Raw genomic sequence first — 55423 nt, forward strand, 5'->3', positions numbered from 1 at the left:
CCCGTCCGGCGTTTGAGGACGAGGCCCCTTCAGGGCCGACGGGGGTCTGGGGGCGGAGCCCCCAGGGGCGCCCGCACCGACGAGCCCCGGTGAGGCGAGCAGCACGTCCGCATACCCCTCGGCGCCAAGCCTCCCCACCGCCTCCTGATGCAACTGCTCCAGCGGCGGGCGGTATCCACTGCGCAACACCGTGGCCACTGCCTTCATGTACGTCGGCACGGCTACCCCCCGCCGCGGCGGAGGCGGTGCGATGCGACCGTAAACGGCGTATGTGCGGCCCGAGTCGAGCGGGTGGGCGCGCAGCCACTGCCAGGTCTCCGCGTCGGCGTGGAGGTCGAGGAGCAGGGTGGTCGTGCCGGGGGCGCGCAGGCGCAGTTCCTCTCGGATCCAGGCCCACGGGAACGCGGTGTAGCGGACCGTCGCCGGGGTCGTGCGGGCCAGGGCCAGGTGCGGAAGGTGCTGTTTGCGGTCCAGTTGGAGCTGGCCGGTGATGAACACCGTCAGCGGACCGGGGGCGGTCGCGGCGGCACGGAGACGGGTCAGTACCGCCTGCGGCTCCAACGGGTCGGCGAGTTCGACGACGTTGGCCGTCTCCGTGCCGGACAGGACGGGCGGGGCGACGGCCGCGAGGACCGGGAGGACGGACGCCGCGTCCACCAGCCGTCCCTTGCCCACCGGTGAGGCCGCGAGCAGCAACACCGTTCCAGGCATGTGCCCTCCCCCGCTAGAACCGTCGATCACTTGCGTACCTCTGCACCGTAACCTCTGCCCAACCTCTGCTGCTGCAAAGGGTGATGTCGGAACCGGCGATATCAGGACCGCCGTACCGCGAAGATCGTGGTGTCGTCGGCGAGCCGGCCGCCGCAGTGGCGCAGGGTGCCGTCGCGGACGTAGGCGACCAGGCGGTGCGGGTCGGCGGTGCCGGGGTGGAGGTGGACGCCCTCGGTGACGTCGTCCTTGAGTGGGTAGAAGACGCCGGCGCCGTCGCGGGCCTCGGTGACCCCGTCGGTGACGATGAGGAGGGTCTCGCCGGGGGCGAGGGTGATGCGGAGGGTCGGCGGCGGTCCCTCCAGGCCGGCCAACTCGCCCAGCCCCAGCGGGAGTCCGTGCCCGGGCGGCAGCGACCGTACCCCGAACGGGCCGACCACCAGCGGGGGTTCGTGACCGAAGTTGACGACCTCGACCGTGCCGGGGTCGCCGGCGGGGAAGCTCAGCAGGACGGCCGTGGCGAAGCGGTCGACGTCCTCGCGGCCGAGCGCGGCGAGATGCCGGCCGTGGCGCAGCATCCGGACGTCGAGCCGGGCGGCGACAGTGCCGAGCTCGGCCTCGTGGTAGCCGGCCTCGCGGAACGTGCCGAGCAGCGCGGCCGCCGCCTCCACCGCGCCGAGCCCCTTGCCCTGGACGTCGCCGACGAGGGCGCGGGTGCCGTGCAGTCCGGGCTGGATGTCGTAGAAGTCGCCGCCGACGCGGGCGACGGCGTCCGCGGCGAGGTAGACGGCCGCGTGGTCGAGACCGCCGAAGCCGGGCGGCAGCGGGCGCAGCAGGGTGCGGCGGGTCGTCTCGGCGACGTCCCGCATGTGCAGCATGCGGCGCTCGCCACGGACCCGGACCGCGCAGGCCAGCACAGCGAGGACCCCGCCGACGCCGACGAGGATGAAGTCGGGAAGGCCGGTCTGGTACTGGCGCGGCCAGGCGTGGTCGGCGAGCACGTAGGTGGCCAGGCCCAGCACCGCGAACACGGCCGTGCCCCACACCCCGCAGATCGCCGCGGCGATACCGGGCACGAGCACGATCCAGGAGACGGTCCGGAACTCGCCGCCGGTGTACCAGTCGACCAGCAGGATGGTGACCAGCACCAGCAGCGGCGGCACCCAGGCGACGCTGCGCCCGCGCACGCGCAGCAGCTGCTGGCGCCGGACCGGGTCGGGCGGCCCGGGGCGGGGCAGCCGGTCGAGCGGGAAGCGCCCGGAGCCGCCGTCGCGCGGCCTTCCGGGACCGCGGCCGGCACCGCCGTGGCGCACCGGTCTGAGACCGCGACCGCTCACGGCCGTCAGTACGCGACCGGCGGCGGCACGCGCGTCGGTGCACGCCTCGGTACGCGCATCAGTACGCGACCGACATCCGGGTGCGCGGGTGGGCGTGCTGTTCGAGTTCGTCGACGAAGGCGACCGCGTAGTCCTCGGCGCTGACGAAGCTGCGTCCCTGGTCGTCGGTCATGAACGCGTCGCCGCCGACGCGGAAGCGGCCGGTGCGCTTGCCGGGGGCGATCTCGGCGGCGGGGGAGACGTAGGTCCAGTCGGGGTCGTCGAGGGTGCGGTAGTAAGCGAGCGCGTCGCGGTGGGCGAGGGCTTCGGGGAGGTAGGCCTCGGGGAAGCCGGGCTGGTCGCTGAGGGCCTGCCCCGGGGCGACCTCCAGGCCGCCGGCGCCGCCGACCACCAGGAGCCGCCCGACCCCGGCCGCACGGACGCCCGCGACGAGCGCCTCGTTGAGGGCGAGGAACGGGCCGCGCGGGTCGCTCCCGTCCCTCGGCGGTACGCACGCGGAGGCGACCGCGTCGGCGCCGCGCGCGAGGTCCGCGACCTTCGCCGCGTCCGTCGCGTCGGCCGCCGTCGCGGTGACCCCGGGGACCGGTGACTGGCCGGAGCGGCTGACCGCCAGCACCTGGTGGCCGCGGGCCGAGGCCTCGGTGGCGATCCGGCTGCCGACCATGCCGGTGGCGCCGAAGAGTACGAGCTTCATGCGCCCCAGCGAAACATGGGCCAACCGTGCCCGCACCCCGACTTGCCACCGCCTCCCCCGGGGTGTGCATTGGTAGACGGGGGCGAGAGAGAGGAGTGCTCTCATGGCTCAAGCGGCACCCACACCCGGCGGAATGACCGGCCGGACCTCTGGTGGATTCACCGGCCCGAGCGGCCTGCCCGACATCTTCGACGCCCGCGTCCACCGCGTGGCGAAGGTCGCGATCCCGGTCGTCCTCGGGCTCGTCTACGGCTACTGGGCGGCGGCCAACCGTCGCAGCGGCGGTCCCATCACGGGCTGGAACATCCTGTTCGGCTTCGTGACCGCGCTGGTGTTCATCGTGCTGTGCCTGGCGGTGGCCCGGTTCGCCCCGCTGCTCAAGCGCGAACTGCACTCGCTGGTGAAGTCCGGCTTCGCGGGCGCCGCGATCGGCTTCCTCTACAGCCAGACCGGCGAGAGCGTGCTGCGGTCCGCGGCGATCGGGCTGGCCACCACGGCGGGCGTGTTCCTGGTGTTCTTCTACCGCTACTACACGCGTGAGGACGGGGAGGGCAACCGCATCCGCTGAACCCGCACAGCTGTGGGCCCCGGTACCGACTCGGTACCGGGGCCCACGACTTGCTACGAGTTCTACGGCGCCCAGTTCCAGATGCCGCCGCCGCTCGACGACCCGGACGCGCTCCAGCTCCACGAGCCCGAGACGCTCCACGATCCGGAGGCCGAGGTGCTCCACGCGTTGGAGTTGTCGCTCCAGTTGGGGTCGTTGTTCCAGTTCGAGTTGTTGCCGTTGTCGCTGCCGTCCTTCCAGCCCGGGCACGGGTCCGAGCAGGACGGCACCCACTGGCCGCCGGTGTCGACGAACGCGGCGCTGGCCCAGCCCTGCGCGCCGACGAGCCAGTACCAGTCGGAGTTCCCGTTGACGCTCTGTCCCCTGACCACGCATTGGACGCGGTCCTGACTGCCCGGTGAGAGCGTGTCGACGGCGGGCGAACGGGTGGTGGGTGACTGCCGCACGTTCAGATCCGTGCGGGAGACGATGGTGCCCCAGATCGGACTGCCGCCACCGCCACCACCGCCATGTCCTTCGGCGTACGTGGTCGGTGCTGCCGCCGCCGTGGTGCCCGCCGCCGCGACGGCGAGTGTGCCACCGGTGAGCAGGGCCGCGGCCAGAGTCCGCAGGGCCGGAGTGGTGCGCATGTTCGGCCTCCTTCTCCCCGGTTCCAGGAAACACCCGTTCGGGTCAACCCTCCACCCGAGAGCGGAACGGCCAGTTCCGCCAAGGGTTCCGAGGTCAGCGCACCCGTTCGGCTTGACATCGCACCCGAATGCAGGCAATTGCCGGCACCCGGCTCGCGCACCGCACGCCCCGCGCGTGTCCTGGGGAGGTGCCCCCACGTCTCCGGAGCGCCCTGTCGGCCGTACTCGTCGCCCTCTCCTGCTTTCTGACGCCCTTCGGCGCGCTGGCGGCCTGGGCGGCGTACGGGCTGACCGACTCCGGCCGCTACGTCACGGCGATGGCACCACTGGCCGCCGACCCGGCCGTACGGGACGTCGTCGCGGACACGGTCGGCGCGGGCATCATGCGCGGGATCCATGTGGAGGGGATGCGCGGCACGGTCGGCGGGATGCGCGGCACGATGGCCCCCTTCGTGCACGACGCGGTGCGCTCGTTCACCAAGACCGAGGCCTTCCGGCTGGCCTGGGACGAGGGCAACCGGGCCACCCACGACGCCGTCCTGCACGCCCTGCGCGACGAGGAGCGCACCGGCGCCGTCACCGTCGACCTCGCCCCCGTCACCGCCCAGGTCAAGTACCGGCTCGCCCACGAGCACGTGCCGTTGGCGGACCGCATCCCCGTCCAGCACACCGAGGTCGCGGTCCTTGCGGCCGGTGAACTGGGCCCGCTCCGGGAGGAGTTCCACGTGCTTGAGGTCGCCGGCTTCTGGCTCCCCGTCGCCGCCGCCGTCTTCGCGGTCACCGGCATCACCGTCGCCGTGCGCCGCCGCCGCGCGATCACCGCGACCGCGCTCGGCACGGCCCTCGGCGGCGCGCTGCTCGGCCTCGCCCTCGCGATCGGCCGCCAGCTCACCGTCGCCGACCTCCCCGCCGAGGTCTCCCAGGCGGCGGGCGGCGCGATCTACGACGCCCTCACGTCGACCCTGCGCACGGTCGCCTGGCTGCTCCTCGGCCTCGGCCTCACGGTCGCCGCGACGGCCTGGCTCACCCGATACGTCCGTCCGGCACGGGAGTTCGTACGACGCCGGCGAGCACCCGCGGCGGACCGGGCCCAGCAGCCGACGCGGGCCCAGGCCTGATTCCCGGAGGCGTTCGCCGAGATTCCTGATTCCAGGTGGAGTTCCCGCCACGCGTGGGATAATTCGGGCAACTGGTATCTCGCATCCGGCATCTCGCATCTGCGTTTCCGGCGGAAGGTCATCACGTGGGCACCGCGACCTCCGAGTGGACCGCCGCCGACTTCGTGCCGGAACACCACCGGGGCCGTCACTTCACGTTCTGGTGCGCGGGCCTGCTGTTCGCCGCCGTGAGCGCGGTCGTCGGCTGCCGTACGGCCGACACCGACGCGATCACGCCCATCCCCCAACTCCTCGCCTTCTTTCCGTGGTTGCTCGCCCCCACCGGCCTCGGGCTCCTCCTCTCCCTCCTCTCCCGTTGGCGGCTCGGACTGGTGTGGGGAGTCGTGCTGCTCGGACTGCTGGCCTGGTTCATCGAGCCGTACGGGAAGAGCGGTGAGCCGGGCGGACCCGCGATCGCCGAGTTCCGGGTGCTGACCTCGAACGTGGAGTTCGGTCGGGGGACCGGCTCCCTGGTGCCGGTGATCCGGCGGGAGCGGCCGGACGTGGTCTTCGTGGAGGAGTGCGAGTACACCTGCCAGACCACCCTGCGGCGCGACTTCGGCACCGAACTCCCCTACCGGCAGGCCGTGGTGGCGGCCGGCTCGCACGGCTCGGTGATCCTCAGCCGCTTCCCCCTCAAGGGCACGCAGGGCGTCACCGGCACGATGGGCATGCCCGGCGCGGTCGCGGACGTCGACGGCCACGCCGTCCGCCTCCAACTCGCCCACCCCATGCCCCCGTTGCCGAACCAGCTCGGCCTGTGGCGCCGCGAACTCGGCAGGCTCCGCACCTTCGCCGCAGCCGACCCGACCACCCCCACCGTCCTCGCCGGAGACTTCAACTCCTCCCAGGACCATGCCGTGTTCCGCCGTATCCTCGACACCGGCCTGCGCGACGCGGCCCGCCTCGCCGGACACCCCCGCACACCCAGCTGGCCCGAGCGCCTGCTCCCCGCCTTCGGCACCCAGATCGACCACGTCCTCCTCTCCCCGGACTTCTCCGCGAACAGCGCCCGCTTCCTCGACCTCGCCGACACCGACCACCGCGCCCTGCTGGTCGACATCGCGCTCCACCAGCACGGATAACGCGGGGGCTGCCCATAATGGGCGCATGTCCCGCGAGTTCCCCATCGGCCTCACACCCCCCGACTGGCTGGTGAGGAACCTCCAACCCCAGCAGGCCCCCCTCAACCGCCCGGCGATCGCCCGCGCCGCCATCGCCATGTCCCTCCCCCTCGCCCTCGGCCTCGCCACCGGACACACCGCCTACGGCGCCCTCGCCTCCATGGGCGCCCTCTCCGGAGTCATCGGCGACACCGCCGACGCCTACCGCATGCGCATCCTCAACATCGCGATCCCCCAGCTCTTCGGCGCGATCGGCGTCACGCTCGGCGCGGCGGTCTACGGCCACGGCTGGTACGCGGTCACCGCCCTGACGCTGATCGCGCTCGCGTCCGGAATGATCTCGACGATCGGCGCGGTGGCCTCCGTATCGGGCCTGCTCCTGCTCCTCAACTCGGTGATCGGCGCGGGACTTCCGCTCCCCGGCGCGTGGTGGCTGGCCCCCGTCCTGATGTCCGGCGGCGGCCTCCTCGTCCTCCTCCTGGCCCTCCTCGCCTGGCCGTTGCGCTCCGGCGTCCCCGAACGCACGGCGGTCGCGAACACCTACCGCACCGTCGCCGACCTCCTCAGCACCTGCGGCGACGACCCGACGGCGGGCTACGACGCGGCCCGCCAGGCCGTCACCCAGTCCCTCAACCAGTCCTACGACCTCGTCCTCGCCCGGCGCGCCCGCCACCACGGCCGCAACCCCGAACTCACCCGCCTGCTGGCCCAGTTGAACGCGATCACACCGGTGGTCGAAGCGGCCCCCGCGGTCCACCAGTCGGGCCGCTCCCTCCCCCCGGGGATCCGCGACGCGGTCCGCAATCTCGCGCACGCCGTCGAGACGGGCTACACCGGCCCCATAGGGCTCGACCTCCCCGCACCCACCAACGAGACGACCCGCGCGGTCGACCACGCCCTGCGCCACGCCGCCGAGGTCGTCACCGCGCCCGACGTCGACCCCCGGGGCATCGACGACCGCCTGGGCCGCCCGGCGGCCCTCCGCATCAGGGCGGCGCGAGCGGCCCGCAACGTGCTGCTCTCCTCCGGCTCCTGGCGCTACGGCCTGCGCCTGGCCCTCTGCATCGGCCTCGCGCAGGTCCTGGTGTCCACGGTCCCGGTCCCGCGCTCGTACTGGATCGCCCTGACGATCACCTTCGTCCTGAAGCCCGACTTCGGCTCGGTCTTCTCCCGGGCGCTGCTGCGCGCGCTCGGCACGGTGGCCGGGCTGGTGATCGCGGCGGCGGTGCTGTCGGTGGTACCGAGGGGCTGGTGGGACGTACTGGTCCTGCTCCTCCTGGCCCCGCTCATCCCCGCCCTCACCCCCCGGGGCTACGGCTACCAGACGATGGCGATCACCCCGGTGATCCTGCTCCTGTCCGACATCCTGAACCACCAGGGCACGGCACTGCTGCTTCCCCGCCTGGTGGACTCGTTGATCGGCTGCGGGATCGCGCTGATCGCGGGCTACCTCCTCTGGCCGGAGAGCTGGCACACGCGGGTGGGGGACCGGTTGGCGAAGGCGGTGGCGGACACGGCGGAATATGTGGAGTCGGCGTTCGGTACGCAACCCGATCCCGAGGTCGATCCGGCCGCCCGTGCCCGGATGCGCCGCCGTCTCTACCGCGACCTGTCCGTCATCCGCACCGAGTTCCAACGCGCCCTCACCGAACCCCCGCCCACCGGCCGCCTCGCTGCCGGCTGGCTCCCCCTCGTCGTCGCCGTGGAACGGATCGTCGACGCGACGACGGCGGCGAGGGTGCGGGTGAAACACGGGGCGCCGCCCCCGTCCCCCGCCGAGGTCACCCAAGTGGCGCTCCAGCTCCGGGAGTTGTCGCAGGGCGTACGCGAGTCGGAGGTGCTGGTGGAGGTCCGTACGGATCTGACGGGGCCGGCGGGCAGTGTGCTGGAGCCGCTGCGGCAGGAGGTCGCTGCGGCGCGGGCTATCGCTTCGCCGCACTGAGGGCTGCGCCGAGTTCGGGGTCGGTCGGGTCAGGTCGGGTCAGGGCTGGTCTGGTCAGGTCAGGTCAGGGAGAAGTCGGGATCGGGCAGGGAGAAGAAGCCCGAGATCGCCTGGACGGTCCGTTCCTCGTTGTCGTACGGGTCGAGTTCCGCGTGCGGTCCGATCAGCCGCGCCGCGGTGAGAGCGGGCGCCAGCAGATCGGGCTGGTCCCCGACGCCGCCGAACGGGTTCTCGAAGCTGATCCCGCAGACGTAGCGCCCGGCACGGTAGTAGTCGAAGTCGGGGCCATGCGCCTTGCCGACGCAGGGTTCCGTGGTGAAGACGGCGAGTTCACCGCCGTCCCGGCACAACGGCCGGTAGTCGGGGCGGTCGTAGTCGTCCTCGTCCCAGCCGAACATGTCATGCATGACCAGCCCCCATTCGCCTTCGGCGCCCTTCGCGTAGGCGAGCGGGATGCGCCGTATGGAGAGAAGCCCTCGCGTGAACGCGTCCAACGACATACCCCGGAAGAAGACGACGTTGACCTCCTCATGGCTCGCGAGCGGGCCGTGTATCCAGTGCGTGCGGTACGTGCGGTGCGTCACGTGAGTCATGGAAGGCACGGTAGGGGGAGCCACTGACACGGCCCGCCGTCCGGTGAACCGGCAGGTGAACGGGTGAGCGAAGTGGTGGCTGAAACAGGCGGTGTTGACAGGACGTGTCTTCCGCGCGTCGACCCTGCCTAAGATCGCCATCCGGGGCCGCTAACCTTACGTGTCCGTCCTGGCCAGGGATTGACGGCTCCAACTCACGCGAAGGGTTGCGCACATGGGCATTCTCACTCTCCTGCGGAATGCGTTCGGCAGGTCACGCAAGGAGCGTGCCGCGGAAGCAGAGAGCGCGGAACGCACTCCTTCGCAGGAACAGCAGACCCCCCGGGAACCGGACGCCAAGGTCCCGTCCCCGTCCACAGAACCCGACCTCACCACCCCGGCCCCCACGGCAGTCGCCCAGGTCCCGGAACCCCGCCCGTCCTCCACCCTGGAGGACGACGAACACGAACTCGTGGCCCTGGCCTTCGACAACGTGACGGTCCCGAAGCCGGCGACGTCGACGGAAGGGACGGAGGGTACGGGGAGCGCGGGGAGTACGGCGACGACTGAGGCGGTGGCCGAGGCCGAGCCGACGGTCGCGGCTGAGGTTGATGTTGCGCCGACGGTCGACGCTACGGCTGTTGCCGAGCCGGCCACGGAGACGGTGACCGAGCCGGTCGCGGAGGCTGCGCCTGCGGTCGAGGCGAAGCCGGTGGTGGAAGAAGCCGAGGCTGCGGCCGAGGTGACGGCGGAGCCCGAGTCGACGACCGTCGCGGAAGCCGAGCCCGAGCCGGAAGCCGAGTCCGTCGTGGACACCGAGCCGGTCGTCGAGCCGACGGTGGAGGAAACCGGTGCTGCGGCCGAGGTGACGGCGGAGCCCGTCGCCGAGTCTGAGGCCGAGCCCGTCGCGGAAGCGGCCGCCCCCGAGGCCGAGCCCGTCGCCGAGGTCGCCCAGGAACCGGAGCCCGAGCCGGTCGTCGAGCCTGTCGCGGAAGCGGAACCTGAGGCGGAGGCGGCGAAGGCCGAAGCCACCCCCACAACTGAGCCGGTCGCCGAGGAAGCCGCGCCGGAGGCGGAGCCCCAACCGGAGCCCGCCGCGGAAACCGCCCCCGAACCCGCGGCCGAAACGGCCCCCGAACCGGTCGCCGAACCCGCCCCCGCGCTCGTCGCCGCAGCCGCCGACGGCGGGTCCGCCCCACAGGGGCCACCCGCACCCGACGACGAATCCGTCACGGGCGGTGCGGGTGGGGAAACGATCGAGGCCGACGGCGTAGCCGAGGCCGTGGGCGCAGACTCCGCCGCCGCAGCCCTCGCCAAGGCCACCCTCACCGGTACCCGAGCGAAGACGTACCTCGTCCTCGACCGCTCCGCGAGCATGCGCCCGTACTACAAGGACGGTTCCGCCCAGGCCCTCGCCGACCAGACCCTCGCCCTCGCGACCCACCTGGACCCGGACCCCACCCCCACCGTCCACGTCGTCTTCTTCTCCACCGAAGTGGACGGCACCACAGACCTGACCTCCGCCTCCCCCGAGAACGCGATCGACGAGGCCCACGCCGGCCTCGGCCGCATGGGCCGCACCAGCTACCACGCCGCCGTAGAAGCCGTACTCGCGCACTACGACGCGAACGCCACCCCCGGCACCCCCGCCCTGGTCATCTTCCAGACGGACGGCGCCCCGGACGCGAAGACCCCGGCGACCCAGTCCCTCACGGACGCCGCGAAGTCGCACGCCTCGATCTTCTTCTCGTTCGTCGCGTTCGGCGACCACGACAACAAGGCCTTCGACTACCTCCGCAAGCTGAAGACCGACAACACGGCCTTCTTCCACGCGGGCCCGACCCCTCTGGAGCTCACGGACGCGGAGCTCTACGACGGCGTACTGATCGACTGGCGCCCGTAGCACCACCGCCCGGCAGAACCCCCGTGCCGCCCGCTTCCCACCCCGTAAAACGGGAGGCGGGCGGCACACCCGTGTCGGCTACGATTTCAAGGTTCGCAACAACAGCAACACACCGACCTGGGAGCAGCCCCCCGATGGCTCGACACCTCATCACCAGCGCCCTTCCGTACATCAACGGGATCAAGCACCTGGGCAACATGGTGGGGTCCATGCTCCCGGCGGACGTCTACTCCCGTTACCTCCGCCAGCGCGGCCACGACGTCCTCTACATCTGCGCGACGGACGAACACGGCACCCCGGCGGAACTGGCCGCGAAGGAGCAGGGCCTCCCGGTCGCCGAGTTCTGCGCCCAGGCGCACGACGCGCAGAAGGCGGTCTACGACGGCTTCGCGCTGGCCTTCGACTACTTCGGCCGCAGCTCCTCCCCGCAGAACCGCGAGATCACCCAGCACTTCGCCCGCCGCCTGAACGAGAACGGCTTCATCGAAGAGCGCGCGATCCGCCAGGTCTACTCGCCCACCGACGGCCGTTTCCTCCCGGACCGCTATGTCGAGGGCACCTGCCCCCACTGCGGCTACGACAAGGCCCGCGGCGACCAGTGCGAGAACTGCACCCGCGTCCTGGACCCGACCGACCTGATCAACCCGCGCTCGGCGATCTCGGGCTCCACCGACCTGGAGGTGAGGGAGACCAAGCACCTCTTCCTCCTCCAGTCGAAGCTCCAGCACGAGGTCGAGGAGTGGGTCGCGGCGCACGAGGAGGAGTGGCCGCAGCTCGCCTCCTCCATCGCCCGCAAGTGGCTCACCGAGGGCCTGCACGACCGCGCGATCACCCGCGACCTGGACTGGGGCGTCCCGGTCCCGGCCGACACCTGGCCGGAGCTGGCGGCGGAGGGCAAGGTCTTCTACGTCTGGTTCGACGCCCCGATCGAGTACATCGGCGCGACGAAGGAGTGGTCGGACCAGGACCCGGAGAACCGGGACTGGAAGTCGTGGTGGTACGAGTCCGACGCCGGTGAGAACCCCGTCCGCTACACGGAGTTCATGGCCAAGGACAACGTCCCGTTCCACACGGTGATGTTCCCGGCCACCGAGCTCGGCATCCGCGAGCCGTGGAAGAAGGTCGACTACGTCAAGGCCTTCAACTGGCTGACGTACTACGGCGGGAAGTTCTCCACGTCCCAGAAGCGGGGCGTCTTCACCGACCAGGCGCTCAGCATCCTCCCGGCCGACTACTGGCGGTACTTCCTGATCGCCAACGCCCCCGAGTCCGACGACTCCTCCTTCACCTGGGAGCACTTCACCGCCACGGTGAACAAGGACCTGGCGGACACCCTCGGCAACTTCGTCAACCGCGTCCTGTCCTTCTCGAAGAAGCGCTTCGGCGACGAGGTCCCGGCCGGCACCGACGCGGGCCCGGCGGAGGCGAAGCTCGGCGAGGAGATCGCGGGCCTGCTGGCCGAGTACGAGACCCAGATGGAGGCCCTCCAGTTCCGCAAGGCCGCGGCGGCGCTGCGCGCCCTGTGGTCGGCGGGCAACTCCTACCTGGAGGAGAAGGCCCCCTGGCTGGAGATCAAGACCGACCCGGAGGCCGCGGCCCTCACCCTGCGCACGGCGATGAACCTGATCCACCTCTACGCGGTGGTCTCGGAACCCTTCATCCCGTCCTCCTCGGCGGCCATGCGAGCGGCGTTCACGTTGAAGGACGACACCGCGACCTGGGTGTCTTCGGACGAAGCGAAGTCACTCACCGCCGTCCCCGCCGGCACCCCCTTCACCGTCCCCCCGGTGCTCTTCGCGAAGCTCACGGAGGAGGACCTGGAGATGTACAAGGAGCGGTTCGGCGGAGAGCAGGGGTGACCCGATGACGTACTACTACGTCACCACCCCCATCTACTACGTCAACGACGCCCCGCACCTCGGCCACGCCTACACCACGGTCGCCGCCGACGTCCTCGCCCGCTGGCACCGCCGGCGCGGGGAGGACGTCTGGTTCCTCACGGGCACGGACGAGCACGGCCAGAAGATCCTGCGCACGGCGGAGGCGAACGGCGTGCCCCCGCAGGAGTGGGCGGACCGTCTGGTCGAGGAGTCGTGGAAGCCGCTCTGGGACCATCTCGCCATCTCCAACGACGACTTCATCCGCACCACGGAGCGCCGGCACACGGACCGGGTCCAGGAGTTCGTGCAGGACCTGCACGACAAGGGCGAGATCTACAAGGGCGGTTACGAGGGCCCGTACTGCGTCTACTGCGAGGAGTACAAGCTCCCGGGCGAGCTGATCGAGGCGGAGGACGGCACGCTGTTGTGTGCCATCCACCGCCGCCCGGTGGAACTCCTCAAGGAGGAGAACTACTTCTTCAAGCTGAGCGAGTACGGCGACCGTCTCCTCGCCCACTACGAAGCCCACCCGGACTTCATCCAGCCCGCCTCGGCCCGCAACGAGGTCGTGAACTTCGTCCGCCAGGGCCTCCAGGACCTGTCGATCTCCCGCTCGACGTTCGACTGGGGCGTCAAGGTCCCCTGGGACCCCTCGCACGTGATCTACGTCTGGGTCGACGCGCTCCTCAACTACGCGACCGCCGTGGGCTACAACGAGAACCCGGCGAAGTTCGGGGCCACCTTCCCCGCCGACGTCCATCTCGTCGGCAAGGACATCCTCCGCTTCCACGCCGTGATCTGGCCCGCGATGCTCATGGCCAACGGCCTGCCGCTGCCGGGCCGGATCGCCGCCAACGGCTGGCTGATGGTCGGCGGCGAGAAGATGTCCAAGTCGAACCTGACCGGCATCAGCCCCCAGACCCTGACCGCGCACTTCGGCGTGGACGCCTACCGCTGGTACTTCCTGCGCGCGATCGCCTTCGGCCAGGACGGCTCCTTCTCCTGGGAGGACTTCACCGCCCGCTACACCAGCGAACTCGCCAACGGCTACGGCAACCTGGCGTCCCGGGTGACCGCGATGACGGCGCGCTACTTCGACGGTGCGCTGCCCACGCCGGGGGAGGAGACCGAGGCCGAGCGCTCACTCAAGTCGGCTCTGCTGACGGCGACTTCGGAGGCGGACCGCCGTATCGGCGACCAACTCGACTTCCAGGGCGGCATCCTGGCCGTCCTCGACCTCGTCCGGCAGGTCAACGGTTATCTGACCGACCAGGAGCCCTGGAAGGTCGCCAAGTCCGACTCCCCCGAGGCCCGCGACCGCCTGGCGACGATCCTCTACACGGCGGCCGACTCCCTCCGCGCGATCGCGATCCTCCTCGAACCGGTCATGCCGGAGACGTCGCAGCGGCTGTGGGACTCCCTGGGCGCGTCGACCTCCTTGGGTCCACTGAGTGACCAGCGGATCCAGGACGCCTCCACCTGGCGCGCGCTTCCACCCGGCTCCCCGGTGACGAAGGGCGCGGTCCTCTTCCCGCGCCTTGAGGACCGTACGGACACCTAACCGAACACACTGAACGTGCCCTCGGCCCGGTCCCGGCCGGCCACCAACTCCCAGGCGCCGTCGGCGATTTCGTCCGGGTCGAGAGTGCGGTCGCCGACGTTCCCGAACTGCTCGGGGTTTGACGTGACCAGCTGGTGGATGTCACCGCGCTCGATGAGTCCGCCGATGACCAGGTTCCCGGCGTAGACCCCCGTGTCGGCGAGCGCAGCGTTGAGGGTCAGGGCGTAGTTGCGCAGGGCGGCGGCCGAGACGGCGAGCGCGCCGAGCGCGGGCATCGGCACCACGGCACTGAGCCCGCCCGCGAACACGAAGGCGCCGGCGCCCCGTTCGACCATCCCGGGCAGCACCCTGCCGACCACGTCGACGGCCGGATACATCCAGCTCATCGCCCCCTGGACGTCGGCGGAGTCGGCCTCGGTGATCGACTTGGGGCGGCTCGCGTCGAGGTCGAGGGCGCCCGGTCCGTAGTAGACGAGGTCGATACGGCCGTAGCGCTCGACGACGGTGTCGAGGACCGAGCCGAGCTGCTTGGTGTCGCGCATGTCGGCGACGTAGGACGCGGCCTCGACGCCCGCCGCGGCGAGGGACGCGACATGGCCGGCGTGCCGGACGTCGCTGCGGGACACGAGCACCACGGCGTACCCCTCGCGGCCGAAGCGGTGGGCGACGGACATGCCGAGCCCGGGGCCGACCCCGAGGACGACGGCGACCTTGGACTGTTCCGATGAGGACATGGCGGAGCCCTTCCGGACGAGTTCACGGACACGACCAACCTGAGGCACACCTCAACTTACGGCTCCGACCGTAACACGGAACCTGAGGCTCACCTCAAGTTCCGTATGATGGCGTCATGCACAAGCCCGCCCCCGCCCCCAAGCCCCTGCGGGCCGACGCAGCGCGCAACCGGGCGAAACTGCTCGCCGCCGCCACCGAGGTGTTCGGCGAGCGCGGTCTGGACGCGTCGCTGGAGGAGATCGCCCGGCGGGCCGGGGTCAGCATCGGCACGCTGTACAACCACTTCCCGACCCGGGAGGCGTTCTGGGACGCGATCTTCCCGGAGCGGCTGGCCGCGCTGGAGCGGGTCGTGGAGTCGGCACTGGCGGCCCCGGACCCCTGGGACGGGTTCGTCGGGTACATCGAGGGGCTGTTCGCACTACAGGCCGAGGACCATGGCCTGAACGACGCGCTGGCGCAGCGGTTCCCGGCGGCGGGGGAGGTCGAGCGGGCCTGTCACCGCGGCTTCCGGCGCGCGGAGCAGATCATCGAACGGGCCCGGGACAGCGGGCAGTTGCGCCCAGATTTCGAGCCGGAGGACCTGGTCACCCTGATCTGGGCGATGTCCCAGGTGATCCGCGAGTCGATGACGACGGCACCCGACGCCTGGCGCCGCTGCCTGGCCTTCTTTCTCGACGGCCTGCGGACTGGTGCGGCGCATCCCATCGCGGTGCCACCATTGACCCCGGGTCAACTCAGCGAGGTCATGCGGGCTCGGTGACGGACCCCGACGCAGACGTGTTCGCGCCAACCCGTAAGGTGCCGCCATGGCAGTCCCCGAGGTCATCCCGATCGCCTACGACCCGAACCAGCGCAGCGGGGCCGTCGGCCGCTACGCGGACGGTCAGTTCCTGGCGTCGGTCACCTACGCGTTCCCCCAGGGTTTCCGTCCCGGCGACGGCTGGGAAGAGCAGAAACGTCTCTACACGGTGCTCCACACCTTCGACGCCGCGGGCCGCTACCGCGACTCGGAGATCTGGTGCGCCGGCACCTGGGCCGAGCAGCAGCGCGCCCCGCACGGCGACGACTCGGTCCTCTCCCAGGCCCGTATCCACCTGGCGAAACTGCTGCGCGCCCTCCCCCGCCGCAGCTACACCGACATCGCGGTCCGGCCCTTCCAACGCACCGTGGACGGCGTCCTGTTCGGCCTGCTGATCGAGGAGGACGAGGACGGCAGCTGGGCCGAGCTGTATCCGGACCGGCACGCCTTCGGGCCGCCTTGGGACGGCACGTACGACAGCTGAGTCCCCACCCCCAACTCCCTTGCAGCCAGGGGCTTTACACTGCACGCCTGGTGTCGGCGCACAGGGGGTGCGCCTGGGGTGGGAGGGGACTCGCATGAGCAACTCGAAGGCGTACGGCGGGAGATGGAGAGCCGCGGCAGTCGTCGCCGCGGCCCTGGTCGGCGGGACACTGCTGCCCGCCGCGCCCGCACTCGCCGTGCACGGAGCGGTCCCCGGCGACTTCAACGGCGACGGATACCGCGACGCCGTCCTGCCCGCGCCGGGCGCGAACGTGGCCGGCAAGGAGGCGGCGGGCGCGGTCGTCGTCCTGTACGGGTCCTCGTCGGGCCTCTCGGCGGCTCACCGCAAGACGATCACCCAGAACACCGCCGGGGTACCGGGCACGGCAGAGGCGTACGACGGGTTCGGCTCCGTCACCGCGACGGCCGACCTCAACCGGGACGGCTACGCGGACCTGGTGGTCTCCACTCCGTACGAGGACACCGCCCGCGGCAAGGACGCCGGTCTGGTCACCGTGTTGTGGGGCGGCAAGAACGGGCTGACGACGGCCACCGACCTGCCGGCGCCGTCGGACTACCTGGAGCGGTTCGGCATCGACCTGTCCGCCCTGAGCATCGGCGCGGGCAGCAGGACGCAGGTCGCGGTCGCCGGATCGGAGGGCTCCCTGGTCTTCAAGGGACCGTTCAGCCGCACCGGCACCTTCGGTTCGATCGCACGCGAAGACGTCACCGCCTCCCCGGCGAGCGTCGCGCTCGGCGACTTCGACGGCAACGCCGTGCTCGACCTGGCCGTCACCACCCAGGGCCTCAGCGATCTGAGCGGTGGCGAGGTCTACGTCGACCCGGCCACCACCTTCATGAATCCGAAGCAGGGCAACGGACTCATCGACGCAGCGGGCGACATCAACGGCGACGGATACGCCGACCTCGTGGTCGGCGATCCCTGGGAGCCCGAAGTCGCCGGCGTGGACGGCGCGTTGGGCGGTCGGGTGCTGGTCTACTACGGCTCGGCGACCGGCATCGCGACCGACGCCAAGCCGCTCCAGCTGACCCAGAACACCGCCGGGGTGCCCGACACCAGCGAGAAGGGCGACGCGTTCGGCGGTGCCCTGACCGTGGCAGACCTGAACCGGGACGGGCTCGCCGACATCGTGGTGGGCGCCCCCTACGAAGGCGTCGCGGGCAAGAAGCGGGCCGGCGCGGTGACCGTGATCCCGGGCCGCCGCACGGGTGCGCTCGGCACCGGCGCCTATGCGTTCACCCAGGACACCGCGGGCGTCCCCGGCGCCTCCGAGACCGACGACTTCTTCGGTACGACGGTCTCGGTCGGCGACGTCAACAAGGACGGCAAGCCGGAACTGTTCGTGAGCGCGGCGCAGGAGAACAACAGCACCGGCGCCGTCTGGGTCTTTCCCGGCGGCGTCTCGGGCCCCGTGGCCCAGGGCAGCCGTCTCTTCACGGCGCCCTCGGTCGGCCTCACCCAGCAGAGCGGCACGACCCTGGGAGGGAACGGGCTCCTCTGGCTGATCTGAGGCAACGGCCGTTCACCGCAGGCTACTTGAGTACCCCGGCCCCGGTCGTGGTGGCGAGCTCCGTCGGGAGGTTCTTGGCGGAGGTCTCCAGGCCGGCCGTGAGGGTCGGCGTCCAGTTCACGGTGGTCTTCAGCTTCTTGGAGTTGACGGCGTTGTAGGCGGCGACGAGATCGGTGGCCGTTCCGTTGACGAGGTTGCCGCCACCGGCGATGGACCCGGTGCCGTCACCGCTGAACAGCTTGCCGACCTTCTGACTGGCGGGGATCTTCCAGTAGTTGTCCTCTGCCACGACCTGGGCCTTGGCGCGCGAGTTCACGCTGTACTGGAGGACGTACCCGTTGAGGGTCGTGGTGTCGTAGTAGTTGTTGTAGATGTGGATCTGCCCGATCCGGGCCAGCGGCGCCCGCTGCACGATGCCCTTCCACACGTTGTGGTGGATGGAGACGCGCAGCTTGCCGACGCTGTCGGTGTCGCTGCTGCCGATCAGCATCGTCTTGTCGTGGTTGGTGAACTGGTTGCGCTCGACGGTCACCAGGTCCGAGCCCTTGGTGATGTCGAGGTCGCCGTCGTGGATCTGGTACTGGCGCCCGTAGTACGTCGGGTCGGTGGTGTCGAGCCCCGGCGCGTCGGTGAACGTGTTGTGGTCCGCCCAGACATGCGTGGCACCGCGCAGCGTCACGGCGTCGTACTGCGAGTTCCAGTTCCCGCTGTCCCCGTCCGTCGGGTCCCACTGCGGGAAGCAGTCCTGGGTGGCGGCGAAGGTCAGGTTCCGCACGATGACGTTGTTCACGCCCTGGATCTGCAACATCCCGCCGGTGATCCCGGCGTTGGTACTGGGCACGCCCACGACGCTCGTATTGGCGGGCACCCGGAAGATGACGTTCTTCGCCTGCTTGGCCTGGGCGGCGGCCCGCGCCTTCTCCTGCGTGCCGGAGGGCAGCTTCGAGCGGCCGTAGGTGGAGGGGTCGAAGGCCTTGAGGTAGGCGGACAGCGAGTACCCGGTCCCGGAGGAGTAATCCGCGCAGGTCAGCTTCTTGCCGGAGTCGTCGGTGTTGGCGTCGATCGTGCCCTTGATCTTGACGATCCGGGGCGTGGTGTCACTGACCGACCCCAGCGCCTTCACGAGCTGCGCGCGGGTGCTCACGGTGAAGGTGTGCGCGGCATCGGCCTTCGCGCCACCGGTGGTACCGGTCCCGGACGAGGCCCACCCGTCCTTGGCCGCGAGGGTCTGGTGGTACAGGTCGACGCTGGTACTGGCGGCGTTCGCGCTCAGCACGAGGAACCCGGCACCGATACCTGCGGCGGCTGCGGCAGCGGTGACGACGACGGTACGGCGCTTGCGGAGCGAGCGGCGGTGCGAGGGAGAAGTCGTGGCCACGGGGGAGTCCTTTGGTGCGGCGAGGGGTTACGACTCCTCAGTGGCCGTGGGGATCAGGAAGGTTGCCGCGGTTGTGGAGAATTTCGGGACGGGGGGGTGCCCATCCCAGGGGGTACCTGAAAAAGTGTGTCGCTTTGCGCGAGAGTGTCACGCTTTGTAAAGAGGGGTGTGCCGCCCCGCCCGTGCAGGCGACGGAGGAGGGCGGCGAGCCCGCTGGGAGCGACGGGAAGTATTCGGGCGGGGTCGTCGCTCTCCCTGAGCAGCAACTCACCTTCACCATAGGCAAGTTCCACGCACGAGGAACCGTCCGAGCCGCTTGAGAAGGTCGACTTCTGCCACTCGATCACGGCTACAACTCCTTGGCGAGGCGATGGAGGAAATCCCTCGACGGGGCGGGCTCAAGCGATGCCGACTCCACTTTACGGAAGAGCGTTCGCATCGCCTGAAGTTGCGCGGCCGCGTCCACGAACGCCGCTCCAGACGGAGTGTCCTTCTGCACGGTGTCCAGCGCGGCTACGCGCCCACCCGCATACAGCAGGGCGGCACTGGCACCCGCGAACCCGTCGACGTCGAACGGGATCACGCGCACGGTGACCCCGGGTCGCTCCGACTGCCCCAGGAGCTCGTCGAGTTGCCCCCGTGCCACACGCCGGTCGGCAACCCCAGTCCGCAAGACGGACTCATGACCCAGCAGCCGGCACTGTCCGTGCTCTCGGCGATCGTTCATAGCGAGGACCGCAGAGCGCCCGCCATACTGGAAGCGATGGTCCGTGGACTCCTGTCGTTCGATCCGGGCACCACCGTCGAGGACAGTGCCGACCAGGTCTGATCGACCCCGGTCGGCGCATAGGCTCCACCCCGTGCCCGAACTCCCCAGCCTTCACGAAACCGTCGCCGGCGCCATCGTCGAACGTGTCGGTGGCGCGACGCTGCCCTTCCAGGAGGCCACCGGACGGGAGGGCAGTCACTCGACGCTCTTCTGGTTCAACGAACTCGTGGAGAGCACACCGGACGGTGACGTGGTCCGGCAGTACCTCGTGACGGCCGGGGAGTGCACCCGTGGGGTCGACATCGCCGAGGTGACCATACGGCCGTCGCTGTGCGACCCGGCGCCGAGCGCCGAGAAACTGCTCATCCCCGACTTCGCCGAGGGCTGGACCCACCTGGGCGACTCGGGCGACCTGGGCGTCGCGATGATGCCCTCGGCCGATCTGCACACGTACGCCGACCGCAAGGGCTGGCGCTGGAACACCGACGAGATAACCGACGGCATCGCCGCCAAGGACGAGGACATCGCGCGGATCGGCGCCGAACCCGTCGTAGCGTACGTCCTCGGTCATGACGTCGATCCGGACGACGGTGCCCGGGATCAGGCCGTGGTGGTCGGCAAGGTCGCCCGCGCGGGCGACGGAACCATCCGCTGGGGCGGCAGACTTCCCCAAGGGTGCGTGGGCGCCCCGGTGTTCATGTTCGTCCCCCTCGGCGGCGACAACTTCAAACTGGTCTGCGTGGGAGTCGCGCTGCCGCCCGACGGCCGCGACTTCGGCCACCACCCCGTGGCCACGTTCGACGCCGTACGCCGGGCCCTGGACGCGCTCGATTCCGAGACCCCGGCGCCCACCGCCGCCGTCCCGCCCCGTGGACGCCGCTGGTGGCGGCGCCGTAGCTGACCGGGCCCTCTCACGCCGCTACGACCGCTCCCAGTGCCGCACGCGCCGTGGCGATATGGGCGAGCCCTTCCTTGGCCACCTGTGTCGCCCGAGCGTATTCGTCCGCCGTGTGGGCCGCGGCCAGTTGGGCGCCGGCCGCCCGGTGGCATTCCGCTGCGGCCGTCAGCGCGCGCGTCGCCGTTTCGCCCGCGCCCGCCCAGAGCCTCGCCTCCGGGACGGACAGGCTCGCGCCGAGCCGCAGTACCCAGCCGCTGGCCTCGACCTCCGCGTCCAGGTCGGACAGGGCCCGCGGCCGGTGCGAGCGGCGCTGCGCGACGACGGCGAACGCCGCCCCGGCTGTCAACAGCAGTGCGAGTACGACGTATCCCATCGCTTCCTCCCGGCCTTCACGGTCCACGGGCCGGGCGGTTCCGGCCTCGTACGTCCATGACACGCCCTGCCTCTGTGCGGGCACATCGATATTCCTGTGTGTCCGCTGCGAGGTTTCCATGGCGGGGGGGCGTGTGGGGCGTACGGGGCCGGTGTTGTCGTAATCCAGTCGTCAGCCTGTCGTCGGCGACGGTGAGGCGGACGCCGAAGCCGACGGGGCCGGACCCCCTCCGCCGCCCTCCCCGTCGTTCGTCTCGTCCGGGTCCACCGCCAGCGTCAGACGCGCGTGGACGCCCCGGGCGATGCGCCGCCTGTCGTACCTGAGGTAGAGCAGGCCGCCCTCGTGGCCGTTCTGCGGGTAGATCCCGTCCTCGGTGAGCGTCGTGCGGGTCGCCGTGTTGGAGACGTACGGCTCCAGGACCGCCGTCGCCAGGACCGACTTCTCGTCGAAGAAGAGCTGGCCCGTGTGGCAGGTGTGGCCGCCCTCGTAGCCCACGTCCGTCCACTCGCCGTCGACGTGGACCTTGACGTGGATGTGGACGCAGCGGCCCTGGTACCAACCGGGGAACACCGTCTTGAAGGTGACCTGGCCGTGCCGGTCGGTGTGCCAGGTGCCGCGCAGGAAGCGGTCGTCGTCGGTCGGTTCCTGGTGGCCTCCGCCGCCACCGGGCGGCGGGCCACCCGTCGGGGTGCCGGTCGGAGTGTCGGTCGGGGTGCCCGACGGCGGCGCGCCCGTGGGGGCCGGGCCGCCGCCTCCGCCCGCCTCGTAGCCGGAGTAGACGCCCGTCGCGTTGCAGTGCCAGATGTCCACGGCCGCGTTGCGCAGCGGTCTGCACGTGTCGGCGTCGATCACCTTCAGGGCCAGGGTGAGCGGGATGCCCTCCTGGTCCTCCGTCACATCACGGCGGATCTTGTCGGCGTCGATGTAGTACGGGCCCTCGACCAGCTCCGAGGTGAGCGTGTAGCAGGCCTCCGGCGTCGCGGTCGCCCCCGCCGGAGCCCTCTCCTCCGCCGACGCGCTGGCCGAGAGTGCTCCGGCGACGCCCACGGCCGTCACGGCCGCACCGCCTGCCACCAGGACCGTACGGCGGGCCAACTGTCCTCTGTCTTCCGGTACTTGGGAATCCGTCATGGCCCGGAAGGTAGAGGTGACCGACGTGGCATGAACATGAGAATGCGCTGTGAATCCTGTGAGCAAGTGAAAGGGCTCGAAACCGACCCCGGTTCCGAGCCCCGCGCCATCGGCTACCGCCGGTCGCCCACTACTTCGGCTGCGGCTTCCGCACCGACAGGTGCAGCTCCCGCAGTCGCGTCTCGTCCAGCTCCGTCGGCGCACCCATCATCAGATCCTGCGCGTTGCCGTTGAGCGGGAACGCGATCGTCTCGCGGATGTTCGGCTCCTCCGCGAGCAGCATGACGATGCGGTCGACGCCGGGGGCGATCCCGCCGTGCGGCGGGGCGCCGAAGCGGAACGCGCGCAGCATGCCGGCGAACTGCTCCTCGACGGTCTCGCGGTCGTAGCCCGCGATCTCGAAGGCCTTGAGCATGATGTCGGGCTCGTGGTTCCGGATCGCGCCGGAGGAGAGCTCGACGCCGTTGCAGACGATGTCGTACTGCCAGCCCAGGATGTCCAGCGGGTCCTGGGTCTCCAGGGCCTCCAGGCCGCCCTGCGGCATCGAGAACGGGTTGTGCGAGAAGTCGATCTTCCCGGTCTCCTCGTCCTTCTCGTACATCGGGAAGTCGACGATCCAGCAGAAGCGGAAGACGCCCTCCTCGAAGTGGCCGGCGCGCTTCGCGGCCTCGACGCGGACCGCGCCCATGATCTTCGAGACCTCTTCGAACTCGCCCGCGCCGAAGAAGACGGCGTGGCCCGCGGCCAGCGACAGGCGCTTGGTCAGCTCGGCGACGTTCTCCTCCGTGAGGAACTTCGCGATCGGGCCCGTCAGCGAGCCGTCCTCGGTCACGCGGACCCAGGCCAGGCCCTTCGCGCCAAGCGTGACCGCGAAGTCGCCGAGCTGGTCGAAGAACTTGCGGGGCTGCGCCGATACGTCCGGCACCGCGAGCGCGCGCACGTGCTGGCCGGCGAAGGCCTTGAACTCCGAGCCCTCGAAGATGTCGGTGATGTCGGTGAGTTCGAGCTTCGCGCGCAGGTCGGGCTTGTCGGAGCCGTACTTCAGCATCGACTCGCGGAACGGGATGCGCGGGAAGGGGGAGGTGACCTCCTGGCCGCCGCCGAACTCCGTGAACAGCTCCGTCATCAGCTTCTCGATCGGCTGGAAGACGTCCTCCTGTTCGACGAAGCTCATCTCGACGTCGAGCTGGTAGAACTCGCCCGGCGAGCGGTCCGCGCGGGCGTCCTCGTCGCGGAAGCAGGGCGCGATCTGGAAGTAGCGGTCGAAGCCGGAGATCATCAGCAGCTGCTTGAACTGCTGCGGCGCCTGCGGGAGGGCGTAGAACTTGCCCGGGTTCAGGCGGGACGGGACCACGAAGTCGCGCGCGCCCTCGGGGGAGGTCGCGGAGAGGATCGGGGTGGCCATCTCGTTGAAGCCGAGGGCGACCATCTTCGAGCGGATCGAGGCGATCACCGAGGACCGCAGCATGATGTTGCGGTGCATGCGCTCGCGGCGCAGGTCCAGGAAGCGGTACTCAAGGCGCCGCTCCTCGTTGACCCCGTCCTCGGTGTTGATCGTGAAGGGGAGCGGGGCCGCGGCGCCGAGCAGCTCGACCTCGCCGACCTCGACCTCGATCTCACCGGTCGGCAGGTCCGGGTTCACGTTGTCCGTGCCCCGGGAGACCACCTTGCCGTCGACGCGGATCGTCGACTCCTTGGTGACCTTGTCGAGGGCCTCGTACGCGGGCGTGCCGGGGCGGGCGACGAGCTGCGTGATGCCGTAGTGATCGCGCAGATCGATGAAGAGGATGCCGCCCAGGTCGCGCCGATTGTGCAGCCAGCCACTCAGTCGGACGTCGGTGCCGACGTCAGAGGAGCGGAGCTCGCCGCAGGTGTGGGACCTGTACCGATGCATCGTCGTTCATCCAGCCTTCGCGGATCGGGGAGTGTTTCACGTGAAACGTCCAGGGCCGGAGCCCGGACGTCCCAAGGGTACCGGCCACCCATTGATCGCCTCCCCACCATTAAGCGCGGAGCCCATCGGTGGCACTTACCGATCTCCTCTTCTTAGAGTGGGGCAATGCGCACTGGTGAGCCCCTGCCCGCCGTGGGGGAGGTACTCGCCGCCCTCGCGACCGGCCTGTGGCACTGGAACACCGCCACAGAGCTGGTCACGGTGGACGCCGAGGCCGCACGGCTGCTCGGGCTGCCCGCCGAGCCGACCACCCTCACGGAGGCCCAGACCCGGGCCAGACTCCACCCCGTCGACTGGAACGAGATCGCCGGGGTCGTCGGCCTGGCCGTCGCCGAGGGCACCCTCGCCGAGGTCCGCATCCGGATCATGGACGGCCGGGGCCGGGTGATCCGCACCGTCCGCAGCCGCTCCAAGCCGTCCTACGACCCCGAGACCCGGTCCTTCGAGCTGATCGGCACCCTCCAGGAGGTCACCGAGCCCACACCGGGCACGCCCGCCGGACGGACGGCCGTCACCGGTGACTGGCGGCGCTCCCGGGAGGCCTTCCTGCTGGACGCGGGCCGGGCGCTCGCCGAGGCGCGGTCCACGGCGGAGGTGCTGCGGGTGGCGGCGGGCCTGTCGATGCCGGGCTTCTCGCCGGACGGGCTCGCCGTGTTCGGGGTGTCGGGCGACCGGCTCACGATCATCGGGCACCACGGGCACCAGCCGGGCGACGAGGACCCGTTCTCGCACATGTCCCTGGTGACGGACTATCCGGCCGCCGAGGTCGTACGGACCGGCCGTGCCGTGTATCTGTCCACGCCCGAGCAGTACAAGGAGCGCTACCCGGTCACCTGGCCGCTCGCGCAGCACTTCCACCGGCAGTCCTGGGCGTTCCTGCCGCTGACCGTCGCCGGGCGCACGATGGGCGCCTGGATGGCCGCCTTCACCTACCCCGTCGCCTTCACCCCGGACGAGCGGTCCGTGCTCACCACGGTCGCCCGGATGCTCGCCCAGGCCCTGTCCCGGGCCGGGGTCGCCGAGTCCGAGCGGGAGCTGACCGACGGACTCCAGCGCTCGATGCTGCCCACGCTGGGCCCGGAGATCCCGGGTATGAGCGTCGCCGCCCGCTACATACCGACCGGCGGCGGCCTCCAGGTCGGCGGCGACTGGTACGACATGATCCCGCTGCCCACCGGGCGCATCGCGCTCGTCATCGGCGACGTTCAGGGCCATGACGTGCGCGCCGCCGGGCTGATGGGGCAGCTCCGCATCGCGCTGCGCGCCTACGCCTCTGAGGGCCACCGCCCGGACGCGGTGCTCTCGCGCGCCTCCCGCTTCCTGCACGGCATCACCAACGGCGACCCGGAGACGACCGACCCGCGCTTCGCGACCTGCCTGTACGTCGAGGCCGACCCGGAGACCGGCGTCCTGGAGATCGCCCGCGCCGGCCATCCCGACCCCGCGATACGCATGGCGGACGGGACGGTGCTGATGCGGCCCACGGCGGGCGGACTGCCGCTCGGCATCGACCCGGACGCCGACTATCCGACGACCACGCTCGCCCTGGAACCCGGCGAGACCATGCTGATCTGCACCGACGGGCTGATCGAGACCGGCGGCCACGATCTGGAGACGGGCTGGCAGCGCATCCGGACCACCCTGGAGGAGCACAAGGGCGACCTGGAGGAACTGGCCGACGCGCTCGTCCAGGCCGTCCACGGCCCTTCCTCCCACCACACCACCGGCCCGCTCGCCGACCGCCGCGAGGACGACATCGCCGTACTCCTGCTGTCCCGGGAGGGCGAGAGCTGCGGCTGCGGCGACACGGTGACCGATCCGCCGAAGATCCGCCGTACGGTGCTCACGGTCGCGCAGGCCGAGCCCGAGCGGATCGCGGTGGCCCGGCAGCAGCTGCGCGAACTCCTCCACGACTGGACCGGCGCCGACCAGGTCGACTCGGCGGTCCTGCTCGTCTCCGAGATGCTCACCAACGTCCTCGTGCACACCGACGCCGACGCCCTGCTGACCGCCGAGGTAGCCGGTGAGCCCGGTGAGCGGCGGATGCGGGTCGAGGTCACGGACGCCGGCGACGACCTCCCGCACAAGCGGCACCCCGGTGAACTGGCGTCCTCCGGGCGCGGGTTGCTGCTGATCGAGCTGCTCGCCGAGACCTGGGGCGTGGACCCGAGGGGCGAGGGCAAGAGCATCTGGTTCGAGCTCTACGAGTCCGACGGCGACGGTTCCGCGGCGGGGTCCGCCGTGCCGTAGCGCGCCCGCAGTTCGTGGACGACGCCGAAGACCGCGGCGGTCAGCGGCACCGCGAGCAGCATGCCGAGGATGCCGGCCACCGAGGCTCCGGCGGTGATCGCGATCATCACGACCGCCGGGTGCATCTGCACGGTCCGGCTCTGGATCGCCGGCTGCAGGACGTGTCCCTCCAGGACCTGCACCGCGACGACGATCCCGAGGACCCACAGCGCGATGACGGCACCCCGGTCGGCGAGCGCGACCAGCACGGCGACCGCGCCGGAGAGGAACGCGCCGAGGTAGGGGACGTAGGCGCCGAGGAAGACCAGGGCGGCCAGGCCCACCGCCCCGGGCACGTCCAGCACGAGCAGGCCGATGCCGATGCAGGTGGCGTCGATGAGGGCGATCACGGTGGTGCCCCGCATGAAGCCCTCGACGGCCTCGAAGGCCCGGCGGGCCATGGCCTCGACGAGGTCGGCGGTGCCGTGCGGGGCGAGCGAGCGCAGCAGTCCGGTGGCGAGGTGGGAGTCGCGCAGGAAGAAGAAGACGAGCAGCAGCGCCAGTACGGCCATGGCGATCGCCTCGCCGACGACACTGACCCCGCTGATCACGTTGGAGGCGGCCGTCCCGCCGAACTTGGTGAGCAGCTCCTTGGCGTTGGAGGCGAGGTCGTCCAGCGAGGTCCCGGCGGCCCCGAAGTGGTCGGAGACGGAGTTCGCCGCGTCCTTGAGCGAGGACACGATCTGGTCCCCGGTGTCGATCAGCGCGGCGACGACGATGTAGACGGCTCCGCCGACCGCGGCGACGACGGCGACACAGGTGACGGCGGCGGCCACGGACCGGTTGACCCCGGCCTTCACCTGGCGCCGGTACAGCGGCCCGAGCAGCGCGGTGCCGAGCAGCGCGAGCAGCACGGGTGTGACGGCGGTCCTGAGCTCGGCGCAGAGCCGGATCCCGACGTAGACGACCCCGGAGACGAGCAGGACGACGGCGCACCAGGCGGCGAGCCGTCGTACGGCGTCGGGGAGGAGCTGCACGGTCCCAGCCGACCACGCGGAAGGCGGGCCGTCCCGTGGGGACGGCCCGCCCGGGTGACGGAATCAGCAGGTGGGGCCCACCGCGTCGATCCTCGTACCGAAGTTGGTGTCGTAGGCCTGGGCGTAGTCGCCGGAGAGGACCGGCCGCTTCTCCTGCGGGCTCCAGTCGATGAAGCACGCGCTGGCGTTGGCCTTGAAGGAGTACACGTGGTCGTGCAGGTTGGACGGCATGTCGCGGTACCCGGAGCCGGGGGTCCACCGCCACGGGGTGCCCAAGTAGTTCCTGTCGTGCCAGAAGCAGATCTCCCCCGCCCCGCAGTTCTCGTCCGCGCGGTGCGGCGCGGCGCTCGCGGCCTGTCCGGTGGGGGTGGAGGGGGTACGGGCCTGGGTGGGGCTCGCCGCGCCGGTCAGGGCGAGACAGGTGGCCGCCATGACGACGGCCGGGCTCATGCGGATACGCACGCGTGACGTCCTTGCACTCGGTGTCCACTTTCAGCCGGTCTCTTTCCGCGCGCGGGACCTTCATGCCCGGGCCGGGCCCGGCTCACCCGGACTGAGGACCCGGACCGGCCGCCGCCCGGCATGCCGAAGCCCCGTCCGGACAAGGACGGGGCTTCGGGAATCTCCGTGCTACGAAGGTTTCTCCACTACGGCTTACAGACCGCCCTCGCCCATGCCGTGCACGGCGGGGATGGTGCCCAGCCGGCCCTTCTGGAAGTCCTCGAAGGCCTGCTGGAGTTCCTCGCGGGTGTTCATGACGAACGGGCCGTAGTGCGCCATCGGCTCCCGGATCGGCCGGCCGCCGAGGATGACGACCTCCAGGTCCGGGGTGTGCGAGTCCTGCTGCTCGTCCGCGCGGACGGTCAGCGAGGAACCGGCGCCGAAGACGGCGGTCTGGCCCAGGTGGATCGGGCGGCGGTCGGCGCCGGCCGAGCCCTTGCCCGCCATGACGTAGACGAGGCCGTTGAAGTCCTCGCGCCAGGGCAGGGTGAGCTCCGCGCCCGGGGCCACGGTGGCGTGCACCATCGTGATCGGGGTGTGGGTGATGCCGGGGCCCTGGTGGCCGTCCAGCTCACCGGCGATGACGCGCAGCAGCGCGCCGCCGTCGGGGGTGGTCAGCAGCTGCACCTGGCCGCCGCGGATGTCCTGGTAGCGGGGGGCCATCATCTTGTCCTTGGCCGGGAGGTTGACCCAGAGCTGGAGCCCGTGGAACAGCCCGCCGGACACGACCAGCGACTCCGGCGGCGCCTCGATGTGCAGCAGGCCCGCGCCCGCCGTCATCCACTGGGTGTCGCCGTTGGTGATGGTGCCGCCGCCACCGTTGGAGTCCTGGTGGTCGAAGACGCCGTCGATGATGTAGGTGACGGTCTCGAAGCCGCGGTGGGGGTGCCAGGGGGTGCCCTTGGGCTCGCCCGGCGCGTACTCCACCTCGCCCATCTGGTCCATCATGATGAACGGGTCGAGGTGGCGGTAGTTGATCCCGGCGAACGCACGGCGCACCGGGAAGCCCTCACCCTCGAAACCGCTCGGTGCGGTCGTGACGGTGAGCACGGGACGTGCCACGGCGTCAGCCGGCGCGGCCACGCGGGGCAGGGTCAGCGGGTTCTCTACGGTCACTGCAGGCATGTCGGGACCTCCTTGTGCGTCGAGTTTAGTTGAGCGTTGAACTTTCTGCTACCCCACAACAGAAGAAGCCCGGAGGGCATTCCCTCCGGGCGTTGCGTGCAACGGGGTGCCGGACGTCAGCCGTACATGCGGCGCATCGCGAACTCCACCATCTGCTCGACCGCCTTCGCGTCGAACACCATCCGGTGCTCACCCTCCATGTCGACGACGAAGCCGTAGCCGGTCGGCAGCAGGTCGATGACCTCGGCGCCGGTGATCACGAAGTACTTGGACTCCTTGCCGGCGTAGCGGCGCAGTTCCTTCAGCGAGGTGAACATCGGGATCACCGGCTGCTGGGTGTTGTGGAGGGCGAGGAAGCCCGGGTTGTCGCCGCGCGGGCAGTAGACCTTGGAGGTCGCGAAGACCTGCTGGAAGTCCTCCGCGGCCATCTGCCCGGTGGTGAAGGCGCGTACCGCGTCCGCGAGCGAGGGCGGGGACGGCTCGGGGTAGAGCGGTGGCTGCTGGCCGTAGCCGCCCACGCCACCGGCCATCTGCTGCTGGGGCGGGACGTACCCCTGCTGAGCCCCGACGTTCTGGTCGTAGCCGTACATGCGAGCAAGAGTACTGAGTCACAGATGGACGGCTTGGGGTTGCTTCTTATTACCGGCGGGTAGCATCATCGTAGCTACTGCTTGGTACACATCTCGCTACACATCTCGCTGTACGTATCTTTCTACGGAGTCGTCGCCATGGGGCACTACAAGTCGAATCTCCGCGACATCGAGTTCAACCTCTTCGAGGTCCTCGGGCGCGACAAGCTGTACGGCACCGGTCCGTTCGCGGAGATGGACACGGACACCGCGAAGAGCGTCCTGGAGGAGCTGACCCGGCTCGCGGAGAACGAGCTCGCGGAGTCCTTCGCCGACGCCGACCGCAACCCGCCGGTCTTCGACCCGGAGACGAACACCGCGCCCGTGCCGGCCTCCTTCAAGAAGAGCTACAAGGCCTTCATGGAGTCCGAGTACTGGCGGCTGGGACTGCCCGAGGCGATCGGCGGCACGACGGCTCCGCCCTCCCTGATCTGGTCGTACGCGGAGCTGATCCTGGGCGCCAACCCGGCCGTGTGGATGTACTCCTCCGGTCCGGCCTTCGCCGGGATCCTCTACGACGAGGGCAACGACGTACAGAAGAAGATCGCGCAGCTCGCGGTGGAGCGGACCTGGGGTTCGACCATGGTGCTGACCGAGCCCGACGCGGGTTCGGATGTCGGCGCGGGCCGTACCAAGGCCATCCAGCAGGAGGACGGCTCCTGGCACATCGAGGGCGTCAAGCGCTTCATCACCTCCGGTGAGCACGACATGGAGGAGAACATCCTCCACTACGTGCTGGCGCGGCCCGAGGGCCACGGCCCGGGCACCAAGGGGCTCTCCCTCTTCCTCGTGCCGAAGTTCCTCTTCGACGTCGAGACCGGCGAGCTGGGCGAGCGCAACGGCGTCTACGCCACCAACGTCGAGCACAAGATGGGCCTCAAGGCCTCCAACACCTGCGAGATGACCTTCGGCGACCGCCACCCGGCCAAGGGCTGGCTGATCGGCGACAAGCACGACGGCATCCGCCAGATGTTCCGGATCATCGAGTTCGCCCGCATGATGGTCGGCACGAAGGCCATCTCGACCCTGTCGACCGGCTACCTCAACGCCCTTGAGTACGCCAAGGAGCGCGTCCAGGGTCCCGACCTCGCGCAGTTCATGGACAAGACCGCGCCCAAGGTCACCATCACGCACCACCCGGACGTGCGCCGCTCGCTGATCACGCAGAAGGCGTACGCCGAGGGCATGCGCGCCCTGGTCCTCTACACCGCGTCGATCCAGGACGCGATCGCCGTCAAGGAGGCCGAGGGCTCCGACGCCTCCACCGAGCACGCGCTCAACGACCTGCTCCTGCCGATCGTCAAGGGCTACGGCTCCGAGAAGGGCTACGAGCAGCTCGCCCAGTCGCTCCAGACCTTCGGCGGCTCCGGGTTCCTCCAGGAGTACCCGATCGAGCAGTACATCCGCGACGCCAAGATCGACACCCTGTACGAGGGCACCACCGCGATCCAGGGCCAGGACTTCTTCTTCCGGAAGATCGTCCGCAACCAGGGCGCGGCCCTCAACTCCCTCGCCGAGGACATCAAGAAGTTCCTCGCCCTGGGGACGGGCGGCGAGGAGCTGGCCGGTGCCCGCGAGCACCTCGCCAAGGCGGCCGTCGAGCTGGAGGCCATCGTCGGTCTGATGCTCACCGACCTCGCGGCGACCGAGCAGGACGTCAAGAACATCTACAAGGTGGGCCTCAACACCACCCGCCTGCTGCTCGCCTCCGGTGACGTCGTCGTCGGCTACCTGCTCCTCAAGGGCGCCGCCGTCGCCGTGGAGAAACTGGAGACGGCTTCCGCGAAGGACAAGCCCTTCTACACCGGCAAGATCGCGGCTGCGAAGTTCTTCGCGGCCAATGTGCTGCCCGGTCTGACGCTGGCCCGCAAGGTCGCCGAGGGTGTCGAACTGGACCTGATGGAACTGGACGAAGCCGCCTTCTAGCCAGCCGGAAACCCGTTCCGGGACAGACCGGAACAGCTACGCGAAACCCCACATCGCCCTTGCGAGGGCCCGCTCCCATCACCCGGAGCGGGCCCTCGTCCGTCGTTAAGGTGAACCCCATGAGCGAACCCCCCCGCTTCGACCGCGGCCACACCGACGACCTCATGTCCTTCCTCGCGGCGTCCCCCACGCCGTACCACGCCGTGGCGAACACCGCCCAGCGGCTGGAGAAGGCCGGATTCAAGCAGGTCGCCGAGACGGACGCCTGGGAGGGGACGACCGGCGGCAAGTACGTGCTGCGCGGTGGCGCGATCGTGGCCTGGTTCGTCCCCGAAGGTGCGGCACCCCACACCCCCTTCCGCATCATCGGCGCGCACACCGACTCCCCGAACCTGCGGGTCAAGCCGCGCCCCGACACCGGTGCGCACGGCTTCCGCCAGGTCGCCGTCGAGATCTACGGCGGACCGCTGCTCAACTCCTGGCTCGACCGCGACCTCGGCCTCGCCGGCCGGCTGAGCCTGCGGGACGGCTCGACCCGCCTGGTGAACGTGGACCGGCCGCTGCTCAGAGTGCCCCAACTCGCCATCCACCTGGACCGGTCCGTGTCCGCTGAGGGGCTCAAGCTGGACAAGCAGCGCCACCTCCAGCCGATCTGGGGCCTGGGCGACGACGTCCGCGACGGCGACCTGATCGCCTTCCTGGAGGAGGAGTCGGGGCTCGCGCCGGGCGAGGTCACCGGCTGGGACCTGATGACGCACTCCGTCGAGGCGCCCTCCTACCTGGGCCGCGACCAGGAGTTCGTCGCCGGCCCGCGCATGGACAACCTGCTCTCCCTGCACTCGGGCGCCGCCGCGCTCGCCTGCGCCGTCGGCCGCGAGAACCTGCCGTACATCCCCGTGCTCGCCGGCTTCGACCACGAGGAGAACGGCTCGCAGTCCGACACGGGCGCGGACGGGCCGCTGCTCGGCGGGGTGCTGGAGCGTTCGGTGTTCGCGCGCGGCGGATCGTACGAGGACCGGGCACGTGCCTTCGCGGGCACCGTCTGCCTCTCCTCCGACACCGGGCACGCCGTGCACCCCAACTACGCGGAGCGGCACGACCCGACGCACCACCCGCGGGTCAACGGCGGGCCGATCCTCAAGGTCAACGTCAACAACCGCTACGCCACGGACGGTTCGGGCCGCGCGGTATTCGCCGCCGCCTGCGAGAAGTCCGGTGTGCCGTTCCAGACCTTCGTCTCCAACAACTCCATGCCCTGCGGCACGACGATCGGCCCGATCACCGCGGCCCGGCACGGCATCAAGACCGTCGACATCGGCGTGGCGATCCTCTCGATGCACAGCGCCCGCGAACTCTGCGGCGACCGCGACCCGTTCCTGCTGGCCAACGCGCTGCTGGCGTTTCTGGAGGGCTAGTCAAGTCCCCTGCGGCGCATGGGTGTTGCCGCCCCGGGTACCCGGAGGCGGACCGGGCCGACCGGACCGGACAGGGAGGCGACACTCATGGGCCTGGGCGGCTGCATCATCCTCATCGCCGTCGGCGCGATTCTGACCTTCGCGACCGACTGGCACATGCAAGGGGTCAACCTCGACCTGGTCGGCGTGATCCTCATGGTCGTCGGGCTGATCGGCGTCGTGACGTTCAGCAGCCTGGCACGGCGCCGGCGCGTGGTGATACCGGGCCAGACGACCGTCGTCGAGGACGACGAGTCGCGCGGCTACCGCGGCTGATCCGGGGCCCGACGCAGGGCTTCGGCGGTTGATACGGGGGCGTAACCCGCACTAAGGCGGAATCACCCGCACAGGACATCCAAAGACAACCGTGAGCAATTCGTGACGCCAGTCGTATTGTGCGGTTGTGTGAGCCTCGTGAAGACTCTGTGCAGTTGAGGGTCCGGGAAAAGGCAGCCCCGGGCCCGTCGCACGATTCATCACGGGGGAGGCCGCTGCCGTGCCCGAACCACGGCTGGTGGTGCTCATACCGGCCCACAACGAGGCGGACCGCATCGGCGCCGCGATCGAGGGCTTGTGGCGGCAAACCCGTAAACCCGACCTGATCGTCGTCGTCACCGACAACTGCACCGACGACACGGCCGAGGTCGCCGCCTCGCACGGCGCGGACATCTTCGCCACGCAGGGCAACACCCACAAGAAGGCCGGCGCCCTCAACCAGGCCATCGACTGGGTCCTGCCCCACCTCGACGAACGCGATCTGCTCCTCGTCCAGGACGCGGACACCGTCCTCAACCCCTGGTTCAGCGAGACCGCGATGGCCACCTTCAACCGCAAGGTCGGCGCCGTCGGCGGAGTCTTCTACGGCGAGCAGGGCGGGGGACTCCTCGGACTGCTCCAGCGCATGGAGTTCCAGCGCTACGCCTGGGAGCTCGACCGCACCGGCGGCAAGGCCCAGGTCCTCACCGGCACCGGCACCATGTTCCGCGCCCGCGTCCTGCGCGAGGTCCGCGAGGCCCGCCATTCGGGGCGGATCGGCGGCGGCGACGGCTACTACAGCCTCGCCTCGCTCACCGAGGACGACGAGATGACCAAGGCGGTCAAGACCCTCGGCTACCGCGCCATGTCCCCGGCGGGCTGCGCGGTCACCACCGAGGTCATGACCAGCCTCCCCAAACTCTGGCACCAGCGCCTGCGCTGGCAGCGCGGCGCCCTGGAGAACCTCCGCGACTACGGCTGGACCAAGGTCACCGCCCGCTACTTCCTCCAGCAGTTCCTGATGGGCTTCGGCGCGCTGTCGTTCCTGGTCTACCTGACCTTCATGGCGACGTACACGACGATGTACGGCTTCCCCGGCGTCTCCCCGTTCTGGACCGCGATCGGCCTGATCTTCGTGGTCGAGAAGACCGTCTCCGTCCGCCGCGCCGGACCCCTCGCGGTCCTGGTCGCGGCGCTGATGATCCCGGAGATGCTCTACGACCTCTTCCAGCACGCCGTCTACTTCACCTCGCTGTGGGGGCTGGTCCGCCGCAGCGAGGAGAAGTGGGTGGCCACCTAGCCCACCCCCCTACGCAACCGCACATCCCGCAAGGAGAAATATTCATGTACGGACGAGTTGTCGGCGCCGGCACGACCGGCGCCGGTGGCGCCACCCTGGCCGCGACGGGCCTGTGGCTGAACAGCATGGCGATGATGGTGGCGGCGACCACGCTGGTGGCAGCCGGGATGGCGCTGTACAAGCTGGCGCCGCGGGCGCGTCGGCGGTAAGGCGTTGCCGGTGGTCCCCCGTTTCAGGCGTTCTGGCTGCGCTGTTCGTTCAGGTCGTCCATGCCCGCCAGGACGAGGGGGAGACGGTCCGTCGCGCCCTCGGTGAGGCGGACCGGGACGCCCCAGTCCTGCTGGTGGACGTGGCAGGCGGGGTATTCGTTGGCGGGGTCGTCGTCACAGGACGCGGCCATCGCGGAGACGTGCAACACGCCTTCTGCGACAGCCTGGTTGAGGGTCAGGGTGCGGTTCAGGTCCGTGCCCGGGCCCTCACCGGTGATCAGGAGTTCGGGCGGGGTCGCTGAGACGAGCAGGCGGGTCGAGGGACCGTAGCGGGTGTCGAGCTTCTGGCCGGCCGGGGCCTGGAAGATGACGTCCAACTGCAGCTCGCCCGGGGCGACTTCGGTGGCCGCGCGCTGGGTGCGATGGGCCACGGACTCGACCCGCACCGCTTCCTCCGGGAGGCGCAGCCGGGTGAGCCGGTGCCGGGCCGACTCGACGACCAGGATCTCGTCACCGACGAGCACGGCGTCGCTCGGCTCCCTCAAGTCCGTGGCCAGCGTGGTGACTTCGCCGGTCGCGGGGTCGTAGCGGCGCAGCGCGTGGTTGTACGTGTCGCTGATCGCGACCGAGCCGTCCGGGAGCGCGGTGACGCCCAACGGGTGCTGGAGCAGGGCGTGTTCGGCAGCGCCGTCGCGGTGCCCGAAGTCGAAGAGTCCGGTGCCGACGGCGGTGTGGACGGCGCCGTCCGGGTCCACCCAGCGCAGGGCGGACGTCTCGGAGTCGGCCAGCCAGAGCCGGTCGGCGGTCGCGGCGAGCCCGGAGGGCTGCGCGAACCAGGCCTCGGGGCCGGGGCCGTCGACGAGCCCCTCGTTGGTGGTGCCGGCGGTGACGGCGACGGTGTCAGCGGCGGGGTCGTAGGCCCAGAGCTGATGGACACCGGCCATGGCGATCCACACCTTGCCCTGCCACCAGGCCACGTCCCAGGGGGAGGAGAGGGCGACCTCGCGGGCGGGGCCGGCGGTGGGCTCGCCCTGCATCCACTGACGGCCGGTGCCGGCGAGGGTCGTGACGGCGCCGGTGGTGAGGTCGAGGCGGCGCAACGCGTGGTTCACGGTGTCGGCGACGACGACGGAGCCGTCCTCCAGGAGCGCGAGGCCCTGGGGTTCGTTGAAGGTGACGGAGTCGCCCGAACCGTCGTGCAGGCCGCGCGCGCCGGAACCGATCCTCCGCACGACCGTCTCCCCGTCCGCCGCCAGTTCGACCAGCTGGTGCCGGGTGGTGTCGCTGACCAGGAAGTTCCCGGACGGCAGGGCCAACGCCTTGCCGGGGAAACGCAGCACGGTCGGCTCCGGCTCCGGCGCCACGTACGGCCCGTCCCCGCGCCGCAGCGTCCCCTTCGCCGCGTGCTCGGTCTCCAGCTCGGTCACCAGCCGCTCGATGGCGTGCGCGTGCCCCTCGCCCGCGTGCTGCGCGACGACGTACCCCTCCGGGTCGATCACGACGAGCGTCGGCCAGGCGCGGACCGCGTACTGCTTCCAGGTCGCCAACTCCGGGTCGTCCAGCACCGGATGCTCGACGCCGTACCGCTCGACCGCGTCCACGACCGCCTGGTGCTCGGCCTCGTGCACGAACTTCGGCGAGTGCACCCCGATGATCACGACGGTGTCCCGGTGCTTCTCCTCCAACTCCCGCAGCTCATCGAGGACATGCAGGCAGTTGATGCAGCAGAAGGTCCAGAAGTCCAGGATGACGATGCGTCCGCGCAGGTCGGCGAGGGTGTACTGCTTGTCACCCGTGTTCAGCCAGCCGCCCTTGCCGGTGAGCTGGGGGGCGCGGACACGGGCGCGGCGGGAGGTGCGGGGCGAGGATGCGGCGGTCATGAATCAAGAGTGCCATCGGCCACTGACAGTCCGGCCGATCATGTCGTGTGCACACCCTCTTGGAGTGCGGCGCGGGCCACGAAAGGATGTTCGCGCGCTGTCAGCCAGGTGAGGGGATCGGTGGATGAAGCAGAATCGACTCGGCCGGAGCAAGGTGCAGGTCACGGAGCTGGGTTTCGGGGGCGGGCCGCTCGGCGGGCTCTTCGAGCCGCTCGACGACGAGACCGCGGCGGGGGGCGGCGCTTGAGGCGGCGTGGGACAGCGGGGTCCGCTACTTCGACACCTCGCCCCATTACGGAATCGGGCATTCCGAGCGCCGTATCGGTGATCTCCTGCGGGGCAAGCCGCGCGACGAGTGGACGCTGTCGACGAAGGTCGGCAGGTTACTCGTTCCGCAGGACCCCGCGGGTCGAACGGACGAGCCGTTCCAGGTGCCCGCCACGCACCGTCGGGTGTGGGACTTCACCCGGGACGGTGTACTGCGCAGCGTGGAGGACTCGCTCGCCCGCATCGGCGTCGACCGGATCGACGTGCTCTATCTGCACGATGCGGAGGAGCACTTCGAGGACGCGTTGCGCGAGGGTGTTCCGGCCCTCGCCGAACTGCGTGCCCAGGGAGTGGTGGGGCGATCGGCGCGGGGATGTACCACCCGGGCAAGCTGACCCGGCTGGTCGAGGAGTCGGACGTCGACGTGGTGATGCGCTGTCCGGCCGTTACACGCTGCTCGACCACAGTGCTCTCGACAGCCTGCTCCCCGCCTGCGCGGACCGGGGCGTCTCGGTGCTCGCGGCCTCGGTCTTCAACTCCGGCCTTCTCGCCACGGCCCGCCCGTCCGCGAGCGCGACCTTCGACTACGCGCCCACCACACCGCAGACGCTTGAGCGCGCACAGCGCACAGCGGATGTCTGCGAAGCCCACGGCGTGACGCTGCCGGCCGTGGCCATGGCCTTTCCGCTGCGTCATCCCGTCGTCGCGGGCATCGTCGTCGGCATGCGCACCGAGGACGAAGTCCGGCGCAATGTCTCGGCGTTCGGCCTGGACATCCCCGCACGACTCTGGGACGACCTGCGGGGCGAGGGCCTCCTGGACGAGCGGGCGCCCGTACCCACCTCGCGATCCGGCTCCGCCTGAAGGGTCAGTTCAGGGCGTGACCCGTCGTCGCGTCCACATGGTCCGGCACGGCCTCGTGCCGGTCGCCGACCGTTGACGTGCCCGTCGGTTCGAGGAGCAGGATCTCGGTCGGGACCGGGGCGTACGGCTTGTGTTCCGTGCCGCGCGGGACCGTGAAGACGCTGCCCTTGGGGAGGACGACCGTGCGCTCCCCCTCGCCCGCCGGCTCGCGCAGCGCGATGTGCAGTTCGCCGGACAGGACCAGGAAGAACTCGTCGGTGTGGTCGTGGGTGTGCCAGAGGTGTTCGCCCTCGACCTTCGCGACGCGGACGTCGTAGTCGTTGACGGTGGTGACGATGCGAGGACTCCACTGGTCGGTGAAGGAGGCGAGGGCCGCGGAGAGCGCGATGGGTTCCATGGGGTCAGCGTGCGCTGTGTCGTACCCGGCGGACGAGTGCTAGGAATCGCACCTGCCGCAAGGATCCTCTCAGCGTCCCCGCCCGCGTCCGCACCGCGTCGCCGTGATCGTCGACGAGGGCACCAACCCCTTCGAAGTGGGCGTCGCCACCGAACTGTTCGGGCTGCCCCGGCCCGAACTGGGGCTCTCCGGGCCGCTGTACGAGGTGCTGGTGTGCACACCCGCGCGCGGGGTGCGGTTGAACCACGGCTTCTTCACCGTGACCGGTGCCTACGGCCTGGACGCGGTGGACTCGGCGGACACCCTCGTCGTGCCGGGGCGGCCCGACAACGTCGTACCGCGCGGTGATGACGTCCTCGACGCGATCCGCCGCACCCACGCGCGCGGGGCCCGTGTCATGAGCCTGTGCACCGGCAGCTTCGCGCTCGCCGAGGCGGGGCTGCTGGACGGGCGCCGGGCCACCACGCACTGGATGTGGACGGACGCCTTCCGCACGCTGCACCCGCGCGTGCGGCTCGAACCGGACGTCCTCTTCGTCGACGACGGCGACGTCCTCACCGCCGCGGGCAGCGCCGCCGCGCTCGATCTCGGGCTGCATGTCGTACGGCGCGACCACGGCGCCGAGATCGCCGACGCGGTGTCCAGGAGGCTCGTCTTCGCGACCCATCGGGACGGCGGGCAGCGGCAGTTCGTGGAGCGGCCGTTGCCCGATGTGCCCGACGAGTCGCTCGCCCCGCTGCTCGCGTGGGCGCGGGAGCGGCTGGGGGAGCCGTTGACGGTGACCGGACTGGCCGTCCGCGCGGCCGTCTCCCCCGCGACCCTGCACCGGCGGTTCAGGGCGCAGCTGGGGACGACTCCGCTGGCGTGGCTGACTGGAGCGGGGGTCCCCCACGCCTTTAAGGCAGTGGGGGAGGGTGGCGTTGGCGTGCCGGTTGATCGAGCGCGGGGAGGAGCGGCTCGACGTGGTGGCCGCGAGGTGCGGTCTGGGGACCGGGGCGAACCTGCGGGTGCGGCTGCGCAGGGAGACCGGATTGAGCCCGTCGGCCTATCGGCGGCGTTTCGGACCGGCTGCCGGGGAAGCCGTAACGGCATGAGATTCCTCGTACGCGATCGGATCCTCGGCTTCGGTGAGGATTACTGGATCGAGGACCAGCACGGCAACAAGGTGTTCCTGGTCGACGGCAAGGCCATGCGCCTCAGGGACACCTTCGAGTTGAAGGACACGCACGGGCGCGTGCTCATCGACATCCACAAGAAGATGCTCGCCCTGCGCGACACGATGGTCATCGAACGGGACGGCGAGCCCCTCGCGACCATCAGACGCAAGCGGTTCTCGCTGCTGCGCAACCACTATCGGGTGTCCCTGGTGGACGGCACCGAACTCGACGTCAGCGGCAAGATCCTGGACCGCGAGTTCGGCGTCGACTACGACGGCGAGCTGCTCGCGCAGATCTCCCGGCGCTGGCTGCACATCCGGGAGACGTACGGCGTCGACATCGTCCGGGAGGACGCGGACGCGGCGCTGCTGATCGCGGTGGCGGTGTGCGTGATCCACCTGGCGGAGAAGGAGCGGGAGGACTAGGCCTGTCCGGCGGATCATGCCGCAGACGCGGGGTCTGGCACTGTCACTTTCCTGCGACCTGATCCGCCGGTCACCCGGCTCGTCGCGGACGCTCCAGCCCCAGCATCCGGTCCTTCAGCGCCGGGAACTGTTCCCGTGTCACCGCCACCCTCGCCGGGTCGAACTCCACCGTGAGGACCTCCTCGCCCGCGCCCGCCTCCGCGAGGACCTCGCCCCAGGGATCGACCACGATCGAGTGACCGGCCTGGGGAACTCCGGCGTGCGTACCGGCCGTTCCGCATGCGAGGACGAACGACTGGTTCTCCACGGCGCGGGCCTGCGCCAGGAGGGTCCAGTGGGAGCGGCGGCGTTCGGGCCAGCCCGCGGGGAGGACGAGGGTCTCGGCGCCGGCGTCGACGAGGCCGCGGAAGAGTTCGGGGAAACGGAGGTCGTAGCAGGTGGCAAGACCGAGGGTCGTGTCGGGCAGACGGACCGTCACCAACTCGCCGCCCGCGCCCATCAGCACGGCCTCGCCCTTGTCGAAGCCGAAGCGGTGGATCTTGCGGTAGGCGGCGGCCAGTTCACCGGAGGGGGAGAAGACGAGGGACGTGTTGTAGAGAGGGCCGGAGCCCGCGGCGGAGCCGCTGGCAGATGCTGTGCGTTCGGGGATCGAGCCCGCGTGCAGCCAGACGCCCGCGTCGCTCGCCGCCTTGGCCATCGCCTCGTAGGTCGGCCCCTCCAGCGGCTCGGCCTCGGTGCCGAACTGCTCGTAGGCGAACGCGCCCGTCGTCCACAGCTCCGGCAGAACGACCAGATCGGCACCCGCCTGTTCGCGGACGAGAGCACCTACCCGAACCCGACGATTTTCTACCGATTCGCCCTCTTCTACGGCGATCTGGATGAGAGAGGCGCGCACACTACCACCGTCCTGGCATTCGAGCCGTTCACACGGGCCTACGATCGTCACACGAAAGCACTGCCGGGGTGCCTCACAGCAGCGTAACTTAGCGTTCCAAGACACCCGCCGACAGCCACCTCCCGCTGGCAACGCCGCCCGCCACCCAACCTGTACCGACCGCCGAGGGGTCCCGTTCCGTGAGTCTGCATCCCACTCTCCAGCCCTACGCCGACGCCTGGACCCACTCCATCGAAGCGATATCCGAGCTGGTGAACCCTCTCGTGGAGGGAGAGTGGAACCGGCGAACGCCGTGCCCGGGCTGGTCGGTGCGTGACGTGGTCTCGCACGTCATCGGGCTGGACAACGAGATGCTCGGCGACCCGCGGCCCATCCACACGCTCCCCCGCGACCTCTACCACGTCACCAACGAGCACCAGCGGTACATGGAGATGCAGGTCGACGTGCGCCGTCACCACACGGCGCCGGAGATGACGTCGGAGCTGGAGTACACGATCATCCGCCGCAACCGGCAGCTGCGGAACGAGTCGCGGGACCCCGGCACCAAGGTGCGCGGCCATGTCAGCACCGAGGTCACGCTCGAACAGTCCATGCGCAACCACGCGTTCAATGTGTGGGTGCACGAGCAGGATCTGCGCGCCGCCCTCGGCCGCCCCGGGAACCTCGACTCGCCGGGCGCGCACATCGCCCGTGACGTGCTGCTCGCCGAGCTCCCCCGCGTCGTCGCCGACGACTCGGGCGCACCACGCAGTTCGGCGGTCGTCTTCGACGTGCACGGTCCGATCGAGTTCCTCCGTACGATCCGCGTCGACATCCAGGGCCGCGGCACGCTGGAGACGGCCCCCGCGCTCGGTCCCGCCGCGACCCTGATCCTCGACTGGGAGACGTACGTCCGGCTGGCGTGCGGGCGGGTCACCCTCGAATCGGTGACGGACCGCGTCAAGGCGGACGGCGATCCGGAGCTCGCGGCGTCGATACTGCGGAACTTCACGGTCACGAAGTAGGCGGCAGGAAGTAGACGGCAAGAAGAGGCGGCAAGAAGTAAGAAGTGGGTGGTAATCGCGGCCGAGTTGGTGGATACGTGAGCGGGTCGCCCTCACGCGGGCACGTGCACCGTCTCCACCCTGCTCGCCACCAGCCGCTCGCGCTCGCGGCGGGCCGCCCTGCGCCGTAGCCGCAGGATCTGGCTGACGCCGAGCGCCTGGAGCACGAAGACCACCGAGAACGCGATCGAGTAGTCGTCGCCGGTCGCGTCGAGCAGCACACCGATCGCGAACAGGGTCGTCATCGAGGCCGTGAAACCACCCATGTTGGTGATCCCGGAGGCGGTGCCCTGGCGCTCCGGCGGGTTGGCCGGGCGGGCGAAGTCGAAGCCGAGCATCGAGGCGGGCCCGCAGGAACCCAGCACGAGGCACAGCACGATCAGCAGCCACATCGGCGCGTGCTCGCCGGGGTAGAGGAGCGTGACCGCCCACACCAGGGCCGTCGCTCCCACCGTGCCCAGCGCCAGCGGCAGCCGCGCCGCGTGGTGCCGGGCGACGATCTGACCGTAGACCAGCCCCACCACCATGTTGGACAGCACGACGAGGGTGAGGAGTTCGCCGGCGGTGGCGCGGGACAGGCCCTGGGCCTGGACCAGGAACGGCAGGCCCCACAGGAGCAGGAACACCATTGCCGGGAACTGGGTGGTGAAGTGCACCCACAGACCGAGGCGGGTGCCGGGTTCGCGCCAGGATGCGGCGATCTGCCGGCGGACGTAGGCGGCGCCCCGGTGCGGGAACGGCTCCGGCTCGTGGCCTTCCGGGTGGTCCTTCAGGAAGAGCAGCAGCAGAACGAGGACCACGACCCCGGCGAGCGCGCTGCCCGCGAAGGCGGCCGTCCAGCCGATGCCGTGCAGCAGCCTGGCGATCACCAGGGTGGAGACGAGGTTTCCGGCCATTCCGGCCAGACCCGCGAGCTGGGCGACCATCGGCCCGCGCCGCGCCGGGAACCAGCGGGTGCCCAGCCGCAGCACGCTGATGAACGTCATCGCGTCGCCGCAGCCGAGCAGCGCGCGGGAGGCGAGAGCGGTGCCGTAGGAGGGGGAGAAGGCGAAACCGAGCTGGCCGGCGGTGAAGAGCACCACCCCGATGGTCAGCACCTTCTTGGTGCCGAGGCTGTCGACGAGCAGGCCCACGGGTATCTGCATGCCCGCGTAGACCAGCAGTTGGAGGATCGAGAAGGTGGAGAGGGCGGAGGCGTTGACGTGGAAGCGCTCGGCGGCGTCGAGGCCCGCCACGCCCAGGGACGTACGGAAGATGACGGCGACGAAGTAGACGGAGACGCCGATGCCCCACACGGCCATGGCGCGACGGCCACCGGGCGGGTCACCGGGCAGGGAGAGAGCGGAACCGGAACTGCTGCCGCCGCTGCTGCTCATCGGACCTCGCCCCGAGCCAGGTGGGAGAACCAGTCGACGTGCTGATGGACGATCTCCACGGCCGCCTCGGCGTCCCCGGTACGCAGCGCGTCGAGGATCGTCTCGTGCTCGGTGAGCGTCTTGGCGATGCGGTCGGGGTGCGAGTGCATGATGGCGACGCCCATCCGCAGCTGCCGGTCGCGGAGTTGGTCGTAGAGCCGGGAGAGGATCTCGTTGCCGCCGCTGCGGACGATCTCGGCGTGGAAGCAGCGGTCGGTGACGGCGGCGCCGGCCAGGTCGCCCGCGGCGGCCTGCTCCTTCTGCCGCGCGAGGAGTTCTTCCAGCCGGGCGATGAGGGTCGGTGACGCCGGTACGACCTTGCGGACCGCGTGCTGCTCGACCAGCATCCGGGTCTCCACCACGTCCGCGATCTCCTGCGAGGAGACGGGCAGGACGAGGGCGCCCTTCTTCGGGTAGAGCTTGATCAGCCCCTCGACCTCCAGGCGCAGCAACGCTTCGCGCACGGGCGTCCGGGAGACCCCGACGGCCTCCGCCAACTCGCCCTCGGTGAGCAGGGTGCCGCCCTCGTAGCGCCGGTCCAGGACACCTTGTTTGACGTGCGTGTAGACGCGGTCGGCGGCGGGGGGTTGCTTGGCGGTCAGGGAGGAGGAACCGGCGGCGAGGGACGGGGACGACATGAGAACAGCATAGATACAACACGTACGCATGAGGACGGGCGTCCAGGATGCGGACGGAGCCGGCCGGAACCAAAGAGGGCCGGAGGCGCGTCTACGGATGTGCGTTTCAACGGCCGGTTCCCGAGGACGTTTCACACCTTCGGGGAACCCGCCCCAGCAACCGCACAACCTTCTGTGCTACTTACGTGTCACACACGTGCGGCCCTCCCTTTCCCCCCTCCAACTGGGCCGCTCCTCAGGGGCATTCAACGTATTCGGGGTACCTCAGTTGATTACTGCCATTAACGGCATCAAGGGCAGCCGCTTCCGCAGAGCCGCCGCGGTCACCGTGACCGCAGGCGCCGTGCTCGCGACCGGCGCCCTGACCGCGGCTCCCGCGCAGGCTGTCACCAAGCCGTCGATCGTGGCCGCGGGCGGCTATGTGATGAACAACGCCACCGGCAAGACGCTCTACACGAAGGCCGCGGACACCAAGCGGTCGACGGGCTCCACCACGAAGATCATGACCGCGAAGGTCGTGCTGTCGCAGGCCAACCTCAACCTCGACGCCAAGGTCACCATCCAGAAGGCGTACAGCGACTACATCGTCGCCAACACCGCCTCCTCCGCCCACCTGATCGTCGGCGACAAGGTCACCGTCCGCCAGCTGCTCTACGGCCTGATGCTGCCGTCGGGCTGCGACGCGGCGTACGCGCTGGCCGACAAGTTCGGCACGGGCTCCACCCGGGCCGCGCGCGTGAAGTCGTTCATCGCCAAGATGAACTCCACGGCGAAGACGCTCGGCCTGACGAACACGAAGTTCGACTCGTTCGACGGCATCGGCAACGGCAACAACTACTCGACGCCGCGCGACCTCACGAAGCTCGCCAGCAACGTGATGAAGAACGCCACGTTCAAGACGGTCGTCAAGACCAAGTCGTACACCGCCAAGACGATCACCAAGACCGGCGGCACCCGCACCATGGCTGCCTGGACCAACACGAACACCCTGCTCAGCAGCTACAGCGGCACGATCGGCGTGAAGACCGGCTCCGGCCCCGAGGCCAAGTACTGCCTCGTCTTCGCCGCCACCCGCAACGGCAAGACGGTCATCGGCACGGTCCTCGCGTCGTCCTCGATCACGCAGCGCGCGACGGACGCGACGAAGCTCCTGAACTACGGCTTCGCGACGATCTGACGTAACCGACACGTTCGTGGGGGCCTGCCGCATGCCAGCGGCGGGCCCCTTCGTCGTGGCCAGGACGCTAGGACCCGCGTTTCCGAGTCGCGACGAACGTGATACCGATCCCCGCCGCTCCGTACAGGACGAACAGCACGCCCTCGCGCCCCAGGCTCCGGCGCTTCACTTCCTGGGCGAACTTCAGCTGGTCGTACGTGCTCGTTCCGGTCGAGCGGCCGGTGGCGGTGTCGTAGGAGAGCGCGCAGCGGTCGCCCTTGCGCATGTGCCCCGGGGAACTCTCGCCCTCCGCGTCCAGCTGGAGCCCCGGGCAGTCAGGAGCGCCGTCGGCCGCGCCGGCTCTCAACAGCGACAGGGCGCCCCACAGCAGCGGCAGCGCGAACAGCACGAGTAACACGCCTCGGAATCTCACCGAGTCACCCTGGTGAGCGCGACGAACGCGGCCCAGGTGGCGGGGGCGAGCCGAACTATCGGCCCGTCCATGTCCTTCGAGTCACGGACGGCGACCGTGGTGGGGATGTTGCGGGCGACTTCGACGCACTGCTGTCCGGCGTCTCCGCCGCTGTAGCTGGACTTGACGAACACGAACTCGGTCACCGGCTCTACATCTCCTTGCGAATGGCTTCGATCAGGTCGAGAGCGTTGCGCTCCGCCAGCCCCACTCGCGCGATGCGATCGAAGATCCGACTGTGCCGGGCTGCGTCTTCCTCGCTCTCCAACCAGAGCGTAGAAGAGGGTACGTCCATATGTACGACGTCCAAGGCGCCGGGCTCAGCGAACGAGACGATGCTGAACGCGCCGATCATGCCCGGGTTGGCGCCTGCCAGAAAAGGCACCACCTGCAATTTCACCGTGTCCGTCCGCGCCAGGTCCAGCAGCTGACCCAGCTGTTCCTTCATCACAGCCCGCCCGCCTACCAGTTGGCGCAGCGCGCCCTCGTGCACCACGGCCCACAACTCCAGTGGCCGCTCCGAACGCAGTCGGGCCTGACGAGCCAGCCTCGCCTCCACAAAGGGTTCGATCTCATCCGGGTCCTCCCACGAACCCGCGCCCACGGCCACGGCCCGGGCGTAGTCCGGTGTCTGCAACAGGCCGGGGACAAAGGCGAGTTCCCAGGTGCGCATGCTGGTGGCGATGTCTTCCAGCGCCACGTACTCGACCATCGCGGAGAGTTGCGGGTACTGGTTCCACCAACCACGGGCCTTGCGTCTCTCACGGTCCGTCCTCGCGAGGGTCAGCAGTCGCCCGATCACCGACTCGGCCGTCTCGCCGTACAGGTGACAGAGCGCTCGGATGTCCGGATCCCGGATTGGCACCAGCCCGCGCTCCATCTTGGCGACCTTGGCCACGGACGCCGACAACGCTTCGGCCGCATGCGCCTGACGCAGTCCGCGCACCTCACGCATGCGCAGCAGCTCACCGCCCAGCCGCCGTGCCAGCACGGTCGACACCGACACACCGCGATCAGGGTTTCTACCTGCCATGTCACCTTCCCTCCCGCCGAGTTGGTCACAGTCTGTGCGGCCACCGTACGGAGGGCAAGCAAGTTCGAGTAGAAATTTATGGCCTCACACTTGCTGGCCTACTCCGTGCACCGCTACCCTCAGTGCACAACAAGCCACCCAGCGGCACCGGTTGGCGGAAGTGCACCGCGCTGCCCACACCCGGCACAGCACGGCAGAGCCACCCCACCTGGCCCCTGTCCCCCCATCGCACAAGGAGGTGCGCCCGGTGACCGACTCCTGTCCTCCCGGACTCCCGAAGCCCAACGGCCCCTACGACCACTACGACGCCGTCACCTACACCCCGTACCCGAGCAACATCCCCCGCGCCCGCAGACACGTCGCCCACCTCACCGCCGCCTGGGGACACCCCCACTCCGCAGGCGACGCGGCCCTGCTGGCAAGCGAGTTGTGCACGAACGCCCTACTTCACGGGTGCCTCCGGGACCGCCTGTTCCGCGTGGAGACGTCCCTCACCGGCAGCGCCCTGCGCGTGGCGGTCACCGACCCGAGGGGCGAGCGACTCCCGTGGCCCCAAAGCTCCACCCTCGACGACCAGTTCGGCCGCGGCCTGCTCATCGTCCGTACGCTGGCCGCCCGTTGGGCCGTGGAGAAGCTCACTGTCGGCAAGACCGTCTGGGCAGAGTTGGACATCCTGGGACCTTGAACGACCTGGCTCCGGGGCCACTGCGAACCGTAGGATTATTGCAACAGCAAGTGACGTGTGATGCCGACGCGACGGGGGCGGAGATACGGCATGGCAGTGCCCGGAACCGGTGCGGGCCAGGGCGGCGGCCCCGACCTGCGCGTGACGTCCGCCGACCTCACCAGGCTCGCCGGTGACCTCGACGACATGCAGGACCACCTCGACAAGCAGGTCAGACGCATGGACGCGATCGTCGACCGCATCGAGGCCGGCTGGCGCGGCCCCGCGGCGACGGCGTACCGCGAGTTCCACCGCGCGGCGACCGAGGACGCCGTACGCATCCGCGAAGTGATGAAACTGCTGGAGCAGGCCGTGCGGATGAGCCGGGACGGCTTCTCCGCGAACGACATCGAGGTGCTGGAGCAGATGCGGAGGATCCGGGTCGACGTCGGCGGCGAGGTCGACAAGCTGTCCACGCCCAACGCGGAGGCGACGGGCGGTGATACGCCGACTGCACCCCGCAGCAGCCTCGACTCCTTCTGATCCGAGCCGTCAAGTGCCCGCCATCCAGCCATAGTTGCCGACCGATATCCAGGGGGATCATGTCGACCGGGGCTTCCGCCGACGACGACCACATAGCCGTCTCCTTCGCCACGCTCCACGACCTCACCGCCGAGCTGGAGGACATCCTCAAGCAGCTCAACGGCAAGCTCGACGACCTCTACGACCGCGCCGAACCGGTCGTCCTGTCCTGGAAGGGCGAGGCCCGCGAGGTCTTCGTCGAGAAGCTGGACGAGTGGGACCGCTCGGCGCAGGATCTGCAGGCCGCGCAGAAGTGGCTGCACGCGTATGTCACCACCGGTCACGCGAACTACTCGGCGGCGCACCGGGCGGTGCTGCGGGGTTGGGGGGCGGCCTGATGGCAGACCGGCCCAGCGATGCCGAACGCCAGCAGGAACGCGACCGGTTGAAGACGGCTGCGCCGGGTGCCGGTGGCGGCTTCGACGTACAGCCGCCGCATCTGTACTACTCGTCGGCGGTGGTGCGCGACGGACAGTTCGACTACGACAAGGGAGCCACCCGGCTGGTCGGGGCGCTCAATGAGTACAGCCAGTCGGCCGGAACCGGATGGGGCCCGGACTCCTTCGCCAACGTCTACATGCAGATCGCCGAGAAGTTCGTCAAGGTCTGGGCGACGAGTGTGCTGAGCGTGGGCGGGGTGGCGGTCGGTCTGACGGTGACAGCCAACAACTACCAGGCAGCGGACTGGTCTTCGCGCGGTATGTACGGACCGCCGCCCCGCCGCATCCCTCCGGCGGTCATCGACAAACAACCCGACTACGGGAAGATCAACGACATCAAGTGGTCCGGGACGGGCGAGGACGCCGACTCGTGGGCCATCTCCGGCGCGCTCGGTGAGATCCCGGACTTCCTCGCGGACATCGCGCGACCGGCCATCGAGTACGGGCTCAATCTCGGGAAGACCCACGAGATCACCCCGGGAGCACGCGACGACGACCTCAAGGGGATGGCCACCGCATGGCGGGAGGCAGCGAGCACCGCGCTGAAGGCGGGCGACAACTTCACCGCCGCCATCGACTACATGACCGATCCGCAGGGCAACAGCGAATGGCAGGGCGCGATGAAGTCGTTCTGCCAGGCGATCTGGGGGACCACCGCCTGGGGCCGCAGCCGTGACGCGCAGGGCAACATCGCGCAGCAGGGCGGCCGCAGTTGGAAGACCTCGGCAACGGTGGCACCCGGGCAGCGCAGACCTATCCTGGAGGTGCTGCACCACACCGCCGACACCGTCCAGAAGACCTGCGACGACCTGGTCCAGGTCGTACGCACCTGCCGGACGACCACCGAGAACCTGGCCAAGACGGCGGCCAAGGGGATGGTCGTGGATCTGACGACCGGACTCGACCCGCTGGAACTGTTCAAACTCGCGGCCACCGACATGTTCGGTGAACTGGTGATGGCGTTCCGCAGGCACATGGACCGGCAGGCCGCGGACAAGGCCGTCGAGATCTACCAGCAGGCTTTCAGCGACGCCGCCGCCAAACTCCTCGAACTGGACTGGGAGTTGGACGAGGCGCTGAGGAGCGCGCCCACATTCGACGCGGAGGAGGCGAGGGCCGAGGCCTTCGGCGCGCGGGCGCTAAACGACTTCAAGAATGAACACAAGTGGACCGTGCCGAACGATTCGGCGGGAAACCACAGGTATCCCCTCGACCTGGCGAACCAGGAATACATCGACAACTCGCACGGTGTCGACAAGCACATCGGGAAAACCGACGCACAGCTCGTGCAGCGGTTGCGCGACCAGACCAATATCCCCGCGGCATCCACCTTCAAGAACCTGACCGATGCCCAGAAATTCACCCAGCTGGCCATCGACAAGAACCAGGCCGCGATCAGTGACTACCTGGACGACGGGCCTCCGTACCATCCTCCGAACAAGCCCTTCACATACCTTGATCCTCAGGGCCCAGTGACCGGTAGCAGCATTACCAAGAACGAGTACCAACAAGCGCTCGCTGCACACCGGGAACCGAACGTGGTCCAGTCGCACGGCGTCCAGATCCGAGTGAAACCCGCCCCAGGCATGGACCCTCCGTTCACGCTCATCACCTCCACGCCCACTGACACCTGAGGAACGACAGAACAGCATGCTTGAGGAAGAGACGATCAACCACTTCCGCTTCGAGGGAGCGAGGACGCTGCTGTCGGTGTTCCGTCATCGCACGCCCGATCCGGTCGAGGAACACACGGCCGCACTGGAGCCGACGCTGCGGTCCCTGTGGCTCGCGGGCAGGAGAGGCGGAAGAAACCTCTACGAGGTCGCCGCCGAGGTACGCCTGATGGCCGATGCCCTGGAGCCGAGCTTCGCAGGCACCGCAGTGGTACCTGACGACCTGAGAGAGATGACGACGGGGTGGGCGACGGACGAACCATGGACGGTACTGCGGGGCATCGCCACGCACACCGAGTCCTGGAAGTCGGGCTTCGTGACCAAGCTTTCCCTAGCCGTCCCCACAAGCCCGGAACTCGCCTTCCGTTTCCCTCAGCTGAGCGAATTCCTGTCGAACTACTACGGCCAGGACGGAATCGCCACCGAGGACGACATGACCGAGTCCGAGGGACTCCACCTCTTCATCGAGGAATGCCACCGCCACCCCATCTGTCTGTGGTGTCTCCCCCCTCTCGTGGCAGAGTGCACGGAAGCACTGACCATCTTCCACAGCGAGGAATCACTGCACCAATTCTTCGAAGTCGAACACGGCCTGGGATCAGGCACCCTTGACTGGTCGGACTGGCTACCCCTCATCGTCGAGACTTTCACCACCCACATGCGCGAAGAGCACCCGCCGCACTGGGTTTCGGCGTAGTTCGCACCGGCAGGAGTCATGGCATGCATACCCGTACCGCCACCTACCCCGACCGCGAAACCGCCCAATGGGCCGCCCAGCAGGTCGTCACCGCCAACGAGCAGGCAATCCACCGCTGGCTGGCCCAGTCCACGCGCCCCCGCCTGACCATCGAGGCGTCCTGGCCCTCCCGCCCCGAACCGGTCGGACGAGTCCTCCTCCAGGCGATGATGCTGGCCGGACGGGACCCGGTGGACGTCCGCGCGGCCCGGGTGATCCTGAAGCGGGACGCGTCCCGGCCGCACGGCTTCGTCGTACACGCCACGTTCCCTGTCTACCTGTAGCGACCCGATCCGTAGAGGCTGACCACCGTGCCCCTGAGCCCCCTCGAACACGACCGCCGCTACGGCGAGTTGGACCAGGTGATCCGCGCCTACGCCGGTCAGCCGGCCGACGACATCCCGGACAAGCCGAGCGAGGCTCTGGTCGCCTATCTCCGCCACACCTGGCACACCCGCCCCTGGGCCCTCGCCGTCGCCGAACGCCAACTCCGCGAGTACGCCGACAACCCTCCCGGCCGACTCCGCCTGCGCCTTGGCGAGTTCTACGCCATCCCGGACGTCGGACTTCCCGAAGCCGGCCTCCAGCAGTGGCTGTACTGCCTCGCCGACCACATCAAGCACAGCGTCGAGGAAGGCGAGGTCCCTGCCCCTGCCACTCCCGCCACCCACTGGGAATGGCACGCCCGCTTCCCGGAACTCGGCCAGTTCCTCGGCGGGTGGTTCTCCCAGGACATGCCGGACGAGTTCGACGACCACGACGCGGCGATCGACGACTACCGGACCTCGACCGACCCGCAACTTGTCGCCCACCTCGTCGGCGAGCTGCACGAACTGCTCGCCCTGGACCTCGACGAGACCGAATACGCCCTCGCCGTGGCCGAGTTGGGCATGGAGGTCGACCCGCCGGCGCCGTACTCACCCAGCGGCTGGCTCGCGCTGATCGCCGACGGCCTCTGAATCGAGTAACACACCCCAACAGCCCCAGGCCGTGAAATCGGCGATCTTCCTCCTCAACAGTGAACATCCGTGCACTGGTTGGCATATTCGATTTTCTCCGCCCTACGTTTCGCTGCGGAGGTGGTTCATATGATCGAACCCAGCAAGCACAAGCCGAACCGGCAGTCGCCGCAGGACGCCATCGACATCAGCGACTTCGTCTACGCGGCTACCGGAGCCCGCATCCGGAGACTGACCATGCCGGACGGGACGCACTGGTTCCCTGCGGTGGATGTCTGCAAGGAACTGGGGCACACCAACTCACGGCAAGCACTCGCCGACCACGTGCCCAACGACCATCGAGAGATTCTCGAGACCGTAACCGGAGCTTACGGTCTGGGCATTCCCGCAGGTAGAGAGTGGCGGCGAGACCTGAATATCATCTCTCTCCAAGGCCTCATCCTCCTCGTCAACGCCTGCACGAAACCCGCCTGCGCCCCCTTCAAACAGTGGGCCGCCGAAGTGATCGAGACGGTCCAGCGCGAAGGCTCGTACTCCCTCGAAGAAGCCGAGGTACAGCCCACCGAACCCGGCGCCCCCATCGCCTACGCCATGCCCGAGCAGGTCGCCGAGGCCATCGTCCGGCTGGAAGAGCGCAACCTTCAGGCGGACGAGCAACTCGCCGTCGCCCAGCACGAGTCACTCGCGCTGCAACGCACCATGGTGGAGATGCAGCGCGCGACACTCAGCGCGCAGCAGGCCATCGCCCAGGCCATGGAACGCATCGCGAACCGGCTGGACGTCCTGGCCCTCGACCGTCCGGTGCCGGACGCGTCCTTAGCCACCACCGCGCTTTCCTCGGACCCGACCACCGAGTCCGTGCTGGCCGACTGGCGACAGCGGCTGTCCGTCACCTCGGACGTGTGGGCGGTGGCCGTGGCGATCGTGCCGGTTCTGGTCGAGGAAGGTGAGTTGCGCCAGCCGCTCGATTCCCTCGCGGCCCGTACCGGACTCTCCGTACAGCGCGTCAACGACTGCCTGCGCATGCTGCGCAAGCACGCCTGCATCCGTTCCCGGGGCGGCAGCGAGGACGGAGCGCCGGTCTACGTGCTCAACCGCTGATGAATCGAAGCCGGGAACACGACGGAGGGGTCGGTCGCAAACCGAGATTGCGGCCGGCCCCTCCACGCTGAACCTATCCGAACAGGGCGGCTCTCACGCCCACGTGATCAACCTCTTCGGCTGCTCCAGGATCGCCGCCACGTCCGCCAGCACCTTCGAGCCCAACTCCCCGTCCACCAACCGGTGATCGAAGGACAGAGCCAGCGTCGTGACCTGGCGGGGCTTCACCTTGCCCTTGTGGACCCACGGCTGGAGCTTGATCGTGCCGATCGCGAGGATCGCCGACTCTCCGGGGTTGAGGATCGGGGTGCCGGTGTCGATGCCGAAGACGCCGACGTTGGTGATGGTCACCGTGCCGCCCTGCATCGCCGCGGGGGACGTCTTGCCGTCGCGTGCCGTGGACACCAACTCACCCAGTGAATCCGCCAGTTGGGGCAGCGTCTTCGCGTGGGCGTCCTTGATGTTCGGCACGATCAGACCGCGCGGGGTCGCAGCCGCGATGCCGAGGTTGACGTAGTGCTTGAGGACGATCTCCTGGGCGGCGTCGTCCCAGGAGGCGTTGACGTCCGGGTTGCGCTTGATGGCCACCAGCAGGGCCTTGGCGATCAGCAGGAGCGGGTTGACCCGTCGGCCCTGCATCTCCTTGTCCTGCTTGAGTTCCTCGACCAGCTTCATCGTCCGCGTCACGTCCACCGTCACGAACTCCGTGACATGCGGTGCCGTGAACGCCGAGCCGACCATCGCCGCCGCCGTCGCCTTGCGGACGCCCTTCACCGGGATACGGGTCTCCCGGGTCGTGTCGTACGTCGGCGTCACGACGGGCGGAGCCACCTGGACCTGCGGCGCCGGGGCCGGGGCCGGGGCCACCGCTGCGTGCACGTCCTCGCGGGTGATGATGCCGCCCGGGCCCGACGGAGTCACCGTCGCCAGGTCGACGCCCAGGTCCTTCGCCAGCTTGCGCACCGGTGGCTTGGCGAGGGGACGGGACTGCACGGCGGGTGCGTGGCCGTTCAGCTCCGCCTGTACGGCCGCCGTCACCGACGGCTCCTGGGCCGGGATCTCCGCGCCCTTGCGGGGGCGGCGCTTCGTGGCGGACGTGGAGACGCCGTAGCCCACCAGGACCGGCGTGCGGGCCGGGGCCGCGGGCTTCGCCTCCGCCTGTGCGGGAGCGGGAGCGGGAGCGGCCACGGGAGCGGCCGGGGTCTCCTCGGGAGCGGCACCGCCCCCCGCGACCGCCACCGCGATGATGGACGTGCCCACCGCCACCGTCGTCCCCTCGGGGAAGCGGAGTTCGTGGACCACGCCGTCGTAGGGGATGGGGAGTTCCACGGCTGCCTTCGCCGTCTCCACCTCGCAGACGACCTGGCCGTCGGTGACGGTGTCGCCGGGCTGGACGTACCACTTGAGGATCTCGGCCTCGGTGAGGCCCTCGCCCACGTCCGGCATCCTGAACTCTCGTACGGACGCTTCAGCTTCAGTCATCGTCGTCACGACCCTCTCCTCAGTACGCCAGAGCGCGGTCGACGGCGTCGAGCACCCGGTCCAGGCTCGGCAGGTACTCCTCCTCCAGGCGGGCCGGCGGATACGGGGCGTGATAGCCGCCGACCCTGAGGACCGGCGCCTCCAGGTGGTAGAAGCAGCGCTCGGTGATGCGGGCAGCGATCTCGGCGCCGGAGCCGAAGAACACCGGCGCCTCGTGGACCACGACCAGGCGGCGGGTCTTCTCGACCGAGGTCTGGATCGCGTCGAAGTCCAGCGGGGACACCGAGCGCAGGTCCAGGATCTCCAGCGACTTGCCCTCCTCGGCAGCCGCGTCGGCGACCTCCTGGCAGAGCTTCACCATGGGGCCGTAGGCGGCGAGGGTCAGGGCCGTGCCCTCGCGGACCACGCGGGCCTTGTGCAGGGGGCCGGGGATGGCCTCCGTGTTGACCTCGCCCTTGTCCCAGTAGCGCCGCTTCGGTTCGAAGAAGATCACCGGGTCGTCGCTCTGGATGGCCTGCTGCATCATCCAGTAGGCGTCCGACGCGTTCGACGGGCTGACGATCTTCAGGCCGGCCACATGGGCGAACAGGGCCTCGGGGGACTCCGAGTGGTGTTCGACCGCGCCGATTCCACCGCCGTAGGGGATGCGGACGACGATCGGGAGCTTGACCTTGCCGAGGGAGCGGGCGTGCATCTTGGCGAGCTGGGTGACGATCTGGTCGTAGGCCGGGAAGACGAAGCCGTCGAACTGGATCTCCACGACCGGGCGGTAGCCGCGGAGGGCGAGGCCGATGGCGGTGCCTACGATGCCCGACTCGGCGAGCGGGGTGTCGACGACCCTGCGCTCGCCGAAGTCCTTCTGGAGGCCGTCCGTGACGCGGAAGACGCCGCCGAGCTTGCCGACGTCCTCGCCCATGATGAGGACCTTGGGGTCGGACTCCAGGGCGGCGCGCAGCGATTCGTTGATCGCCTTCGCCAGCGGCAGGTTCTTGGTTGTCGCGGTCTGCGCCATGTCACTTACCCCCTTCTTCGTCCGCGAACGACGCCTGGTAGGCGGCGAACTGGGCCCTCTCCTCGTCGACGAGCGCGTGCCCGTCGGCGTACACGTGCTCGAAGAGTGCGAACCGGTCCGGGTCCGGCATGGCACGGACCGCTTCGCGCACTCGCCTGCCCAACGCCTCGGACTCGGTTTCGAGTTCCGCGAAAAATCCCTCGTCCGCGTGGTTTGAGGCCTCCAGATACCGGCGCAACCGAAGGATCGGGTCCTTCGCCTCCCACGACTCGCGCTCCTCGTCGGCGCGGTACTTCGTCGGGTCGTCGGAGGTGGTGTGGGCGCCCATGCGGTACGTGTA

55 protein-coding genes and 3 pseudogenes (1 of these 58 cut by a window edge) are annotated in these 55423 nt (G+C 69.8%); 31 read left to right on the plus strand and 27 right to left on the minus strand.

Features of this window, described 5'->3' with window-relative positions:
• The 3 genes and pseudogenes from ACWDEW_RS36380 to ACWDEW_RS36390 all read right to left on the minus strand — a co-directional run.
• A pseudogene (locus ACWDEW_RS36380) lies at positions 1 to 711 on the minus strand (hypothetical protein); the annotation flags it as partial.
• Positions 712 to 812: 101 nt separating this feature from the next.
• Positions 813 to 2045, minus strand: coding sequence for a PP2C family protein-serine/threonine phosphatase (locus ACWDEW_RS36385; protein WP_450518721.1), 1233 nt, complete (start codon positions 2043 to 2045; stop codon positions 813 to 815).
• A 58-nt stretch (positions 2046 to 2103) separates the two neighbouring features.
• On the minus strand, positions 2104 to 2739 hold the full coding sequence (locus ACWDEW_RS36390) for an NAD(P)-dependent oxidoreductase (protein WP_450518723.1): 636 nt from the start codon (positions 2737 to 2739) through the stop codon (positions 2104 to 2106).
• A gap of 103 nt (positions 2740 to 2842) precedes the next feature.
• Between ACWDEW_RS36390 and ACWDEW_RS36395 the strand changes: the two genes are divergently transcribed.
• The gene (locus ACWDEW_RS36395) at positions 2843 to 3307 is read left to right on the plus strand and encodes a hypothetical protein (RefSeq protein WP_450518725.1); all 465 of its coding nucleotides are present in this window, start codon (positions 2843 to 2845) and stop codon (positions 3305 to 3307) included.
• Between the two features lie 62 nt (positions 3308 to 3369).
• On the opposite strand, the gene ACWDEW_RS36400 is transcribed toward ACWDEW_RS36395, so the two are convergent.
• The gene (locus ACWDEW_RS36400) at positions 3370 to 3936 is read right to left on the minus strand and encodes an SH3 domain-containing protein (protein WP_450518727.1); all 567 of its coding nucleotides are present in this window, start codon (positions 3934 to 3936) and stop codon (positions 3370 to 3372) included.
• A gap of 188 nt (positions 3937 to 4124) precedes the next feature.
• Here ACWDEW_RS36400 and ACWDEW_RS36405 point away from each other — a divergent pair, with 188 nt between their 5' ends.
• From ACWDEW_RS36405 to ACWDEW_RS36415, 3 genes are all read left to right on the plus strand, one after another.
• A complete protein-coding gene (locus tag ACWDEW_RS36405; protein WP_450518729.1) occupies positions 4125 to 5054 on the plus strand; it encodes a hypothetical protein in 930 nt (309 codons plus the stop codon).
• A 125-nt stretch (positions 5055 to 5179) separates the two neighbouring features.
• Complete coding sequence (locus tag ACWDEW_RS36410) at positions 5180 to 6178, plus strand: endonuclease/exonuclease/phosphatase family protein (protein ID WP_450518731.1); 999 nt, start codon at positions 5180 to 5182, stop codon at positions 6176 to 6178.
• Between the two features lie 25 nt (positions 6179 to 6203).
• Complete coding sequence (locus ACWDEW_RS36415; RefSeq protein WP_450518732.1) at positions 6204 to 8159, plus strand: FUSC family protein; 1956 nt, start codon at positions 6204 to 6206, stop codon at positions 8157 to 8159.
• A 59-nt stretch (positions 8160 to 8218) separates the two neighbouring features.
• On the opposite strand, the gene ACWDEW_RS36420 is transcribed toward ACWDEW_RS36415, so the two are convergent.
• The gene (locus ACWDEW_RS36420; RefSeq protein WP_450518734.1) at positions 8219 to 8752 is read right to left on the minus strand and encodes a hypothetical protein; all 534 of its coding nucleotides are present in this window, start codon (positions 8750 to 8752) and stop codon (positions 8219 to 8221) included.
• Positions 8753 to 8966: 214 nt separating this feature from the next.
• On the opposite strand from ACWDEW_RS36420, the gene ACWDEW_RS36425 reads away from it, so the two are divergent.
• The 3 genes from ACWDEW_RS36425 (at position 8967) to metG (ACWDEW_RS36435) (ending at position 14075) form a co-directional block, all read left to right on the plus strand.
• Positions 8967 to 10634 carry a VWA domain-containing protein gene (locus ACWDEW_RS36425; protein WP_450518735.1) on the plus strand — a complete coding sequence of 556 codons (1668 nt, stop codon included), beginning with the start codon at positions 8967 to 8969 and terminating at the stop codon, positions 10632 to 10634.
• Positions 10635 to 10768: 134 nt separating this feature from the next.
• Positions 10769 to 12493, plus strand: a complete 1725-nt coding sequence (gene metG, locus ACWDEW_RS36430; protein ID WP_450518737.1) for a methionine--tRNA ligase — start codon at positions 10769 to 10771, stop codon at positions 12491 to 12493.
• A gap of 4 nt (positions 12494 to 12497) precedes the next feature.
• Entirely contained in the window at positions 12498 to 14075 is a 1578-nt protein-coding gene (gene metG / locus ACWDEW_RS36435; protein WP_450518738.1) for a methionine--tRNA ligase, read from the plus strand.
• On the opposite strand, the gene ACWDEW_RS36440 is transcribed toward metG (ACWDEW_RS36435), so the two are convergent.
• A complete protein-coding gene (locus ACWDEW_RS36440; protein WP_450518740.1) occupies positions 14072 to 14809 on the minus strand; it encodes an SDR family NAD(P)-dependent oxidoreductase in 738 nt (245 codons plus the stop codon). The two genes, metG (ACWDEW_RS36435) and ACWDEW_RS36440, sit on opposite strands and share 4 nt — an antisense overlap.
• Positions 14810 to 14925: 116 nt before the next feature.
• On the opposite strand from ACWDEW_RS36440, the gene ACWDEW_RS36445 reads away from it, so the two are divergent.
• The 3 genes from ACWDEW_RS36445 to ACWDEW_RS36455 all read left to right on the plus strand — a co-directional run bounded on the left by ACWDEW_RS36445 (position 14926) and on the right by ACWDEW_RS36455 (position 17624).
• Entirely contained in the window at positions 14926 to 15570 is a 645-nt protein-coding gene (locus tag ACWDEW_RS36445) for a TetR/AcrR family transcriptional regulator (RefSeq protein ID WP_450518742.1), read from the plus strand.
• A 46-nt stretch (positions 15571 to 15616) separates the two neighbouring features.
• Positions 15617 to 16093, plus strand: a complete 477-nt coding sequence (locus tag ACWDEW_RS36450; protein WP_019073464.1) for a hypothetical protein — start codon at positions 15617 to 15619, stop codon at positions 16091 to 16093.
• Between the two features lie 94 nt (positions 16094 to 16187).
• On the plus strand, positions 16188 to 17624 hold the full coding sequence (locus ACWDEW_RS36455) for a VCBS repeat-containing protein (RefSeq protein ID WP_450518744.1): 1437 nt from the start codon (positions 16188 to 16190) through the stop codon (positions 17622 to 17624).
• A gap of 22 nt (positions 17625 to 17646) precedes the next feature.
• Here ACWDEW_RS36455 and ACWDEW_RS36460 read toward each other — a convergent pair whose 3' ends face one another.
• The 3 genes from ACWDEW_RS36460 to ACWDEW_RS36470 are packed head-to-tail and all read right to left on the minus strand — an operon-like array spanning position 17647 to position 19729.
• Complete coding sequence (locus ACWDEW_RS36460; protein WP_450518746.1) at positions 17647 to 19002, minus strand: pectate lyase family protein; 1356 nt, start codon at positions 19000 to 19002, stop codon at positions 17647 to 17649.
• Between the two features lie 53 nt (positions 19003 to 19055).
• Positions 19056 to 19349 carry a DUF397 domain-containing protein gene (locus ACWDEW_RS36465; RefSeq protein WP_450518747.1) on the minus strand — a complete coding sequence of 98 codons (294 nt, stop codon included), beginning with the start codon at positions 19347 to 19349 and terminating at the stop codon, positions 19056 to 19058.
• Positions 19350 to 19351: 2 nt separating this feature from the next.
• A complete protein-coding gene (locus tag ACWDEW_RS36470; protein WP_450518749.1) occupies positions 19352 to 19729 on the minus strand; it encodes a Scr1 family TA system antitoxin-like transcriptional regulator in 378 nt (125 codons plus the stop codon).
• Here ACWDEW_RS36470 and ACWDEW_RS36475 point away from each other — a divergent pair.
• Both ACWDEW_RS36475 and ACWDEW_RS36480 read left to right on the plus strand, forming a co-directional pair.
• Positions 19685 to 19831, plus strand: coding sequence for a hypothetical protein (locus tag ACWDEW_RS36475; protein WP_450518904.1), 147 nt, complete (start codon positions 19685 to 19687; stop codon positions 19829 to 19831). The genes ACWDEW_RS36470 and ACWDEW_RS36475 overlap by 45 nt on opposite strands.
• A gap of 31 nt (positions 19832 to 19862) precedes the next feature.
• Positions 19863 to 20672 (plus strand): hypothetical protein, encoded by an 810-nt coding sequence (locus ACWDEW_RS36480; RefSeq protein ID WP_450518751.1) that lies wholly within the window; start codon positions 19863 to 19865, stop codon positions 20670 to 20672.
• A gap of 10 nt (positions 20673 to 20682) precedes the next feature.
• Here the strand turns inward: ACWDEW_RS36480 and ACWDEW_RS36485 are convergent, their stop codons facing one another.
• The 3 genes from ACWDEW_RS36485 to aspS form a co-directional block, all read right to left on the minus strand.
• Complete coding sequence (locus tag ACWDEW_RS36485) at positions 20683 to 21126, minus strand: hypothetical protein (protein ID WP_450518753.1); 444 nt, start codon at positions 21124 to 21126, stop codon at positions 20683 to 20685.
• 87 nt (positions 21127 to 21213) lie between these two features.
• Positions 21214 to 22173, minus strand: a complete 960-nt coding sequence (locus ACWDEW_RS36490; protein WP_450518755.1) for an intradiol ring-cleavage dioxygenase — start codon at positions 22171 to 22173, stop codon at positions 21214 to 21216.
• Between the two features lie 130 nt (positions 22174 to 22303).
• Entirely contained in the window at positions 22304 to 24067 is a 1764-nt protein-coding gene (gene aspS / locus ACWDEW_RS36495) for an aspartate--tRNA ligase (RefSeq protein WP_450518757.1), read from the minus strand.
• A 165-nt stretch (positions 24068 to 24232) separates the two neighbouring features.
• On the opposite strand from aspS, the gene ACWDEW_RS36500 reads away from it, so the two are divergent.
• Positions 24233 to 26377, plus strand: coding sequence for a SpoIIE family protein phosphatase (locus tag ACWDEW_RS36500; protein ID WP_450518758.1), 2145 nt, complete (start codon positions 24233 to 24235; stop codon positions 26375 to 26377).
• Here the strand turns inward: ACWDEW_RS36500 and ACWDEW_RS36505 are convergent.
• From ACWDEW_RS36505 to ACWDEW_RS36520, 4 genes are all read right to left on the minus strand, one after another.
• Entirely contained in the window at positions 26329 to 27393 is a 1065-nt protein-coding gene (locus tag ACWDEW_RS36505) for an AI-2E family transporter (protein WP_450518760.1), read from the minus strand. The two genes, ACWDEW_RS36500 and ACWDEW_RS36505, sit on opposite strands and share 49 nt — an antisense overlap.
• A 63-nt stretch (positions 27394 to 27456) precedes the next feature.
• A complete protein-coding gene (locus ACWDEW_RS36510) occupies positions 27457 to 27855 on the minus strand; it encodes a peptidase inhibitor family I36 protein (RefSeq protein ID WP_450518761.1) in 399 nt (132 codons plus the stop codon).
• A gap of 192 nt (positions 27856 to 28047) precedes the next feature.
• The gene (locus ACWDEW_RS36515) at positions 28048 to 29019 is read right to left on the minus strand and encodes a pirin family protein (RefSeq protein WP_450518763.1); all 972 of its coding nucleotides are present in this window, start codon (positions 29017 to 29019) and stop codon (positions 28048 to 28050) included.
• 116 nt (positions 29020 to 29135) lie between these two features.
• Entirely contained in the window at positions 29136 to 29609 is a 474-nt protein-coding gene (locus ACWDEW_RS36520; protein WP_019073480.1) for an SseB family protein, read from the minus strand.
• Positions 29610 to 29747: 138 nt separating this feature from the next.
• Here ACWDEW_RS36520 and ACWDEW_RS36525 point away from each other — a divergent pair, with 138 nt between their 5' ends.
• From ACWDEW_RS36525 to ACWDEW_RS36545, 5 genes are all read left to right on the plus strand, one after another.
• Positions 29748 to 31574: an acyl-CoA dehydrogenase gene (locus ACWDEW_RS36525; protein WP_450518765.1), complete on the plus strand. Its 1827-nt coding sequence runs from the start codon at positions 29748 to 29750 to the stop codon at positions 31572 to 31574.
• Between the two features lie 119 nt (positions 31575 to 31693).
• Positions 31694 to 32989: a M18 family aminopeptidase gene (locus ACWDEW_RS36530; RefSeq protein WP_450518767.1), complete on the plus strand. Its 1296-nt coding sequence runs from the start codon at positions 31694 to 31696 to the stop codon at positions 32987 to 32989.
• An 87-nt stretch (positions 32990 to 33076) separates the two neighbouring features.
• Positions 33077 to 33304, plus strand: a complete 228-nt coding sequence (locus ACWDEW_RS36535) for a DUF6458 family protein (RefSeq protein WP_450518769.1) — start codon at positions 33077 to 33079, stop codon at positions 33302 to 33304.
• Positions 33305 to 33524: 220 nt separating this feature from the next.
• Positions 33525 to 34583, plus strand: a complete 1059-nt coding sequence (locus tag ACWDEW_RS36540) for a glycosyltransferase (RefSeq protein WP_450518770.1) — start codon at positions 33525 to 33527, stop codon at positions 34581 to 34583.
• Positions 34584 to 34627: 44 nt separating this feature from the next.
• Complete coding sequence (locus tag ACWDEW_RS36545) at positions 34628 to 34792, plus strand: hypothetical protein (protein WP_019055237.1); 165 nt, start codon at positions 34628 to 34630, stop codon at positions 34790 to 34792.
• Positions 34793 to 34815: 23 nt separating this feature from the next.
• On the opposite strand, the gene ACWDEW_RS36550 is transcribed toward ACWDEW_RS36545, so the two are convergent.
• Positions 34816 to 36672, minus strand: coding sequence for a thioredoxin-like domain-containing protein (locus ACWDEW_RS36550; RefSeq protein WP_450518772.1), 1857 nt, complete (start codon positions 36670 to 36672; stop codon positions 34816 to 34818).
• Positions 36673 to 36796: 124 nt separating this feature from the next.
• Here ACWDEW_RS36550 and ACWDEW_RS36555 point away from each other — a divergent pair.
• Positions 36797 to 37803, plus strand: a pseudogene (locus ACWDEW_RS36555) (aldo/keto reductase).
• 4 nt (positions 37804 to 37807) lie between these two features.
• Here ACWDEW_RS36555 and ACWDEW_RS36560 read toward each other — a convergent pair.
• Positions 37808 to 38200, minus strand: a complete 393-nt coding sequence (locus tag ACWDEW_RS36560; protein WP_450518773.1) for a cupin domain-containing protein — start codon at positions 38198 to 38200, stop codon at positions 37808 to 37810.
• A gap of 52 nt (positions 38201 to 38252) precedes the next feature.
• Here ACWDEW_RS36560 and ACWDEW_RS36565 point away from each other — a divergent pair.
• Positions 38253 to 39294: pseudogene (locus ACWDEW_RS36565) on the plus strand (DJ-1/PfpI family protein).
• Complete coding sequence (locus ACWDEW_RS36570; protein WP_019073497.1) at positions 39291 to 39782, plus strand: LURP-one-related/scramblase family protein; 492 nt, start codon at positions 39291 to 39293, stop codon at positions 39780 to 39782. The pseudogene ACWDEW_RS36565 and the gene ACWDEW_RS36570 overlap by 4 nt, the downstream one beginning before the upstream one ends.
• A gap of 70 nt (positions 39783 to 39852) precedes the next feature.
• On the opposite strand, the gene ACWDEW_RS36575 is transcribed toward ACWDEW_RS36570, so the two are convergent.
• Positions 39853 to 40677 (minus strand): carbon-nitrogen family hydrolase, encoded by an 825-nt coding sequence (locus tag ACWDEW_RS36575; protein ID WP_450518775.1) that lies wholly within the window; start codon positions 40675 to 40677, stop codon positions 39853 to 39855.
• Positions 40678 to 40856: 179 nt separating this feature from the next.
• Between ACWDEW_RS36575 and ACWDEW_RS36580 the strand changes: the two genes are divergently transcribed.
• A complete protein-coding gene (locus ACWDEW_RS36580; RefSeq protein WP_450518777.1) occupies positions 40857 to 41681 on the plus strand; it encodes a maleylpyruvate isomerase family mycothiol-dependent enzyme in 825 nt (274 codons plus the stop codon).
• Positions 41682 to 41773: 92 nt separating this feature from the next.
• On the opposite strand, the gene ACWDEW_RS36585 is transcribed toward ACWDEW_RS36580, so the two are convergent.
• Together ACWDEW_RS36585 and ACWDEW_RS36590 are read right to left on the minus strand one after the other, a co-directional pair.
• Positions 41774 to 43096 carry an MFS transporter gene (locus tag ACWDEW_RS36585; protein WP_450518779.1) on the minus strand — a complete coding sequence of 441 codons (1323 nt, stop codon included), beginning with the start codon at positions 43094 to 43096 and terminating at the stop codon, positions 41774 to 41776.
• On the minus strand, positions 43093 to 43773 hold the full coding sequence (locus tag ACWDEW_RS36590; protein ID WP_450518781.1) for a GntR family transcriptional regulator: 681 nt from the start codon (positions 43771 to 43773) through the stop codon (positions 43093 to 43095). The genes ACWDEW_RS36585 and ACWDEW_RS36590 overlap by 4 nt, the downstream gene beginning before the upstream one ends.
• Before the next feature lie 268 nt (positions 43774 to 44041).
• On the opposite strand from ACWDEW_RS36590, the gene ACWDEW_RS36595 reads away from it, so the two are divergent.
• The gene (locus tag ACWDEW_RS36595; RefSeq protein ID WP_450518783.1) at positions 44042 to 44950 is read left to right on the plus strand and encodes a D-alanyl-D-alanine carboxypeptidase family protein; all 909 of its coding nucleotides are present in this window, start codon (positions 44042 to 44044) and stop codon (positions 44948 to 44950) included.
• 67 nt (positions 44951 to 45017) lie between these two features.
• Here the strand turns inward: ACWDEW_RS36595 and ACWDEW_RS36600 are convergent, their stop codons facing one another.
• From ACWDEW_RS36600 to ACWDEW_RS36610, 3 genes are read right to left on the minus strand one after another with little or no spacing between them, the layout of a single operon-like run.
• Positions 45018 to 45347 (minus strand): hypothetical protein, encoded by a 330-nt coding sequence (locus tag ACWDEW_RS36600; protein WP_450518785.1) that lies wholly within the window; start codon positions 45345 to 45347, stop codon positions 45018 to 45020.
• Between the two features lie 11 nt (positions 45348 to 45358).
• Positions 45359 to 45547: a DUF397 domain-containing protein gene (locus tag ACWDEW_RS36605; RefSeq protein WP_450518787.1), complete on the minus strand. Its 189-nt coding sequence runs from the start codon at positions 45545 to 45547 to the stop codon at positions 45359 to 45361.
• A gap of 5 nt (positions 45548 to 45552) precedes the next feature.
• On the minus strand, positions 45553 to 46434 hold the full coding sequence (locus ACWDEW_RS36610) for a helix-turn-helix domain-containing protein (protein WP_450518788.1): 882 nt from the start codon (positions 46432 to 46434) through the stop codon (positions 45553 to 45555).
• Positions 46435 to 46681: 247 nt separating this feature from the next.
• Here ACWDEW_RS36610 and ACWDEW_RS36615 point away from each other — a divergent pair, with 247 nt between their 5' ends.
• The 8 genes from ACWDEW_RS36615 (at position 46682) to ACWDEW_RS36650 (ending at position 52589) form a co-directional block, all read left to right on the plus strand.
• Positions 46682 to 47119, plus strand: a complete 438-nt coding sequence (locus ACWDEW_RS36615; RefSeq protein ID WP_450518790.1) for an ATP-binding protein — start codon at positions 46682 to 46684, stop codon at positions 47117 to 47119.
• A gap of 90 nt (positions 47120 to 47209) precedes the next feature.
• A complete protein-coding gene (locus tag ACWDEW_RS36620; protein WP_450518792.1) occupies positions 47210 to 47641 on the plus strand; it encodes a WXG100 family type VII secretion target in 432 nt (143 codons plus the stop codon).
• Between the two features lie 59 nt (positions 47642 to 47700).
• The gene (locus ACWDEW_RS36625; RefSeq protein WP_450518794.1) at positions 47701 to 48018 is read left to right on the plus strand and encodes a WXG100 family type VII secretion target; all 318 of its coding nucleotides are present in this window, start codon (positions 47701 to 47703) and stop codon (positions 48016 to 48018) included.
• Positions 48018 to 49754 carry an RNase A-like domain-containing protein gene (locus tag ACWDEW_RS36630; protein ID WP_450518796.1) on the plus strand — a complete coding sequence of 579 codons (1737 nt, stop codon included), beginning with the start codon at positions 48018 to 48020 and terminating at the stop codon, positions 49752 to 49754. Before ACWDEW_RS36625 ends, ACWDEW_RS36630 begins: the two co-directional genes overlap by 1 nt.
• 16 nt (positions 49755 to 49770) lie before the next feature.
• A complete protein-coding gene (locus tag ACWDEW_RS36635) occupies positions 49771 to 50490 on the plus strand; it encodes a hypothetical protein (RefSeq protein ID WP_450518798.1) in 720 nt (239 codons plus the stop codon).
• A gap of 23 nt (positions 50491 to 50513) precedes the next feature.
• A complete protein-coding gene (locus ACWDEW_RS36640) occupies positions 50514 to 50813 on the plus strand; it encodes an RNase A-like domain-containing protein (protein WP_450518800.1) in 300 nt (99 codons plus the stop codon).
• A 27-nt stretch (positions 50814 to 50840) separates the two neighbouring features.
• Positions 50841 to 51488: a contact-dependent growth inhibition system immunity protein gene (locus ACWDEW_RS36645; RefSeq protein ID WP_450518802.1), complete on the plus strand. Its 648-nt coding sequence runs from the start codon at positions 50841 to 50843 to the stop codon at positions 51486 to 51488.
• 129 nt (positions 51489 to 51617) lie between these two features.
• Positions 51618 to 52589, plus strand: a complete 972-nt coding sequence (locus tag ACWDEW_RS36650) for a BRO family protein (RefSeq protein WP_450518803.1) — start codon at positions 51618 to 51620, stop codon at positions 52587 to 52589.
• A gap of 93 nt (positions 52590 to 52682) precedes the next feature.
• On the opposite strand, the gene ACWDEW_RS36655 is transcribed toward ACWDEW_RS36650, so the two are convergent.
• The 3 genes in view from ACWDEW_RS36655 to pdhA are tightly spaced (at most 10 nt apart) and all read right to left on the minus strand, a layout consistent with a single transcriptional unit that may run on beyond the window.
• The gene (locus tag ACWDEW_RS36655) at positions 52683 to 54080 is read right to left on the minus strand and encodes a dihydrolipoamide acetyltransferase family protein (RefSeq protein ID WP_450518805.1); all 1398 of its coding nucleotides are present in this window, start codon (positions 54078 to 54080) and stop codon (positions 52683 to 52685) included.
• 10 nt (positions 54081 to 54090) lie between these two features.
• Positions 54091 to 55083: an alpha-ketoacid dehydrogenase subunit beta gene (locus tag ACWDEW_RS36660; RefSeq protein WP_450518807.1), complete on the minus strand. Its 993-nt coding sequence runs from the start codon at positions 55081 to 55083 to the stop codon at positions 54091 to 54093.
• Position 55084: 1 nt separating this feature from the next.
• Positions 55085 to 55423, minus strand: partial view of a pyruvate dehydrogenase (acetyl-transferring) E1 component subunit alpha gene (gene pdhA, locus ACWDEW_RS36665; RefSeq protein WP_450518809.1) — the end only. 819 nt of this gene lie beyond the right edge of the window; 339 of the gene's 1158 nt are visible here — the last part of the coding sequence; its start codon lies off the right edge, out of view; its stop codon occupies positions 55085 to 55087.

The organism is Streptomyces sp. NPDC001100, assembly GCF_053598575.1.

Excerpts from the sequence above, each read along its gene's own strand:
- ACWDEW_RS36660 (WP_450518807.1), bottom strand. The coding sequence starts at position 55,083 with ATGGCGCAGACCGCGACAACCAAGAACCTGCCGCTGGCGAAGGCGATC.
- ACWDEW_RS36610 (WP_450518788.1), bottom strand. The coding sequence starts at position 46,434 with ATGGCAGGTAGAAACCCTGATCGCGGTGTGTCGGTGTCGACCGTGCTG.
- ACWDEW_RS36520 (WP_019073480.1), bottom strand. The coding sequence starts at position 29,609 with ATGTACGGCTACGACCAGAACGTCGGGGCTCAGCAGGGGTACGTCCCG.
- ACWDEW_RS36535 (WP_450518769.1), top strand. The coding sequence starts at position 33,077 with ATGGGCCTGGGCGGCTGCATCATCCTCATCGCCGTCGGCGCGATTCTG.
- ACWDEW_RS36590 (WP_450518781.1), bottom strand. The coding sequence starts at position 43,773 with ATGTCGTCCCCGTCCCTCGCCGCCGGTTCCTCCTCCCTGACCGCCAAG.
- ACWDEW_RS36450 (WP_019073464.1), top strand. The coding sequence starts at position 15,617 with ATGGCAGTCCCCGAGGTCATCCCGATCGCCTACGACCCGAACCAGCGC.
- metG (WP_450518737.1), top strand. The coding sequence starts at position 10,769 with ATGGCTCGACACCTCATCACCAGCGCCCTTCCGTACATCAACGGGATC.
- ACWDEW_RS36625 (WP_450518794.1), top strand. The coding sequence starts at position 47,701 with ATGTCGACCGGGGCTTCCGCCGACGACGACCACATAGCCGTCTCCTTC.
- ACWDEW_RS36525 (WP_450518765.1), top strand. The coding sequence starts at position 29,748 with ATGGGGCACTACAAGTCGAATCTCCGCGACATCGAGTTCAACCTCTTC.
- ACWDEW_RS36425 (WP_450518735.1), top strand. The coding sequence starts at position 8,967 with ATGGGCATTCTCACTCTCCTGCGGAATGCGTTCGGCAGGTCACGCAAG.
- metG (WP_450518738.1), top strand. The coding sequence starts at position 12,498 with ATGACGTACTACTACGTCACCACCCCCATCTACTACGTCAACGACGCC.
- ACWDEW_RS36650 (WP_450518803.1), top strand. The coding sequence starts at position 51,618 with ATGATCGAACCCAGCAAGCACAAGCCGAACCGGCAGTCGCCGCAGGAC.
- ACWDEW_RS36550 (WP_450518772.1), bottom strand. The coding sequence starts at position 36,672 with ATGACCGCCGCATCCTCGCCCCGCACCTCCCGCCGCGCCCGTGTCCGC.
- ACWDEW_RS36455 (WP_450518744.1), top strand. The coding sequence starts at position 16,188 with ATGAGCAACTCGAAGGCGTACGGCGGGAGATGGAGAGCCGCGGCAGTC.
- ACWDEW_RS36530 (WP_450518767.1), top strand. The coding sequence starts at position 31,694 with ATGAGCGAACCCCCCCGCTTCGACCGCGGCCACACCGACGACCTCATG.
- ACWDEW_RS36440 (WP_450518740.1), bottom strand. The coding sequence starts at position 14,809 with ATGTCCTCATCGGAACAGTCCAAGGTCGCCGTCGTCCTCGGGGTCGGC.
- ACWDEW_RS36640 (WP_450518800.1), top strand. The coding sequence starts at position 50,514 with ATGCATACCCGTACCGCCACCTACCCCGACCGCGAAACCGCCCAATGG.
- ACWDEW_RS36445 (WP_450518742.1), top strand. The coding sequence starts at position 14,926 with ATGCACAAGCCCGCCCCCGCCCCCAAGCCCCTGCGGGCCGACGCAGCG.
- ACWDEW_RS36635 (WP_450518798.1), top strand. The coding sequence starts at position 49,771 with ATGCTTGAGGAAGAGACGATCAACCACTTCCGCTTCGAGGGAGCGAGG.
- ACWDEW_RS36390 (WP_450518723.1), bottom strand. The coding sequence starts at position 2,739 with ATGAAGCTCGTACTCTTCGGCGCCACCGGCATGGTCGGCAGCCGGATC.
- ACWDEW_RS36400 (WP_450518727.1), bottom strand. The coding sequence starts at position 3,936 with ATGCGCACCACTCCGGCCCTGCGGACTCTGGCCGCGGCCCTGCTCACC.
- ACWDEW_RS36500 (WP_450518758.1), top strand. The coding sequence starts at position 24,233 with ATGCGCACTGGTGAGCCCCTGCCCGCCGTGGGGGAGGTACTCGCCGCC.
- ACWDEW_RS36490 (WP_450518755.1), bottom strand. The coding sequence starts at position 22,173 with ATGACGGATTCCCAAGTACCGGAAGACAGAGGACAGTTGGCCCGCCGT.
- ACWDEW_RS36475 (WP_450518904.1), top strand. The coding sequence starts at position 19,685 with ATGACCCAGCAGCCGGCACTGTCCGTGCTCTCGGCGATCGTTCATAGC.
- ACWDEW_RS36515 (WP_450518763.1), bottom strand. The coding sequence starts at position 29,019 with ATGCCTGCAGTGACCGTAGAGAACCCGCTGACCCTGCCCCGCGTGGCC.
- ACWDEW_RS36620 (WP_450518792.1), top strand. The coding sequence starts at position 47,210 with ATGGCAGTGCCCGGAACCGGTGCGGGCCAGGGCGGCGGCCCCGACCTG.
- ACWDEW_RS36415 (WP_450518732.1), top strand. The coding sequence starts at position 6,204 with ATGTCCCGCGAGTTCCCCATCGGCCTCACACCCCCCGACTGGCTGGTG.
- ACWDEW_RS36470 (WP_450518749.1), bottom strand. The coding sequence starts at position 19,729 with ATGAACGATCGCCGAGAGCACGGACAGTGCCGGCTGCTGGGTCATGAG.
- ACWDEW_RS36560 (WP_450518773.1), bottom strand. The coding sequence starts at position 38,200 with ATGGAACCCATCGCGCTCTCCGCGGCCCTCGCCTCCTTCACCGACCAG.
- ACWDEW_RS36545 (WP_019055237.1), top strand. The coding sequence starts at position 34,628 with ATGTACGGACGAGTTGTCGGCGCCGGCACGACCGGCGCCGGTGGCGCC.
- aspS (WP_450518757.1), bottom strand. The coding sequence starts at position 24,067 with ATGCATCGGTACAGGTCCCACACCTGCGGCGAGCTCCGCTCCTCTGAC.
- ACWDEW_RS36570 (WP_019073497.1), top strand. The coding sequence starts at position 39,291 with ATGAGATTCCTCGTACGCGATCGGATCCTCGGCTTCGGTGAGGATTAC.
- ACWDEW_RS36420 (WP_450518734.1), bottom strand. The coding sequence starts at position 8,752 with ATGACTCACGTGACGCACCGCACGTACCGCACGCACTGGATACACGGC.
- ACWDEW_RS36395 (WP_450518725.1), top strand. The coding sequence starts at position 2,843 with ATGGCTCAAGCGGCACCCACACCCGGCGGAATGACCGGCCGGACCTCT.
- ACWDEW_RS36630 (WP_450518796.1), top strand. The coding sequence starts at position 48,018 with ATGGCAGACCGGCCCAGCGATGCCGAACGCCAGCAGGAACGCGACCGG.
- ACWDEW_RS36585 (WP_450518779.1), bottom strand. The coding sequence starts at position 43,096 with ATGAGCAGCAGCGGCGGCAGCAGTTCCGGTTCCGCTCTCTCCCTGCCC.